This is a genomic window from Enterobacter sp. BIDMC 29 (genome assembly GCF_019378755.1).
Lineage (GTDB): Bacteria > Pseudomonadota > Gammaproteobacteria > Enterobacterales > Enterobacteriaceae > Enterobacter > Enterobacter ludwigii.
Genome location: NZ_CP080000.1, coordinates 1169618 through 1226583, shown reverse-complemented (window position 1 = coordinate 1226583; position 56966 = coordinate 1169618). Strand labels below are relative to the sequence as shown.

53 protein-coding genes (1 of these 53 cut by a window edge) are annotated in these 56966 nt (G+C 55.2%); 34 read left to right on the top strand and 19 right to left on the bottom strand.

The annotated features are described in order from the left end of the window. The first annotated feature begins 99 nt into the window (after positions 1–99). Complete coding sequence (gene yajD / locus JTA15_RS05525; protein WP_014169845.1) at positions 100–447, top strand: HNH nuclease YajD; 348 nt, start codon at positions 100–102, stop codon at positions 445–447. A 56-nt stretch (positions 448–503) separates the two neighbouring features. Then, positions 504–773 (top strand): hypothetical protein, encoded by a 270-nt coding sequence (locus tag JTA15_RS05520; protein ID WP_014169844.1) that lies wholly within the window; start codon positions 504–506, stop codon positions 771–773. Positions 774–893: 120 nt separating this feature from the next. On the opposite strand, the gene JTA15_RS05515 is transcribed toward JTA15_RS05520, so the two are convergent. Continuing rightward, complete coding sequence (locus tag JTA15_RS05515; protein WP_020884297.1) at positions 894–1661, bottom strand: arylamine N-acetyltransferase; 768 nt, start codon at positions 1659–1661, stop codon at positions 894–896. A 36-nt stretch (positions 1662–1697) separates the two neighbouring features. Here JTA15_RS05515 and JTA15_RS05510 point away from each other — a divergent pair, with 36 nt between their 5' ends. Continuing rightward, a complete protein-coding gene (locus JTA15_RS05510) occupies positions 1698–3206 on the top strand; it encodes a PLP-dependent aminotransferase family protein (RefSeq protein WP_219372944.1) in 1509 nt (502 codons plus the stop codon). Between the two features lie 66 nt (positions 3207–3272). Here JTA15_RS05510 and JTA15_RS05505 read toward each other — a convergent pair whose 3' ends face one another. Beyond that, the gene (locus tag JTA15_RS05505) at positions 3273–4328 is read right to left on the bottom strand and encodes an SDR family oxidoreductase (protein ID WP_059306016.1); all 1056 of its coding nucleotides are present in this window, start codon (positions 4326–4328) and stop codon (positions 3273–3275) included. A gap of 97 nt (positions 4329–4425) precedes the next feature. On the opposite strand from JTA15_RS05505, the gene JTA15_RS05500 reads away from it, so the two are divergent. Further along, positions 4426–5307, top strand: a complete 882-nt coding sequence (locus JTA15_RS05500) for a LysR family transcriptional regulator (RefSeq protein WP_134179156.1) — start codon at positions 4426–4428, stop codon at positions 5305–5307. A 7-nt stretch (positions 5308–5314) separates the two neighbouring features. Here the strand turns inward: JTA15_RS05500 and umuC are convergent, their stop codons facing one another. The 3 genes from umuC to JTA15_RS05485 all read right to left on the bottom strand — a co-directional run bounded on the left by umuC (position 5315) and on the right by JTA15_RS05485 (position 8095). Beyond that, a complete protein-coding gene (gene umuC / locus JTA15_RS05495; protein WP_219372943.1) occupies positions 5315–6577 on the bottom strand; it encodes a translesion error-prone DNA polymerase V subunit UmuC in 1263 nt (420 codons plus the stop codon). Beyond that, complete coding sequence (gene umuD / locus JTA15_RS05490; protein WP_219372942.1) at positions 6561–6995, bottom strand: translesion error-prone DNA polymerase V autoproteolytic subunit; 435 nt, start codon at positions 6993–6995, stop codon at positions 6561–6563. Before umuD ends, umuC begins: the two co-directional genes overlap by 17 nt. A gap of 233 nt (positions 6996–7228) precedes the next feature. Further along, the gene (locus tag JTA15_RS05485) at positions 7229–8095 is read right to left on the bottom strand and encodes an aldo/keto reductase family oxidoreductase (RefSeq protein WP_020884301.1); all 867 of its coding nucleotides are present in this window, start codon (positions 8093–8095) and stop codon (positions 7229–7231) included. Positions 8096–8239: 144 nt separating this feature from the next. On the opposite strand from JTA15_RS05485, the gene JTA15_RS05480 reads away from it, so the two are divergent. Next, the gene (locus tag JTA15_RS05480; RefSeq protein WP_014169836.1) at positions 8240–9901 is read left to right on the top strand and encodes a methyl-accepting chemotaxis protein; all 1662 of its coding nucleotides are present in this window, start codon (positions 8240–8242) and stop codon (positions 9899–9901) included. A gap of 37 nt (positions 9902–9938) precedes the next feature. Here JTA15_RS05480 and smrA read toward each other — a convergent pair whose 3' ends face one another. Next, positions 9939–10502: a DNA endonuclease SmrA gene (gene smrA, locus JTA15_RS05475; protein ID WP_219372941.1), complete on the bottom strand. Its 564-nt coding sequence runs from the start codon at positions 10500–10502 to the stop codon at positions 9939–9941. Positions 10503–10857: 355 nt separating this feature from the next. Further along, the gene (locus tag JTA15_RS05470; protein WP_025204330.1) at positions 10858–11769 is read right to left on the bottom strand and encodes a LysR family transcriptional regulator; all 912 of its coding nucleotides are present in this window, start codon (positions 11767–11769) and stop codon (positions 10858–10860) included. Between the two features lie 175 nt (positions 11770–11944). Here JTA15_RS05470 and JTA15_RS05465 point away from each other — a divergent pair, with 175 nt between their 5' ends. The 6 genes from JTA15_RS05465 to uspE all read left to right on the top strand — a co-directional run bounded on the left by JTA15_RS05465 (position 11945) and on the right by uspE (position 19123). Then, positions 11945–13255 carry a M20 family metallo-hydrolase gene (locus JTA15_RS05465; protein ID WP_151712249.1) on the top strand — a complete coding sequence of 437 codons (1311 nt, stop codon included), beginning with the start codon at positions 11945–11947 and terminating at the stop codon, positions 13253–13255. Beyond that, positions 13255–14700 carry a M20 family metallopeptidase gene (locus JTA15_RS05460; protein ID WP_063925037.1) on the top strand — a complete coding sequence of 482 codons (1446 nt, stop codon included), beginning with the start codon at positions 13255–13257 and terminating at the stop codon, positions 14698–14700. The genes JTA15_RS05465 and JTA15_RS05460 overlap by 1 nt, the downstream gene beginning before the upstream one ends. Positions 14701–14744: 44 nt before the next feature. Further along, a complete protein-coding gene (gene abgT / locus JTA15_RS05455) occupies positions 14745–16271 on the top strand; it encodes a p-aminobenzoyl-glutamate transporter (protein ID WP_020884305.1) in 1527 nt (508 codons plus the stop codon). A 10-nt stretch (positions 16272–16281) separates the two neighbouring features. Further along, the gene (ogt, locus tag JTA15_RS05450) at positions 16282–16797 is read left to right on the top strand and encodes a methylated-DNA--[protein]-cysteine S-methyltransferase (protein ID WP_020884306.1); all 516 of its coding nucleotides are present in this window, start codon (positions 16282–16284) and stop codon (positions 16795–16797) included. A gap of 183 nt (positions 16798–16980) precedes the next feature. Next, the gene (gene fnr / locus JTA15_RS05445; protein ID WP_014070017.1) at positions 16981–17733 is read left to right on the top strand and encodes a fumarate/nitrate reduction transcriptional regulator Fnr; all 753 of its coding nucleotides are present in this window, start codon (positions 16981–16983) and stop codon (positions 17731–17733) included. Between the two features lie 439 nt (positions 17734–18172). After that, positions 18173–19123, top strand: a complete 951-nt coding sequence (uspE, locus tag JTA15_RS05435) for a universal stress protein UspE (protein WP_014169827.1) — start codon at positions 18173–18175, stop codon at positions 19121–19123. Between the two features lie 49 nt (positions 19124–19172). On the opposite strand, the gene pntB is transcribed toward uspE, so the two are convergent. After that, entirely contained in the window at positions 19173–20561 is a 1389-nt protein-coding gene (gene pntB / locus JTA15_RS05430) for a Re/Si-specific NAD(P)(+) transhydrogenase subunit beta (protein ID WP_025204333.1), read from the bottom strand. Positions 20562–20571: 10 nt separating this feature from the next. Next, positions 20572–22101, bottom strand: a complete 1530-nt coding sequence (gene pntA / locus JTA15_RS05425; RefSeq protein WP_020884308.1) for a Re/Si-specific NAD(P)(+) transhydrogenase subunit alpha — start codon at positions 22099–22101, stop codon at positions 20572–20574. A gap of 535 nt (positions 22102–22636) precedes the next feature. On the opposite strand from pntA, the gene ydgH reads away from it, so the two are divergent. The 3 genes from ydgH (at position 22637) to folM (ending at position 25911) form a co-directional block, all read left to right on the top strand. After that, the gene (ydgH, locus tag JTA15_RS05420; protein WP_020884309.1) at positions 22637–23581 is read left to right on the top strand and encodes a DUF1471 family protein YdgH; all 945 of its coding nucleotides are present in this window, start codon (positions 22637–22639) and stop codon (positions 23579–23581) included. A 185-nt stretch (positions 23582–23766) separates the two neighbouring features. Further along, positions 23767–25149 carry an amino acid permease gene (locus JTA15_RS05415; protein WP_020884310.1) on the top strand — a complete coding sequence of 461 codons (1383 nt, stop codon included), beginning with the start codon at positions 23767–23769 and terminating at the stop codon, positions 25147–25149. A gap of 39 nt (positions 25150–25188) precedes the next feature. Next, positions 25189–25911 carry a dihydromonapterin reductase gene (folM, locus tag JTA15_RS05410; protein ID WP_020884311.1) on the top strand — a complete coding sequence of 241 codons (723 nt, stop codon included), beginning with the start codon at positions 25189–25191 and terminating at the stop codon, positions 25909–25911. Here the strand turns inward: folM and JTA15_RS05405 are convergent. After that, positions 25908–26243 (bottom strand): GlpM family protein, encoded by a 336-nt coding sequence (locus JTA15_RS05405; RefSeq protein WP_025204336.1) that lies wholly within the window; start codon positions 26241–26243, stop codon positions 25908–25910. The two genes, folM and JTA15_RS05405, sit on opposite strands and share 4 nt — an antisense overlap. 128 nt (positions 26244–26371) lie before the next feature. Between JTA15_RS05405 and rstA the strand changes: the two genes are divergently transcribed. The 3 genes from rstA to tus all read left to right on the top strand — a co-directional run bounded on the left by rstA (position 26372) and on the right by tus (position 29876). Beyond that, positions 26372–27088 carry a two-component system response regulator RstA gene (rstA, locus tag JTA15_RS05400; RefSeq protein WP_219372940.1) on the top strand — a complete coding sequence of 239 codons (717 nt, stop codon included), beginning with the start codon at positions 26372–26374 and terminating at the stop codon, positions 27086–27088. A gap of 485 nt (positions 27089–27573) precedes the next feature. Further along, positions 27574–28872 carry a two-component system sensor histidine kinase RstB gene (gene rstB / locus JTA15_RS05395; RefSeq protein ID WP_014169816.1) on the top strand — a complete coding sequence of 433 codons (1299 nt, stop codon included), beginning with the start codon at positions 27574–27576 and terminating at the stop codon, positions 28870–28872. Positions 28873–28946: 74 nt separating this feature from the next. Beyond that, positions 28947–29876: a DNA replication terminus site-binding protein gene (gene tus / locus JTA15_RS05390; protein ID WP_032678034.1), complete on the top strand. Its 930-nt coding sequence runs from the start codon at positions 28947–28949 to the stop codon at positions 29874–29876. Here tus and fumC read toward each other — a convergent pair whose 3' ends face one another. Further along, positions 29877–31271, bottom strand: a complete 1395-nt coding sequence (gene fumC / locus JTA15_RS05385; protein ID WP_032678032.1) for a class II fumarate hydratase — start codon at positions 31269–31271, stop codon at positions 29877–29879. Positions 31272–31408: 137 nt separating this feature from the next. Further along, the gene (gene fumA, locus JTA15_RS05380; protein ID WP_219372939.1) at positions 31409–33055 is read right to left on the bottom strand and encodes a class I fumarate hydratase FumA; all 1647 of its coding nucleotides are present in this window, start codon (positions 33053–33055) and stop codon (positions 31409–31411) included. 197 nt (positions 33056–33252) lie between these two features. On the opposite strand from fumA, the gene manA reads away from it, so the two are divergent. Continuing rightward, positions 33253–34428, top strand: a complete 1176-nt coding sequence (gene manA, locus JTA15_RS05375; protein ID WP_219372938.1) for a mannose-6-phosphate isomerase — start codon at positions 33253–33255, stop codon at positions 34426–34428. 99 nt (positions 34429–34527) lie between these two features. Continuing rightward, entirely contained in the window at positions 34528–36096 is a 1569-nt protein-coding gene (locus JTA15_RS05370) for a YdgA family protein (protein ID WP_032681154.1), read from the top strand. A 69-nt stretch (positions 36097–36165) separates the two neighbouring features. Here the strand turns inward: JTA15_RS05370 and JTA15_RS05365 are convergent, their stop codons facing one another. Next, positions 36166–37194, bottom strand: coding sequence for a Mal regulon transcriptional regulator MalI (locus JTA15_RS05365; RefSeq protein WP_219372937.1), 1029 nt, complete (start codon positions 37192–37194; stop codon positions 36166–36168). A gap of 177 nt (positions 37195–37371) precedes the next feature. On the opposite strand from JTA15_RS05365, the gene malX reads away from it, so the two are divergent. The 3 genes from malX to add all read left to right on the top strand — a co-directional run bounded on the left by malX (position 37372) and on the right by add (position 41283). Beyond that, entirely contained in the window at positions 37372–38964 is a 1593-nt protein-coding gene (gene malX / locus JTA15_RS05360) for a maltose/glucose-specific PTS transporter subunit IIBC (RefSeq protein ID WP_014169809.1), read from the top strand. 48 nt (positions 38965–39012) lie between these two features. After that, complete coding sequence (locus JTA15_RS05355; RefSeq protein ID WP_219372936.1) at positions 39013–40185, top strand: MalY/PatB family protein; 1173 nt, start codon at positions 39013–39015, stop codon at positions 40183–40185. Between the two features lie 96 nt (positions 40186–40281). Continuing rightward, positions 40282–41283, top strand: coding sequence for an adenosine deaminase (gene add / locus JTA15_RS05350; protein WP_014169807.1), 1002 nt, complete (start codon positions 40282–40284; stop codon positions 41281–41283). Between the two features lie 45 nt (positions 41284–41328). Here add and JTA15_RS05345 read toward each other — a convergent pair whose 3' ends face one another. After that, positions 41329–42369 carry an oxidoreductase gene (locus tag JTA15_RS05345; protein WP_032678029.1) on the bottom strand — a complete coding sequence of 347 codons (1041 nt, stop codon included), beginning with the start codon at positions 42367–42369 and terminating at the stop codon, positions 41329–41331. A gap of 243 nt (positions 42370–42612) precedes the next feature. Between JTA15_RS05345 and blr the strand changes: the two genes are divergently transcribed. The 12 genes from blr to gstA all read left to right on the top strand — a co-directional run bounded on the left by blr (position 42613) and on the right by gstA (position 53006). Next, complete coding sequence (gene blr, locus JTA15_RS05340) at positions 42613–42738, top strand: division septum protein Blr (protein ID WP_168112406.1); 126 nt, start codon at positions 42613–42615, stop codon at positions 42736–42738. 232 nt (positions 42739–42970) lie between these two features. Continuing rightward, the gene (ydgT, locus tag JTA15_RS05335; protein WP_006174966.1) at positions 42971–43186 is read left to right on the top strand and encodes a transcription modulator YdgT; all 216 of its coding nucleotides are present in this window, start codon (positions 42971–42973) and stop codon (positions 43184–43186) included. An 86-nt stretch (positions 43187–43272) separates the two neighbouring features. Next, positions 43273–43713 carry a DUF2569 domain-containing protein gene (locus tag JTA15_RS05330; RefSeq protein WP_025204344.1) on the top strand — a complete coding sequence of 147 codons (441 nt, stop codon included), beginning with the start codon at positions 43273–43275 and terminating at the stop codon, positions 43711–43713. A gap of 76 nt (positions 43714–43789) precedes the next feature. After that, on the top strand, positions 43790–44371 hold the full coding sequence (gene rsxA, locus JTA15_RS05325; protein WP_014169803.1) for an electron transport complex subunit RsxA: 582 nt from the start codon (positions 43790–43792) through the stop codon (positions 44369–44371). Then, entirely contained in the window at positions 44371–44949 is a 579-nt protein-coding gene (gene rsxB, locus JTA15_RS05320; protein WP_219372935.1) for an electron transport complex subunit RsxB, read from the top strand. Before rsxA ends, rsxB begins: the two co-directional genes overlap by 1 nt. Further along, the gene (gene rsxC / locus JTA15_RS05315) at positions 44942–47164 is read left to right on the top strand and encodes an electron transport complex subunit RsxC (RefSeq protein WP_219372934.1); all 2223 of its coding nucleotides are present in this window, start codon (positions 44942–44944) and stop codon (positions 47162–47164) included. The genes rsxB and rsxC overlap by 8 nt, the downstream gene beginning before the upstream one ends. Beyond that, positions 47165–48217, top strand: a complete 1053-nt coding sequence (gene rsxD / locus JTA15_RS05310; RefSeq protein ID WP_219372933.1) for an electron transport complex subunit RsxD — start codon at positions 47165–47167, stop codon at positions 48215–48217. It begins immediately after the preceding gene. Positions 48218–48227: 10 nt separating this feature from the next. Next, entirely contained in the window at positions 48228–48848 is a 621-nt protein-coding gene (gene rsxG, locus JTA15_RS05305) for an electron transport complex subunit RsxG (protein WP_020884325.1), read from the top strand. A gap of 2 nt (positions 48849–48850) precedes the next feature. Continuing rightward, positions 48851–49537 carry an electron transport complex subunit E gene (locus JTA15_RS05300; RefSeq protein ID WP_014169798.1) on the top strand — a complete coding sequence of 229 codons (687 nt, stop codon included), beginning with the start codon at positions 48851–48853 and terminating at the stop codon, positions 49535–49537. Beyond that, positions 49534–50169 (top strand): endonuclease III, encoded by a 636-nt coding sequence (gene nth, locus JTA15_RS05295; RefSeq protein WP_014169797.1) that lies wholly within the window; start codon positions 49534–49536, stop codon positions 50167–50169. Before JTA15_RS05300 ends, nth begins: the two co-directional genes overlap by 4 nt. A gap of 617 nt (positions 50170–50786) precedes the next feature. Then, positions 50787–52295 (top strand): dipeptide/tripeptide permease DtpA, encoded by a 1509-nt coding sequence (dtpA, locus tag JTA15_RS05290; protein WP_014169796.1) that lies wholly within the window; start codon positions 50787–50789, stop codon positions 52293–52295. Between the two features lie 105 nt (positions 52296–52400). Further along, positions 52401–53006: a glutathione transferase GstA gene (gene gstA / locus JTA15_RS05285; RefSeq protein ID WP_014169795.1), complete on the top strand. Its 606-nt coding sequence runs from the start codon at positions 52401–52403 to the stop codon at positions 53004–53006. A gap of 59 nt (positions 53007–53065) precedes the next feature. On the opposite strand, the gene pdxY is transcribed toward gstA, so the two are convergent. The 5 genes from pdxY to anmK form a co-directional block, all read right to left on the bottom strand. Continuing rightward, on the bottom strand, positions 53066–53926 hold the full coding sequence (gene pdxY / locus JTA15_RS05280; protein WP_014169794.1) for a pyridoxal kinase PdxY: 861 nt from the start codon (positions 53924–53926) through the stop codon (positions 53066–53068). 65 nt (positions 53927–53991) lie between these two features. Further along, a complete protein-coding gene (gene tyrS / locus JTA15_RS05275) occupies positions 53992–55266 on the bottom strand; it encodes a tyrosine--tRNA ligase (RefSeq protein ID WP_032678025.1) in 1275 nt (424 codons plus the stop codon). Positions 55267–55391: 125 nt separating this feature from the next. Further along, positions 55392–56048: a pyridoxamine 5'-phosphate oxidase gene (pdxH, locus tag JTA15_RS05270; RefSeq protein WP_025204349.1), complete on the bottom strand. Its 657-nt coding sequence runs from the start codon at positions 56046–56048 to the stop codon at positions 55392–55394. A 57-nt stretch (positions 56049–56105) separates the two neighbouring features. Next, positions 56106–56429, bottom strand: coding sequence for a C-type lysozyme inhibitor (mliC, locus tag JTA15_RS05265; protein WP_020884329.1), 324 nt, complete (start codon positions 56427–56429; stop codon positions 56106–56108). 93 nt (positions 56430–56522) lie between these two features. Continuing rightward, positions 56523–56966, bottom strand: partial view of an anhydro-N-acetylmuramic acid kinase gene (gene anmK, locus JTA15_RS05260; protein WP_020884330.1) — the final stretch only. The gene runs 681 nt beyond the window's last position; the window shows 444 of its 1125 coding nt (coding positions 682–1125); the start codon falls outside the window, past its right edge; the stop codon is at positions 56523–56525.

The window sequence follows — 56966 nt, the reverse complement described above, 5'->3', positions numbered from 1 at the left end:
GAATAATTCAAATAAATTGACAGAATTGAGCGGATCGCAATGACGCCCCATAATGAGATATAGTGCGTCTTTCTTTTTCCCTGGCAGGTAAAACCGGCAATGGCTCTGATCCCTAAAAACTACGCGCGACTGGAAAGTGGCTACCGTGAAAAGGCATTAAAAATCTATCCCTGGGTCTGTGGACGCTGCTCACGCGAGTTCGTCTATTCAAACCTGCGCGAGCTCACGGTTCACCATATCGATCACGATCATACTAATAACCCGGAAGATGGCAGCAACTGGGAGCTGTTGTGCCTGTTTTGCCACGACCATGAACACTCGAAATACACCGAAGCAGATCAGTACGGTACTACCGTTGTGGCGGGTGAAGACGCGCAAAAAGACATGGGCGTGGCCACTTTCAACCCGTTTGCCGATCTAAAAGCGATGATGAATAAGAAAAAATAATTCCCTAATATTGCCCCTCTTCGTCATATGGGCCGCACAGTTACAGGTAAAAGGATATGGATACACTCCGTTGCTACTGGGACGTTTTTTTCAATGCTTATGGCTCACTGCTCACGAAAACCGTGCTGGTATTACTGCTGGTGTGGTGGTGTCATCAAACCCTGCAGCGCTTCAGAAAAGAAGCCCCTGACGCTACCGGCCCCATTGCCGAGGCCAATGCCAGAGAACGCTACCAGTGGCGTTACTTGCGGTGGGCTTTAAGTAGCATCCAGGGCATCCTTTCCCTGTATATTATAGGGTTGATTATTACGACGCTTTTTACGTAGCGGATACGGTTTCTGCCCTGAAGACGTCTCAGGTAGCCTCTGTATTTAACAGTCCGCATTGTCGATGATAAGCCGGGGACGCATGCGCAGACTCGATACAGTCCAGCGTCCCCCTGCGGATCACTCAACCGTCAGCGCAAAACAATTTTTCAGTACAGAGGCAATATCATCTTCTGCCAGCTGTTGCGTTTCCACGCCCTGCGCGGTGATCGTTTTCAGCACGTTACCCAGCAAAATCTGGCGTCCTTCAGGGCGATGCTGTACGACGAGCAGCTTCTGCACAAAAATGGCGTCCGGGTGCGTGGAGTTAAGGTAGTTGGCAGGCACGAAATCAATCCACTCCTGAGGAGAGAGGTCAAAGCCGTACTGACTGGCCCATTTGCCCTCCACCCATGCCTGAAGCAGATACTCACCCTCAGCGTTACGGGTCAGCCGGAACGTGTCGAAATCCTGCCGGATATCCGTATCAAGCATGTCTAACGCCATCGGCGCACGGATGCCGTAGCTACCGAACCCGAGGTCACAAAGCCACTGACGACCGTCAATCTCAGCAATGAGTGCCATATGGGTTTTAGGCCGACGCACCGGGTAGAACATCGGGCGCGCCGCGACAAAACGCCAGCGAATGCCCAATGCCTCCAGCGCCATCGCAAATAGCCCATTCACCTCATAGCAGTAACCGCCGCGCTTCTGCCTCAACAGCTTATCGGCAATGTCTTCGGGGACCAGCGAAACGACTTTACCCGCCTGTACATCCCCATTTTCAAAGGGTATCGAAAAGAGCTGATGGCGCATCAGCGCATGCAGGGTTGCAGTATCGGCAGCCGCCGGGCCGGTATAGTTTATGCGCCTGAAATAGGCAGAAATATCGAAATTGTCGCTGTGCATAGTGCCTCCTTGTCTGGAACATGCCGGACACTATAGATGGGGCACTTCATTGGCTGTATAGTCAGTTTTATCGAAAATTTGACTGCACAGATCCCCATGGCCGCCCCGTCCCCCCATTACCGTCGGATTGCTGAGATGCTGCGTCTTACGCTGGCTTCAGGCGCGTTGCAAATCGGCGACCGGATGATCTCTGCACGTAAACTGGCCGAGCGCGAACAGGTCAGTCTCCCGACAGCACTGGAAGCACTCCGCTGTCTTGAGGCCGAAGGCCTGATCGTTGCGCGTCCGCGTTCGGGCTACTACGTCCGTCAGACCCGCCAGTCCCGATGCGTGCAGCCCACGCGTTCCCTGTCCGGCCCCGTGCCTGTGACAATGTCAGCCGTCGCGCGATCGTTATTCAGTAGTGCAGAAGCCCGGCTGGTACCGCTGGGGGCTGCCTTGCCCGACCCCGCGTGGCTACCAGGCGATACCCTGCAACGTGCGCTGCAGTCTGCAGGTCGACGTCTGGAAGCGCGTGGGCAAAGCTATAGCCTGCCTCCGGGACGGGTTGATTTGCGCAGTAAGATTGCCGCCCGGGCAGCGCAATGGGGTGGCCGTTTTGGTGCAGAGGATCTCATCATCACCGCTGGCGCGACACAGGCGCTGCGTCTGGCGTTGCGGGCTGTGTGCCAGCCTGGCGACGTGGTAGCGATAGAACAACCCGCCTATTTCGGTACGCTGTTGCTGCTGGAAGATTTGGGCCTGAAGGCGCTGGAGATCCCAACCGATCCTGAGGATGGGTTGCTGCTGGCGCCGCTCGCCGATGCTATTCGGTGCCATCATCCAGCGGCCGTTCTGGCCTCGCCCACCGTGCAAAATCCGCTGGGCGCCAGTATGTCCGTCCCCCGCAAGCAGGAACTGGTTGCCCTGCTGGAAGATGCAGGCATCCCGTTAATTGAGGACGATGTTTATGGCGACCTGGTCGGCGAAGGGCAACGTCCTCCGGCCTGTAAGGCGTTCGACCAGAGCGGGAATGTCATTTACTGCAGTTCATTGTCTAAAACGCTTGCGCCCGGATGGCGCATCGGCTGGATTGCGGCCGGACGTTACCACGCCCAGGTCCTGCAGGCGCGTATGGCCGGAGACTGGGCAGGCGCGCCGCTGTTTGAGGCCGCAACGAGCGAAATCCTGGCCAGTGGCGACTACGATCGTCATCTGCGGCGGCTAAAGCGGCGCATCGCAGAAGGGATTGGTGCCGTCATTGCGCGCGTCAAGGCAAGCTTCCCTCCCGGCACACGCGTTAACGTGCCAGCTGCCGGTTTCCTGTTGTGGGTTGAACTTCCACACCAGGTGAATGCACTGGAGGTGCACCGCCGCGCGCTGACACTGAATATTGGCGTTAGCCCCGGGCCGCTGTTTTCCCCCCGCGCACACTTAACGAATTACCTGCGATTAAATTGTGCCAACGAACCCACGCCCCTCCTGCTGAATGCGGTTGATCGGATTGGCGCGCTTTGTCATGAACTGGCCGGTTCCTCTGGCCTTATTCCAGAAAGTGAACATTGAGCGTTCTTTACTCCCTGCATCCGGGTTCGCGTTTTTTACTGCCGTCAGAAACGCACTCCCCTTTTTTTACGGAATAATACGTGCCGCTCTTAGCTGCGAGAACAGGCTGAAAAACATCTCATCGGTTGCCTGCATTCGCGTGAACCCTGACCGGCGGAGCTTACTGCCGTCGCCAAACATGTCGTAATTCCAGCTAAAGACAAAATCGGCAAAATGCCCGTCGTTCAGCTGCAAAATATCCGCTTCCACCAACCGCTCCCCGGCAATGTCGCGCCATAACGCACGATAGTCCTTAAACAGCTGATGGAATGACAATCTGACCGGCGGCGCAGAGTCCAGTTCAAACCAGCGAGCGATGCGCGGCCATAGCTCGCTCCAGCGCCAGATGTCCCCATTATTCACGTTGAAAGCCTGGTTATTAGCCCTACGTGATGTGGCTGCCCACAGCGTTGCCTCCGCCAGCAATCCGGCGTCAGTATGATCAACAATGCTGTGCCAGGTCTGTTCCGAACCGGGAAAACGCAGAGGTAAACCCAGAGCCTTACACAGGGACGCATACAGTGCGATGCTCAGCGCAAGGTTCATGGTATTGCCTGGCACCGAACTGCCCACCACGCCTGGCCTGATGGCATTCCAGTGCCAGCGTTTTCCCCGCTGAAAATCACGGAGCCACGCGAGCTGAGCGGCGTTAAATTCTGCCCCGGGTACGCCCGGATCGCTTTCGCGTGCCGGGGTTTTGAACGGTCCCAGGTGCGCGCCATACACTTTGTATCCCTGCATCAGGCTTACCGTCTGCAAAGGCGCCGTTTTTTCAATATTGCTGACCAGGTTGCGCAACATCGTGACGTTCGGTTCAACCATTTCCGTCCAGCTCCCGGCATTCATCCAGGCACTGTAAAAAATATGGGTGATCTCGCCAGCGGCTTGCAAAGCCCTGGCGCTATCCTCCGCATCCAGTAAATCAACGTTGATCAGCGAAATAGCATCAGGATGGGATAAGGCATGGCGGCTCAGGCCAATCACCTGCCATTTGTTGTCCAGGAGTGTTTTGACGAGCTGTCTGCCTACGATCCCGCTGGCGCCAGCGACCAGCGCGACGTTTTGTGGCTGCATCTTATTCACGGTGTTTCTCCAGTTAGGGTGACAGACACAGTGTGATATATTATTTTTTCCCTACATATCCCCTGAATTCGATGGCACTTATAAGAAAAAACATTAAATGAACAATAAGCTCAACGCCATTTCCACCTTTCTGCGCGTCGCAGAAGCGGGTTCCTTTTCGGCAGCCGCTCGCCAGAGCGGAATGAAGCAGTCTGCCGTCAGCCAGCAGATTGCCGGCCTGGAACAGGAGCTCGGGGTGGTATTACTGCATCGGACAACGCGAATGATGAAGCTCACCGAGCAGGGTGAACGTTATCGCCGTGATATGCAGCTTTTGCTGGATGCCATGCAGGAAGCGGAGAGACGGTTGAATCCTGCCGATCATCAGTTTCAGGGCAGCGTCCATGTTCAGTTGCCAAGCGGTCTGGGGCAGATCGTTTTGCCCCCTCTGCTGGCGCTTCAGCGCCTGCATCCGGCATTGCACCTGACGTTGTCCCTGGATGACCGCATCGCCGACCTGGTGAGCGAAGGGGTGGATGTCGCGCTACGCCTTAGCGCTGAACCTCCACAATCGCATGCGGCACGTCTGCTGATGCGGATTGAAACCGCGCTGTTCGCTGCTCCCGGCTTTCAGGCGGTACACTCCGTCAGCGAACTGGCGGCACATCCCCATGTGCGATTTAGCGGCATCCCGCGGGATGCGCCTCTACGGTTGATCGCCGGTGAGGAAACAATTGACGTGAAAGTGCATACCGTTTTTCGTGCCAACACCAGTGACGCCCTGTTACAGGCGCTGGAGTCAGGCATCGGGATTGGCGGCATGCAGCTGCCGCTTGCGGCAAAGGCGTTGCAAGCCGGCACGCTGGTGCCGGTATTACCAGCCTGGCGGTTACCTGACCGGTATCTCTATGCCGTCTACCCCGACGCCCGCTTTATCCCACAACGCGTCAGAAGCGTGATACAGGTGATCGAACAAATCCTGCCGACGCTTGCCAAATAACCGGCGTCTACTTCGCTACCGGCAAATCCGCGTACCGCGTCGTATAAGCCGGTGACAACATCTCGCGCTTCATCGCCCAGGATTTCTCAATCCCCTGCCCGGCAAACCATATCTTCCCTTTCCCGGAATGATTCACGCTGTCGATCAGCGCCATCAGCGCCGCGCTGTTGGCGCGCAAACGGTTATCGTCAAATAAATTCAGCTGGGCGACGCCGCTACTGAAAAAGTCCGCCAGCATCACCCCCGCTTTCATGTAGCGATAGCCGTCAAGCCATATGCGCCCCAGCGCATCGGTGGCGGCACGGATGATATCGCGCGAGTCATTGGTGGGCGTCATCAGGGTGACAGACGCCTGATTGCCGTAATAAACCTCGTTGTCCGCATGCGGGCTGGTACGCAAAAAAACGCTGATAAAGCGACAATATTGATGCTCGCTGCGCAGCTTTTCCGCAGCCCGTTCAGCGTAGGCGCAAATGGCCTGGTGCATCTCCTCGTATTGCGTAATACGGTGTCCAAACGAGCGGCTACAGATAATCTGCTGCTTCGTGGGCGTGAACTCTTCCAGATCAAGACAAGGCTCGCCGCGCAGCTCGCGTGCCGTGCGCTCCAGGACAACGTTAAAATGTTTGCGGATGACCCACGAGGAAGTTTGTGCCAGATCCAGCGCCGTGGTGACGCCCATCGCATTAAGTTTTTTGGTAATGCGCCGCCCGACGCCCCACACCTCCTCTACCGGTACGCGCGCCAGCAATTTACGCTGCCGCTCGCGATCCGATAAATCCACTACGCCTCCCGTGCTGCTCCACCGCTTTGCCGCATAGTTGGCCAGCTTCGCCAGCGTTTTCGTGGGGGCAATGCCTACGCCAACGGTTAATCCCGTATTTTTAAACACCTGCGTGCGCATATGATGACCAAATGCCTCCAGCGCCATGCAGTTGCTGACGCCAGCAACGTTCACAAACGCCTCATCAATGGAGTAAATCTCTATGGCCGGGGCGAAGTCGGTCAGCGTCTGCATCACCCGGCTACTGAGATCGGCATAAAGCGCATAGTTCGAGCTAAAGACGTAAACCCGCGCGGGAAAGCGCTTCTCTTTGAATTTGAAATACGGCTCGCCCATTTTTATATCGAACTGCTTTGCCTCCCGCGACAGCGAAATAATGCAGCCGTCGTTATTGGAGACCACCACCACGGGTTTGCCCCGCAGATCGGGCCGAAACACCGTCTCGCAGGAGGCATAAAAGCTGTTCACATCAACCAGCGCGAACATGTTTATGCGTTTTGAGTGTGTGGGTGACAACACCGAAGATCTGCAGTTCCTCTTCGGACTGAAACGTGATCGGCTGATAGAGAACGTTATGCGGCACTAACCTCAGGATCGGACGGGTCTGCAGCTCTTTGACCGTAAACTCACCCGCGACGGATGCCACCACAATATCCCCGTGCACGGCGTTTAACGAACGATCGACGACCAGCAGATCGCCATCGCCGATCCCAACGCCGATCATCGAGTCTCCGCTCACCTTCACAAAGTAGGTCGCGCTGGGATGCCTGACGGCCAGGCGGTTAAGATCGAGACGATCTTCCACATAATCCTGTGCCGGGCTTGGAAAACCACACGCTACGCGTTCTACAAATAACGGTAATTCAAGAGGTTGCTTTGGATAATAAGAAAAGAGAGTGTCCATAAATGCCTTTCTCGCCAGATACTGTATATAAATACAGTATTACGGATTATGGACAAGGATCAAGGTCCTTTACGGGGGTCACCCCAAACGCATTGAAGTGTGAGCGGATTTAATTCAGCCGTATCCTGTGCATCGGCGAAAGAATAGCCAGATAACGCCTGCGGCAGCAACATTCGGGTTTCAAGAGGGACAAAAAAGCCCAAAGTACTGCTTTGGGCTTATGCCTGTCTGGCTTAATCCGCCAGCGAATCGAGCGTTTCCAGCGCGTCAGCCGGGAGCACCAGCTCCGCCGCCGCAAGATTTTGTCGCAGATGCGCCACGGAGGAGGTGCCGGGGATCAGCAGGATGTTCGGCGAGCGTTGCAGCAACCACGCCAGCGCGACCTGCATTGCCGTTACGCCCAGCGAATCAGCGACCGCCTGCAGCCCGGATGATTGCAGGGGTGTAAAACCGCCCAGCGGGAAGAACGGCACATACGCAATCCCCTGCTGCGCCAGCGAATCCACCAGCGCATCATCGCCACGGTTCACGATGTTGTACATGTTCTGCACACACACCACCTGCACCATCTTCTGCGCTTCCGCAACCTGGGTGGCCGTGACGTTGCTCAGGCCAATATGGCGCACCAAACCTTGCTGTTGTAACTCGGCCAGCGTGGCGAGAGGTTCAGCAATTGAGCCTTCTGCTGGCCCGTGTGCGCTGAACATGATGCGCAGATTAACCACGTCCAGCACATCCAGCTGCAGATTACGCAGGTTGTCATGTACCGCCTGCGTCAGTTCCTGCGCGGAGAAGGCCGGCAGCCAGGAGGCATCACTGCCGCGACGAGCACCGATCTTGGTGACGAGCGTCAGATCGTCGCGATACGGATGAAGCGCCTCGCGGATCAGCTGGTTGGTGATATGCGGCCCGTAAAAATCGCTGGTATCAATGTGATTCACCCCAGCAGCCACCGCTTCGCGGAGCACATCCAGCGCGGCATTTTTGTCCTTTGGAGGACCAAACACGCCCGGCCCGGCAAGCTGCATCGCGCCATAGCCAAGCCGTTTAACCGTCCGCGACCCAAGTGCGTACGTCCCGCTTTTATCAATGCTGCTCATGTCGACCTTCCTCATAAAAATGATCCGGATTTACAACGAGTTCCTTAACAGACCCCGTAGTTAAGCGCGAGTTAAATTAAAGTTTAATTTCTCTACGACGATAGTATTTGTGTAACCCTGCATCTTCTCTAACGGACGACCGCTATGCTGAAAAATCTGCACGTGATTACCGGTATTATCTTTGCTCTCACCATATTCTGTCTGTTGCAAGTTGTCACGGGAGGGTTGTTCTACTCTGCCGTCAGCAACGACCGCCATAACTTCCAGAACTCCGGGGTGCTCAATGCCCAGCAGGAGAGCCTGAGCGACAGCGTGAACACGCTGATCAAAACGCGCGTCACCGTCACCCGCGTGGCGATCCGCTACCTGAAAAACCAGCGCGACCCGGCGTCCCTTGCGGCGATCAACAAACTGCTTGGCACCGCGGCAGATTCTCTGGCTAAAGCTGAAGCCTATAACAAAGAGTGGCAGAAAATGCCGCAGGTTAACGGCCAGAACGCGGCATTAACCGACGAAATGCAGAAATCATGGAGCCAGATGCATGAAGTGATGCGTCTCTCCATTGCGTATCTGCGTGCCGACAACTACCAGGCCTATGGCGATCTGGATGCCCAACAGGCCCAGGACGATATGGAAGGGGTTTATAACCGCTGGCGCGCCGAAAACAACACTCTGCTGAAAGCCGCAACCGAAGAGAACCAGAGCAGCTTTACCCAGATGCAATGGACGCTGGCAGCGATCTTCCTGGCCGTTATCGCGGTGCTGGTGGTGATCTGGCAGGGTTTACAACACCTGCTGTTAAAACCGCTCCACATGATTATGAACCATATTCGCGCCATTGCGGGCGGCGATCTGACGCAGGATATCGCCCTGTCTGGCCGCAATGAGATGGGCCAGCTGGCGGCGGGTCTGCATGAGATGCAGCAGTCGCTGGTGACCACCGTCAGCGCCGTGCGTGGTAGCACCGATTCCATTTACACAGGCGCAGGTGAAATTGCCGCCGGAAGCAACGATCTGTCTGCCCGCACCGAGCAACAGGCGGCTTCGCTGGAGGAGACGGCTGCCAGCATGGAAGAGCTGACCGCAACGGTTAAACAGAACTCCGACAACGCCCGTCAGGCTACGCTACTGGCGAAGAACGCTTCAGAAACGGCGGCCCGTGGCGGTCACGTGGTGGATAACGTTGTCCGTACCATGACCGAAATCGCCGACAGCTCGCAGCAAATTGCGCACATTACCGGCGTGATTGACAGCATTGCCTTCCAGACAAACATTCTGGCGCTTAACGCGGCGGTGGAAGCCGCGCGTGCCGGGGAGCAAGGTCGTGGCTTTGCGGTCGTCGCAGGTGAAGTCCGCACGCTGGCCAGCCGCAGTGCGCAGGCGGCGAAAGAGATCAAAGGGCTGATTGAGAACTCCGTCAGCCGGGTGAATACCGGTTCAGAGCAGGTCAGCGAAGCGGGCGCAACCATGAAGGAGATTGTCGCTGCCGTGACCCGCGTGACCGATATCATGGGCGAGATTTCGTCGGCGTCCGATGAACAGAGCCGCGGCATTGAGCAGGTGAGCCTGGCCGTTTCGCAGATGGACAGCGTCACACAGCAAAACGCCGCGCTGGTACAGCAATCCGCCACGGCGGCGGCGGCCCTGGAAGATCAGTCGGAACAACTGCGCCAGGCTGTGGCAGCGTTTCGCCTGAACGGAAAGGAAAAAGCCACCGCGCCCCGCCCGGCCACGGTGAAAACCCCACAGCTGTTACGCCCGGCAACGGCCAACACCGCCACCGACAGCAACTGGGAAACCTTCTGAGTGACAGGCGGGCGAACGTCTCGCCCGCCAGAAGCGCTTAACGGCTGCGCTTAGCGTGCCGTTCCCAGTTCTCCTGTTTCGCTTCGTCAGACTTTCGTAGCGAAACATAGCATGCTCCGCTGCCGCCGTGATGCGGCAGCGCCACGTAAAAGGCCTGCACTTCCTCGAACTCGGTTAACCAGCGCGCCAGATAGCTGCGTACCACGTTGGGATGAGCGTTCTGCTCCCGCCCTTTTCCATGAATGATCACCAGGTTACGTAATCCATCGCGCCCAGCCTGGCGGATAAAGGAAAACAGCATCTGCCGGCAACGCTCGGCGGGCTGGCGTAACAGATTTAAGCTGGCCTGGCGGGAATATTTACCCGAGCGGAGCTTATCAATAACGCCCTGTTGCACCCCTTCCCGTCTGAACGCCAGCGGCTCCTCCAGGGGCAGAAGTTCCAGGAAGCCCAGGGTCAGGAAGTTATCCAGTTGCTCGGTATCAATCTCCTGACGCGTTCGCGTGTTGCGGCTCGGCTGCCAGTGAATATCCGTGCAGCGCTTCAGGGGCTGGATACCCTCCATGGCGTCAAGAAAAAGTGATTTGTCGTCAGGGTTCATGGACATCCTCCCGCTACATCTGAGCCTGTACTATACCTGCGCCAGGCATGGGCCTCAATAACCGCTACCCCAGGATAAGGACATAAATATTAACCTGATGAATATAAAAATTATTTCTTCGCAAAAGTTAAACGCGACTTAACTTAAATTTCAGCACACATAAAACAGAAAGTTTAGGTTAAAAAAATGTGGAATCAATGATGCTAAAACATATCTTTTTGAGGGTGGGCTGTTATAATTAAATAAACCTGCTTCACGGATATAACATTCAGGATCTGCGAAGGGAAGCACTGCTGTGTGTTGTAGGGTCTGTCTGATGTCGGACAGGCTCTGTTTTTTTATTTTCCTCTCCGCTTCACTCCGATACTATTTTCCGCGCCTCTCTTCTGAATTGCGTAATTAACGATTCGGTCAGGGGTGTCTGACGAGAATCACGGCGCTGAATTAAATAATAGGCCGCTTTAGGTAGCGATTCGACAACGGGCAGCATAACCAGACGGTGCGCCAGCAGCGGGTCACAGCCCAGTTCCTTTGGCAGGATACTTAAAAAATCACTTTGTGCAACAAGACTAATGCAGGAAGAAAACGTTTCGCAGACAACGTCAATGCGCGGTATTTGCGAGCGATGAGTAAAAACATCTTCTAATTGCTTATAATAACTCCCGCGTGGCGTCGGCATTGTCCAGTTATAATTCAGCAATTCGGTAATGGATGTCGCGCCCGTCGCCGGATGCCCTTCCCGACAAAATACGGCGAAAGGCTTTTCGAACAATTTCTCAAACGTAAACTCATGATCGTACGGCCCCTGATAATAGGTATTGATGGTGAAATCCAGCTCGCCCTGGCGTAATTCATTGATCATCGACACCAGTTGCCCTTCCATAATCCGGACTTTTACCTGCGGATGTCGTGCATGAAAGCGGGTGATCACCGCGGGCATAAGGCTTCGCGAAATACTGGCTCCCATTCCAATGTTAATCTGCCCGGCCAGTTCCCCCTGGCGCTGGCGGATATCATCCTGCGCCGCGCGTAACTCTTCCAGAATCAGCCTGGCGCGCGAGTAAAACCCTTCCCCACATTCGGTCAATGCGACGCCTTTACTCCTGCGCACAAAAAGCTGAGCCGCCATCCCCTCTTCCAGCTCTTTGATCGATTTAGTCAGCGCCGGTTGCGAAAGATTAAGCGTCCTGCTGGCACCGCGGATACTGCCCTGACGCGCGACTTCAACAAACGCCCGGATTTGATGAAATTTAATCTGAAATGACATAGCCCGACCGATAACCGTTGTTTATCAGAGTAAAGAAACTGTCATCTACTTTAATGGAAATGGATGTGCGAGGGTAATTCCTGAACGGTTAAAACTGTGAAAAAACGGTTAGTGATAAGTAAAAACTATCACAGCGTGAAGCAGTTCACATATTTTAATGATGACAGGAACAGATATGGAATCACTGGCGCAGTACATCCAGACATTAGCCCCACAACTGAGCGCATGGCGTCGCGATTTTCACCATTTCGCGGAGTCCGGATGGCTCGAATTTCGCACGGCGGCGAAAGTCGCGGAAATCTTAGACCAGCTGGGTTATTCGCTGGCGATGGGCCGCGACGTGGTGGACGCCGAAAGCCGTATGGGATTACCCGATGACGCCACGCTGGCGCGAGAGTTTGCCCGTGCCCGGGCGCAAGGCGCACCAGAGAAATGGCTGGCCCCGTTTGAAGGGGGATTTACCGGCATTGTGGCGACCCTGAATACCGGCCGCCCAGGACCGACGCTGGCGTTTCGCGTGGATATGGACGCGCTGGATTTAAGCGAAGCACTCGATGACAGCCATCGCCCGTTCCGCGACGGATTTGCCTCCTGCAACCCGGGGATGATGCACGCCTGCGGTCACGATGGCCACACCACCATTGGTCTGGGGCTGGCGCACGTGCTTAAGCAGAATGAATCGCAACTCAATGGCACCATCAAACTGATCTTCCAGCCTGCCGAGGAAGGCACCCGAGGCGCTCGCGCCATGGTGGCCGCCGGGGCGCTCGACGATGTGGACTACTTCACCGCGATTCACATTGGCACCGGTGTGCCCGCCGGTGTGGTGATTTGCGGCAGCGATAACTTTATGGCCACCACCAAGTTCGATGTGCATTTTACCGGGGTTGCCGCACACGCCGGTGGTAAACCGGAGGACGGCCGTAATGCCCTGCTCGCCGCGGCTCAGGCCGCTATCGCGCTTCACAGCATTGCCCCACACAGCGAAGGTGCATCGCGGGTGAATGTCGGCGTGATGCAGGCCGGCAGCGGACGCAACGTCGTGCCGGCTAACGCCCTGCTCAAGGTTGAAACCCGCGGCGTAAGCGAAGCCATTAACCAGTACGTCTTTGAACGCGCGCAGGCCGTGATTACCGGTGCGGCGGCACTCTACGGCGTGAGCGTCGAGATGCGTCTGATGGGCGCCGCCACCGCCAGTGCCCCTACACCGGCCTGGGTAGATTATCTGCGCCAGCAGGCAAGCCTGGTGACCGGCGTGGTGCAGGCCATTGACAGAGTCAACGCCCCCGCAGGTTCCGAAGACGCGACGCTGATGATGGCCCGCGTGCAACAGAACGGCGGAATGGCGTCGTATATGGTGTTCGGTACCGAGTTAAGCGCAGGTCATCACAATGAAAAATTTGATTTTGATGAGCAGGTCATGAACCTCGCTATCGAAACGCTGGCGCGCACTGCGCTTAATTTCCCGTGGACGCGAGGTGTGTAATGCAGGAGAACTACGCTTTTATTGCCGATGCCATCGACACGCGATGTCAGCTGTTAACCGACATTGCCGACGACATCTGGGATCACCCTGAAACGCGTTTTGAAGAGTTCTGGTCCGCGGAACGGATTGCCGGCGCGCTGGAAGCGGAAGGTTTCACCCTGACCCGTGAAGCCGGCGGGATTCCGAATGCCTTTATCGCCTGCTTCGGCAGCGGTAAACCCGTTATCGCCCTGCTGGGGGAATATGATGCTCTGGCCGGATTGAGCCAGCAGGCACATTGCGCGACGGCACAGTCCGCCACGCCGGGTGCCAACGGCCACGGCTGTGGCCACAATTTGCTGGGAACGGCAGCGCTGGCGGGTGCCATTGCGGTGAAAAGCTGGCTGGAGCAGCACGGGGGGAGCGGCACCGTGCGTTTCTACGGCTGTCCTGGTGAAGAAGGCGGTTCAGGGAAAACCTTTATGGTGCGCGAAGGTTTGTTTGATGACGTTGATGCCGCCGTCACCTGGCACCCTGAAGCATTTGCCGGCATGTTTAACGTCAGCACGCTGGCCAATATTCAGGCCGCCTGGCGGTTTCACGGCGTGGCGGCACATGCTGCTAACTCGCCACATCTGGGGCGTAGCGCGCTGGATGCCGTAACGCTGATGACCACCGGCACCAATTTCCTCAACGAACACATCATTGAGAAAGCGCGCGTTCATTACGCTATCACCGATACCGGTGGAATCTCACCCAACGTGGTGCAGGCGCAGGCTGAAGTGCTGTATCTGATCCGCGCGCCGGAAATGGCCGATGCGCAGCAGATCTACGAACGTATCGAGAAAATCGCTCAGGGCGCGGCAATGATGACCGAAACCACCGTTGCGTGTCGCTTTGATAAAGCCTGCTCCAGCTACCTGCCCAACCGCACGCTCGAAGCGGCGATGTATCGCGCCCTGCAACATTACGGCACACCGGAGTGGACGGAAGAGGAGCGCCAGTTTGCGCAGGATATTCGTGCCACGCTAACGCCAAATGACCTGCAAAACAGCCTGAAGAACATTGCCGCGACGGGGGGAGAAGCCGGTAACGCTTTTGCGCGCCGTCAGCAGGAGATGTTACTGACAGATGAGGTCGCACCTTACGCCATTACCGATAACGTACTGGCCGGGTCAACCGATGTGGGCGATGTCAGCTGGAAAATGCCGGTGGCACAGTGTTTCAGCCCCTGCTTTACCATCGGAACGCCTTTGCATACCTGGCAACTCGTGGCTCAGGGGCGAACCTCCATTGCTCATAAAGGCATGCTGCTGGCCGGAAAAGTGATGGGCGCAACCGCGCTAAATCTGCTCCAGGATGCAACGCTGCTGCAACAATGCCGGGAAGAGTTCGAACAACAAATCACCGAAAAGCCGTACGTGTGTCCGATTCCGGCAGGCGTGACACCGTCACCTTTAAAATAACAAAACACAACACAACAACACAACAACAGTCCCGAGGAACGCCCATGAGTATGTCTTCCATACCTTCGCATTCCCCATCCGGTAAGCTCTATGGCTGGGTTGAAAGGATCGGCAATAAAGTGCCGCACCCTTTCCTGCTTTTTATCTGGTTGATCGTGGTTTTGATGGTGGCGACAGCGGTGCTGTCCGCCTTTGATGTCAGCGTGCGCAGTCCGGCCGATGGCAGTATGGTGGCGGTCAAGAACCTGTTAAGTGTCGAAGGGTTGCACTGGTTCTTACCGAATGTGGTTAAAAACTTCAGCGGCTTCGCCCCGCTGGGGGCCATTCTGGCGCTGGTACTGGGCGCCGGGCTTGCCGAGCGTGTCGGTCTGTTACCGGCGCTGATGGTGAAAATGGCCTCCCACGTCAGCGCACGTTACGCCAGCTACATGGTGCTGTTTATCGCCTTCTTTAGCCACATCTCCTCTGATGCCGCGCTGGTGATCATGCCGCCCATGGGCGCTCTGATTTTCCTCGCCGTCGGACGCCATCCCGTGGCGGGTCTGCTGTCGGCAATTGCGGGCGTAGGCTGCGGCTTTACCGCCAACCTGCTGATCGTGACCACCGATGTCCTGCTCTCAGGCATCAGCACGGAGGCGGCCAAAACCATCGACACCGCGATGCACGTCAGCGTCATCGACAACTGGTACTTTATGGCCAGCTCGGTGGTCCTGCTGACCCTGGTGGGCGGACTGATTACCGATAAGCTCATTGAGCCGCGTTTAGGGAAATGGGAAGGCCGAAGCGATGAGAAGCTGGAGACGCTGAGTAAAGAGCAACGCGTTGGCCTGCGCGTGGCAGGCGTGGTCTCGCTGGCGTTTATTGCCGCGGTCGCGCTGATGGTGGTACCGGAAAACGGCATCCTGCGCGATCCGGTTAAACATACCGTTCTCCCCTCGCCGTTTATTCAGGGCATTGTGCCGCTGATTATTCTGTTTTTCTTTGTCGTTTCGCTCGCCTATGGGATCGCCACCGGCAAAATTCGCCGTCAGGGCGATCTGCCGCAGCTGATGATCGAACCCATGAAAGAGATGGCGGGCTTTATTGTGATGGTGTTCCCGCTGGCGCAGTTCGTGGCGATGTTTAACTGGAGCAACATGGGCAAATTTATGGCCGTGGGGCTGACCGATGCGCTGGAAGCGGCGGGGTTAAGCGGCGTCCCGGCATTTGTCGGCCTTGCGCTGCTGTCGTCACTGCTGTGCATGTTTATCGCCAGCGGCTCGGCTATCTGGTCGATTCTGGCCCCCATCTTTGTGCCGATGTTTATGATGCTGGGGTTCCACCCGGCGTTTGCCCAGATCCTGTTCCGTATCGCAGACTCCTCCGTCATCCCGCTGGCACCGGTCTCACCGTTTGTTCCGCTGTTTTTAGGCTTCCTGCAGCGCTATAAACCAGAGGCAAAACTGGGTACCTACTATTCGCTGGTTTTACCCTATCCGCTTATCTTTTTAGGGGTATGGCTGGTGATGCTGGTGGCATGGTATCTTGTCGGTCTGCCGATTGGGCCGGGGATTTACCCAAGGCTGCACTAAAGGATTAACGATGCTGAGATTACTCGAAGATAAAATTGCCACGCCGCTTGGTCCACTGTGGGTGATTGCAGACGAGCAGTTCTGTCTGCGCGCCGTTGAGTGGGAAGAACACAGCGACAGGATGGACACGTTGCTCAACGTGCACTATCGCGCGCAGGGTTATGAACGTATCAGCGCCACCAACCCCGGCGGCCTGAGCGACAAACTGACGGCGTACTTCGAGGGCGATCTCAGCATCATTGACACCCTGCCGACCGCCACGGCAGGCACACCTTTCCAGCGCGAAGTGTGGCAGGCGCTGCGCAGTATTCCGTGCGGACAGGTCATGCATTACGGCCAGCTCGCCGGGCAGCTCGGCCGTGCCGGCGCGGCCCGCGCGGTCGGCGCGGCAAATGGCGCTAACCCCGTCAGTATTGTGGTCCCCTGCCACCGCGTGATTGGCCGCAACGGCACCCTGACCGGCTATGCCGGTGGCGTGCAGCGCAAGGAGTGGTTACTGCGTCACGAGGGGTATCTCCTGCTCTAGTTTCCAGGCTTTTAGTGCTTAATTTTCTTCCGGTTAGGCTAAAAATCCATAATCAAGCTGTGGAATTTCAAGAAGATGGCAACAGGTTGCCGTCTCTTGTCCTTATTGATGGTTTGGCAGGCTTACGTACTTACCAAAAAGATGTTAAAATTGACCAATATCAATTAAGGCTTGAGCAAACCTATGATCCCGGAAAAGCGAATTATACGACGCATTCAGTCTGGCGGTTGTGCTATCCATTGCCAGGATTGCAGCATCAGCCAGCTCTGTATCCCGTTTACCCTGAATGAGCATGAACTCGATCAGCTTGATAATATCATCGAGCGCAAAAAGCCTATTCAGAAAGGGCAGACGCTGTTTAAAGCGGGAGACGAACTGAAATCGCTCTATGCTATCCGTTCTGGCACCATCAAAAGCTACACCATCACTGAACAGGGTGATGAGCAGATCACCGGCTTCCATCTGGCGGGTGACCTGGTTGGCTTTGATGCCATCGGTACTGGCCATCACCCGAGCTTTGCTCAGGCGCTGGAAACCTCAATGGTTTGCGAAATCCCGTTTGAAACGCTGGACGATCTCTCAGGCAAAATGCCCAATCTGCGTCAGCAGATGATGCGTCTGATGAGCGGTGAGATCAAAGGCGATCAGGACATGATTCTGCTGCTTTCCAAAAAGAATGCAGAAGAACGCCTGGCCGCGTTTATCTATAACCTCTCACGCCGCTTCGCGGAGCGCGGTTTCTCCCCGCGTGAATTCCGTCTGACCATGACGCGTGGCGATATCGGTAACTACCTGGGCCTGACCGTGGAAACCATCAGCCGTCTGCTGGGTCGTTTCCAGAAAAGCGGAATGCTGGCCGTTAAGGGTAAATACATTACCATCGAAAACGGTGAAGCTCTGGCCGTTCTTGCCGGTCACTCCCGCAACGTGGCATAACGCCCCCGCATGATTGATGCCAGGCCGATAAATTTTTATGATTTATTGGTCTGGTACGTCACCACTTCCGTTTCACCACGTTTCCCTGGCACCGCCCCACTCAGTCCCTGAAAGGTTCTTGTTGAGGTTATGAATTGAGAGAAAGTTTATTTTTCGTTTCAGTCGTTATCGCCTCAGTGACCTTCATATTCATCTGGATCATGCTTGTCGGGCCAATGAAGGGTGAAGAAAAAACCTATGTACAGGATTCAACGACGTTTGCGATTGCGGTGATGGTACTGCTGTTGATTGCCTTTATCGCGGTAACGACAACGGTTCTTTTTCTGTGACAGATTTTCATGATTTATTGATCTGACAAAAACTTCCCCCCTGTTTCATTCAAGATATATAGGTTACTCTTTTAATTACAGACTGTGGTGACAGTAGTAAGGAGACCTGTATGGCAAAGTATCAAAACATGCTGGTGGCTATCGATCCTAACCAGGACGATCAGCCGGCATTACGACGTGCTGTGTATCTACATCAACGGATTGGTGGCAAAATCAAAGCGTTTTTGCCGATCTATGACTTCTCTTATGAGATGACCACCCTTCTGTCGCCTGACGAACGCACCGCAATGCGTCAGGGAGTGATCAGCCAGCGTACCGCGTGGATCCGTGAACAGGCCAAATATTACCTGGAAGCGGGTGTTCCTATCGATATTAAAGTGGTCTGGCATAACCGACCTTTCGAAGCCATTATCCAGGAAGTGGTCGCCGGTGGGCACGACCTGTTGCTGAAAATGGCGCACCAGCACGACAAGCTGGAATCCGTGATCTTTACCCCTACCGACTGGCACCTGCTGCGTAAATGCCCTTGCCCGGTGTGGATGGTAAAAGACCAGCCGTGGCCAGAAGGCGGCAAGGCCGTCGTGGCTGTCAACCTGGCGAGCGAGGAGGATTACCACAATTCGCTCAATGAAAAGCTGGTCAAGGAGACGATCCAGCTTGCCGAGCAGGTTAACCACACTGAAGTCCATCTGGTGGGCGCTTACCCGGTAACACCGATTAATATTGCCATCGAGCTGCCTGAATTTGACCCGAGCGTGTATAACGATGCGATCCGGGGGCAGCACCTGCTGGCCATGAAGGCGTTACGCCAGAAATTCAGCATCGATGAGAAAATGACACATGTGGAAAAAGGGTTACCTGAAGAGGTGATCCCGGATTTAGCAGAACATCTGCAGGCGGGGATTGTGGTACTGGGTACCATTGGCCGGACCGGTATTTCTGCCGCGTTCCTGGGCAATACCGCCGAACAGGTGATCGACCATCTGCGCTGTGACCTGCTGGTCATCAAGCCGGATGAGTATCAGACACCGGTTGAACTGGACGACCCGGAAGACGACTAAGTTCAGACATAAAAAAACCGCCGTTTCCGGCGGTTTTTTTGTCGCTGATTTACAGCGATTTCAGAATCGCATCGACACTGGCTTTTGCATCGCCAAACAGCATGTGCGTGTTCTCTTTGAAGAACAGCGGGTTCTGAACCCCTGCATAACCGGTGTTCATGGAACGTTTGAAGACAATCACGTTCTGCGCCTTCCACACTTCCAGAACCGGCATACCGGCGATTGGGCTACGCGGATCGTCCTGCGCCGCCGGGTTAACGGTGTCGTTGGCACCAATAACCAGGACGGTGTCGGTATCGGTGAAATCATCGTTGATCTCATCCATCTCCAGCACGATGTCGTAAGGCACTTTCGCTTCCGCCAGCAGCACGTTCATGTGGCCTGGCAGACGCCCCGCTACCGGGTGAATGCCAAAGCGAACCTTGATACCACGCGCACGCAGCTTCTCGGTGATCTCCGCAACCGGATACTGAGCCTGCGCCACCGCCATGCCGTAGCCTGGGGTAATGATGACCGAGTGTGAGTTTTTCAGCATCTCTGCGGTATCTTCCGCGGTGATCTCACGGTGCTCACCCACTTCTTCGTCAGAACCGGTTGAGGAGCCGTCAGAACCAAAGCCACCCGCGATAACGCTGATAAACGAACGGTTCATCGCCTTACACATGATGTAAGACAGGATCGCACCAGAAGAACCGACCAGCGCACCGGTGACGATCAACAGGTCGTTGCTCAGCATGAAGCCTGCTGCTGCCGCGGCCCAACCGGAGTAGGAGTTCAGCATGGAGACAACCACTGGCATATCGGCACCACCAATGGAGGCCACCAGGTGCCAGCCAAAGGCCAGAGCAATCAGGGTCATCACCAGTAACGCCAGCACCTGCAGGCCCACGCTTTCAGTGCGCACGAAGACCACCAGCAGCACAAAGGACACGACCAGCGCCGCCAGGTTCAGCTTGTGACGGTTTGGCAGCATCAGCGGTTTAGAAGAGATCTTACCGCGCAGTTTGCCGAACGCGACAATTGAGCCGGTGAAGGTCACCGCACCAATGAAGATGCCGAGGAACACTTCCGTCAGATGGATATTGACCAGAATCGGTTCCAGACCGGGTGTGTGGTACAGGTAGCTGTTGAAGCCCACCAGCACCGCCGCCAGCCCCACAAAGCTGTGCAGAATGGCCACCAGCTCCGGCATCTCGGTCATTTCAACGCGTTTCGCCAGGCGAATACCAATCGCGCCACCGATGATCATCGCCACCAGGATCCATGCAACGTTGCCGGTGTCCGGCCCGAAGATGGTGGCAATCAGCGCAATCGCCATCCCGGCGATACCAAAGTTATTTCCCTGCTGAGACGTTTCGTGTTTGGAAAGTCCCGCCAGACTGAAAATAAACAGGATTGCAGCAACAATGTATGCGGCTGTGACTAATCCTCCAGACATATGCTACCCCTTAGCCTTTACGAAACATTTTCAGCATGCGCTGAGTCACGGTGAACCCACCGAAAATATTGATACTGGCGATCAGCACCGCGATAAAGCTCAGGAAGCTTACCCAGCCGCCGTGGCCAATCTGCAGCAGCGCCCCGACCACGATAATCCCGGAGATGGCGTTAGTGACCGACATCAGTGGCGTATGCAGCGCATGGGAGACATTCCACACGACGTAGTACCCCACCACACACGAGAGCGCGAAGACGGTAAAGTGGCCGAGGAATTCTTTCGGCGCGACATCTGCCAGCCAGCCAAACAGAATAATGACCAGCGCCATGATCGCGTACTTACGCCACGGAGAAGCCGGTTTAGCAGGCTCTTTAGGCTCAGGTGCCGCTTTCGGTGCCGCCTGAGGCTGCGCGGACACCTGAATCGGTGGCGCAGGCCAGGTGATTTCGCCTTCACGCACCACCGTTACGCCACGCACAACAACATCGTCAAAATCAACGGTGATGTTGCCGTCTTTCTCTTTGCAGAGCAGTTTCAGCAGGTTAACAAGGTTGGTACCGTACAGCTGAGAAGACTGGGTTGGCAGACGGCCCGGCAAATCGGTATACCCGATCACCTTCACGCCGTTAGCGGTTGTGGTCACCTGATTTGGCACGGTGTATTCACAGTTGCCACCGTTCTGCGACGCCAGGTCGACGATCACACTGCCCGACTTCATTGAGTCAACCATCTCACGGGTAATCAGCTTCGGCGCGGGTTTACCGGGGATAAGCGCGGTAGTGACAATGATGTCGACATCTTTGGCCTGCGCGGCGAAGAGTTCCATTTCCGCTTTGATAAAGGCTTCGGACATGACCTTCGCGTAACCGTCACCGCTGCCCGCTTCTTCCTTGAAGTCCAGCTCAAGGAATTCGGCACCCATACTTTGGACTTGTTCTTTTACTTCAGGGCGGGTGTCAAAAGCGCGTACGATAGCGCCCAGGCTGTTTGCCGCGCCGATAGCCGCAAGACCCGCCACGCCCGCGCCAATCACCATCACTTTCGCCGGAGGCACTTTCCCTGCCGCAGTGATCTGACCGGTAAAGAAGCGACCAAACTCATGCGCCGCCTCAACAATCGCGCGGTAACCGGCGATATTCGCCATGGAACTTAAGGCATCCAGCGACTGCGCGCGCGAAATACGCGGCACGGAGTCCATGGCCATCACGGTCACGCCACGTGCTGCCAGCTTCTCCATCAACTCAGGATTCTGTGCAGGCCAGATGAAGCTCACCAGCGTCGTGCCAGGATTCAGCAGTTCAATCTCGCTCTCTTCCGGCGCATTAACCTTGAGAATAACGGGCGACTGCCAGACTTCAGCACCGTCCACCACTTCCGCGCCAGCCTGAATAAAGGCCTCGTCATCGAAACTCGCCAGTTTGCCCGCGCCGCGTTCAACTGCGACGGTAAAACCCAGTTTAAGCAGTTGCTCCACCGTTTTCGGTGTTGCCGCTACGCGGGTTTCATTGGCTAACCGTTCTTTTGGTACCCCAATACGCATAGTTTTCCCTTCCATCGGTTTTTGATGATGGTTTGTCGATAAATGCCCGCGGTTTGTATCAACTTTCGCCAGCAGGACAGCGACGACATATGATTAACCCCAGAAAATAAAACAGTAACAAACTTTCTATAACCTACTGAAAATAACGCCCGTGATCTACCGCCAGAAAACACTATTTCTTACTTTATCTGTGAAAAATAAGTGATCTGCGTCGCTGACAGTGATATTTACCTTAAATTCATCGCTGAGACCGATAAATAGCGCAAGCGAAGCGGTAAAAACATGATATAGCGCCATTAGAGAACAACTTATTAACATTAAATTAACTTGTAAAAGTCATAAGCTTTATCAGTTTTGCTTGTCAGACGCCTGTTTTTTCAACATATCACTAAATGTTATCAAATCAGATGATTCAGTGAGCACAGGCTGTGAAAAATGGCGCAGACAGCGACGGGTTTTAAATGCCATAATCGGGACCGTCTCAAATTAACAACAATACCAGTACATGGTTTGCGCAAGGCGAAGGATTATTTTTATGAAGCTTAAGAACACACTCCTGGCGTCCGCACTTCTCTCCGCGACCGCCCTGTCTGCGAATGCCGCGACAGAGTTAACGCCGGAGCAAGCGGCAGCGTTAAAACCTTTTGACCATACGGTCATTGTGGGTCGTTATAATTCTATTGGCGATGCCGTCGCCGCCGCATCAAAAGCCGCCGATAAAAACGGTGCGGCCTCGTTTTACGTTGTTGATCAGTCTGACTCCGGCAACAGCGGTAACCAGCGCGTGACCATTGCGCTGTATAAAGACAATGCGCCGAAAGCTGACGCACCGAAAAACCGCGTGATTAACGGCGTCGTTGAATTACCGAAAGATCAGGCGATTGAGCTGGAACCTTATGACACCGTCACCGTGCAGGGCTTCTATCGCAGCCAGCCTGAAGTGAACGATGCCATCACCAAAGCCGCAAAAGAAAAAGGCGCGTACTCTTTCTTTATCGTGCGTCAGGTCGATGCTAACCAGGGTGGCAACCAGCGCATTACCGCGTTCATCTATAAAGAAGATGCGAAGAAACGCGTTCTGCAAAGCCCGGACGCTATTCCTGCTGATTCCGAAGCGGGTCGTGCGGCGATAGCGAAAGGCGGCGAAGAAGCGAAGAAAGTGGAAATTCCAGGCGTAGCCACCTCTGCCGCACCAAGCGCTGAAGTGGGCCGTTTCTTCGAAACGCAATCCACCAAAGGTGGCCGTTACTCCGTTACCCTGCCAGACGGAACCAAAATTGAAGAGCTGAACAAAGCCACTGCAGCGCAGATGGTGCCGTTCGACAGCATTAAATTTACCGGCAACTACGGCAACATGACGGAAGTCTCTTATCAGGTCGCGAAACGTGCGGCGAAGAAAGGGGCGAAGTATTACCACATCACCCGCCAGTGGCAGGAACGTGGTAACAACGTGACCATCAGCGCCGACCTGTACAAGTAACAGAACGGTTGACCCGAGGCGGCGCAATGCCGCCTTTTTTGTTACTTTTTTTTGAAATTCGGCCCCACGTCATTGCATGCTTTCGTGACACTCCGTAAAATCCCGCGCCTTAGTGTGATCCACCATTTTTATGCGCCTGTGCGAAATAATTATTCTGGATTTGGACCTTTCATAACAGGAAGCCAATGGAAAAGAAACTAGGCCTGAGTGCTTTGACTGCACTCGTTTTGAGCTCAATGCTGGGTGCGGGCGTGTTCAGCTTACCGCAGAATATGGCAGCGGTCGCCAGCCCTGCCGCACTGCTTATAGGGTGGGGCATCACGGGTGCCGGGATTTTGTTGCTGGCGTTCGCAATGCTGCTTCTGACCCGCATCCGCCCGGATCTGGATGGGGGGATTTTCACTTACGCCCGTGAAGGTTTCGGCGAACTGATTGGCTTCTGTTCCGCATGGGGCTACTGGCTGTGTGCGGTCATCGCAAACGTCTCCTACCTGGTGATCGTCTTTTCGGCGCTCAGTTTCTTTACCGATACCCCTGAACTGCGGTTCTTTGGCGACGGCAATACCTGGCAGTCCATTGTGGGCGCCTCGGTACTGCTGTGGGTTGTTCACTGGCTGATTCTACGTGGCGTACAGACGGCGGCCAGCATTAACCTGGTGGCAACCCTGGCCAAACTGGTTCCGCTCGGCCTGTTTATCGTGCTGGCCTTTATGGCGTTCCGTCTCGATGTGTTCAGTCTCGATTTCAGCGGTGTCGCGCTGGGCGTACCGGTCTGGGAGCAGGTCAAAAACACCATGCTGATCACCCTGTGGGTCTTCATCGGTGTTGAAGGGGCCGTCGTGGTCTCTGCCCGGGCGCGGAATAAGCGCGATGTGGGTCGCGCCACGCTGCTGGCGGTACTGGCGGCGCTGGGCGTGTATCTGATGGTGACGCTGCTGTCGCTGGGTGTGGTCGCGCGTCCTGAACTGGCCGAAATGCGTAACCCGTCGATGGCGGGCCTGATGGTGAAAATGTTCGGACCGTGGGGTGACGTGGTGATTGCCGCGGGGTTGATTATCTCCGTGTGCGGCGCGTACCTGAGCTGGACCATCATGGCGGCAGAAGTGCCGTTTCTGGCCGCAACGCACAAAGCATTTCCACGCCTGTTTGCTCGTCAAAACAAAAACAGCGCGCCGTCGGCCTCACTCTGGCTGACCAACATCAGCGTTCAGGTCTGTCTGGTGCTGATCTGGCTCACAGGTTCAGACTATAACACTCTGCTGACCATCGCCTCGGAGATGATTCTGGTACCCTATTTCTTAGTGGGTGCATATCTGTTAAAAATCGCCACACGTCCGGCGCACTATGTGGTGGGCGTCGGAGCCTGTATTTACGGCCTGTGGTTGTTGTATGCTTCCGGGCCTATGCATCTGCTGCTGTCGGTGGTGTTGTATGCACCGGGCCTGCTGGTGTTTATCTACGCCCGCCGCACGCATCAGTTAGAGAACGCGCTTAGACGCCGTGAGATGGCCTTAATCGGGCTGTTACTGGTTGCTGCCGTACCGGCAACCTGGATGTTAATGGGATAGAATCGCCTTTCCCATTGTTGAACTGAAAAGGAGAATACGATGGGAAACGCGCAGCAACGCCCAATACTGATTACTGGTGGAGGCCGTCGTATCGGCCTCGCCCTTGCCCATCACTTTCTCAATCTTCGCCATCCGGTCATCATCAGTTACCGCAGCGAATATCCCTCGATTGAGGGGCTACGCAAAGCCGGTGCGATCTGCATTCAGGCCGATTTCTCAACCGATGACGGTATTCTGGCCTTCGCTGATAAAGTGAAATCTACCACCCCCGGGCTGCGCGCCATTATCCATAATGCCAGCGCCTGGCTTCCCGAAAAATCCGGTACGCCACTCAGCGAAACGCTCTCCTGCATGCTGCAGATCCACGTCAATGCGCCCTATCTGCTGAACCATGCCCTGCTCGACCTGTTGCGCGGTCACGGACATGCGGCGGGTGATATTATTCATTTCACCGATTACGTCGTGGAGCGCGGCAGCGACAAGCACATCGCCTATGCGGCCAGTAAAGCCGCACTCGATAACATGACGCGTTCGTTCGCCCGTAAACTTGCCCCTGAAGTTAAGGTCAACGCCATCGCCCCGGCGATGATTTTGTTCAACGAAGACGATGATGCGGAGTATCGCCAGCAGGCGCTGAATAAATCGCTGATGAAAATTGCGCCAGGTGAAAAAGAGGTTATCGATCTTATCGATTATCTGCTCACCAGTTGCTATGTCACTGGCAGAACCTTTGCCGTGGACGGCGGTCGACCGCTGCGCTAGTGAAAGCGGCTCCAGAAGAAGATAAGCACCCAGGCGCTGAGCCCCCAGCAGACAACGGCCCCGCTCAGCGCCAGGGGAAGTCGCATAAAACCGGTGAAGTACCAGAGCGAAAGCAGATAAAGAAAATAAGGGATGATCGACCACATCCCGAACACGATGGTCGTACGCAATGCTTCCGTGCCTCGTTCTGAGGCGACAATATAGTGCGCTATTAACGCAAAGGTCGGGAAGAGTGGGATCAGCCCGGCAATATAATAATTCCTGGTTTTAGCCAGAACACCAATCAGTAACACCACCAGCGCACCCAACGCGGCTTTTATCACCAGCCCCATATTTTTCCCTATAACAATCAAATAACAATATGAGCCAGAATAACGGAACTGGCGTTAATTATGAAAGATTAATGGAACGTTAAGGTTGTGCGGTGTATGTTGGCTTTTTTCACGATAACAGACGTTGTATGAATAAGATTGTTTATGTTGAAGACGAGCCCGAAGTGGGGCAATTGATCGCCGCCTATCTGGGTAAGCATGATATGGACGTCATTGTTGAGCCTCGTGGCGATCGTGCCGAAGAGGTGGTCTTACGTGAAAACCCGGACCTGGTGCTGCTGGACATTATGCTGCCCGGCAAAGATGGCATGACGGTCTGCCGCGATCTGCGCGCCCGGTGGGAGGGCCCTATCGTGCTGCTGACCTCGCTGGACAGCGACATGAACCATATTTTGTCACTCGAAATGGGTGCCAATGACTACATTCTGAAAACCACGCCCCCTGCCGTCCTCCTTGCTCGTCTGCGCCTCCATTTACGCCAGCGTGCCAGCGTTGATCGAGAAGCGCCTGCTCAGTCGCTGACCCCGCACAAAGCGATGCGTTTTGGTACCTTGTCTATTGATCCGATTAACCGTCAGGTTCTGCTTTCTGGCGAGCTTATCGCCCTTTCCACCGCAGATTTTGACCTGCTCTGGGAACTGGCAACCCACGCCGGGCAGATCATGGATCGCGATGCATTACTGAAAAACCTGCGCGGCGTCAGCTACGACGGAATGGATCGCAGCGTTGACGTGGCTATTTCGCGCCTGCGTAAAAAACTGCAGGATAATGCCACTGAGCCGTACCGCATTAAAACCGTGCGTAACAAGGGCTATCTGTTCGCGCCTCACGCCTGGGAAACCTGATGCCGGTTCCCCGAACGACACTGTTTAAAACATTATGCAGACGAGGTCTGACAGTTGCATAAAATAAGAACACTCAGCCTGATCTGCTGTTTTGGGTTAACCGGGTGCGTTGTCGCAGATATGGATTCAAGTAATTATGACTATGTTCCGTATATTCAGACTATCCAGAATCCCAGGACCCCGGGCCATACCAATGTGCAACAACGCCGTGAGGATTTGTACGCCTGCGGCGTTGATCGAAAGTATTCGCTCAATTCATGGGACGAAAGCTTCAGTCGCAACCGCCTGCTGCCGGGCGAAACGATAGAACAGCAAGATTCCAGGATCCAAAAAATAGAAGACTGTATGAAATCAAAAGGGTACGTTCTGTGGGATTACTCACAATGCGGGCCCCGTAAAAAACCGAGCGGTATGTGTAACTAGTTTGGGTTTGCGTGTTTGTCTTCGACGCAGGTTGTTAACGTATTGATTTTCGGTGAGATTGAATGAAAAAGCTGTTCGTACAGTTTTATCTCCTGCTGTTTGTCTGCTTCCTGGTGATGACCATGCTGGTTGGGCTGGTCTATAAATTCACCGCCGAACGTGCGGGCAGGCAGTCACTGGATGATTTAATGAAAAGCTCGCTCTACCTGATGCGCAGCGAGCTGCGAGAGATCCCGCCACACGACTGGGCCAAGACCTTAAAAGAGCTGGATCTCAACCTGTCGTTTGATCTGCGCATCGAGCCGATGAAGGATTTCGATTTAGAGCCACCCGCCATGCAGCGACTGCGTGACGGGGACATTGTGGCGCTGGATGAGAAATATACCTTTATCCAGCGCATTCCACGGAGCCATTACGTTCTGGCCGTGGGGCCGGTACCTTATCTCTATTATCTGCACCAGATGCGCCTGCTGGACCTTGCCCTGCTGGCTTTCATTGCCATTTCGCTCGCGTTCCCGGTCTTTATCTGGATGAGGCCACACTGGCAGGACATGCTGAAACTGGAATCTGCTGCGCAACGTTTTGGTGACGGGCATTTTACTGAGCGCATTCACTTCGACAGCGGTTCCAGCTTCGAACGTCTTGGCGTGGCGTTTAACCAGATGGCCGATAACATCAATGCGCTGATTATCAGTAAAAAACAGCTCATTGACGGAATTGCTCACGAGCTGCGTACGCCGCTGGTACGCCTGCGCTATCGGCTGGAGATGAGCGAAAACCTGACGGAGGCCGAGTCTCAGGCGCTGAACCGCGACATTGGTCAGCTTGAGGGCCTCATTGAGGAGCTCCTGACCTACGCGCGCCTCGATCGCCCGCAAAACGAACTGAACCTCAGTACGCCGGACCTGCCCGGCTGGTTACAAACCCATATTGATGATGTCCAGAGCGTAAACCCGCAACGTACCCTGCTGACACACGTCACGCCCGGCGATTATGGCGCACTGGATATGCGTCTGATGGAACGCGTGCTGGATAATCTGATGAACAACGCCATGCGCTATAGCGAGAGCACGCTGCAGATTGGCTTAGATTTACAGGGTAGTCAGGCCTGTCTGACGGTTGAGGATGACGGACCGGGCATCGCCCCGGAAGCGCGTGAAACGGTGTTTGAGCCGTTTGTACGCCTCGACCCCAGCCGCGATCGTGCCACGGGGGGATGTGGCCTCGGGCTGGCAATTGTTTACTCCATTGCGCAGGCGATGGGCGGCACGGTGCATTGTGAAGAGAGCGCACTCGGCGGCGCGCGCTTCTGCTTTAGCTGGCCGGTATATCACAACATAACCCTTCCCGTCCCTGCCTGACCTTTATCGCACGCTGGCCTGACCCGGCGTGCTGTGCTATATGATAAGTATGTTGTAACTAATGAAGAGTTATCATGGCGACGTACGATCTCATCGAAAGGCTGAACAGCACGTTCCGCGACATTGAACACGAGTTACTGACTCTGACCGAACGTTTGCAGACCTGCCGTCTGTTAGCCGCGCGCGTCTTCACCTTGCCGGATGTGGTTAAAGGCGCTGAACACGACCCGCTGGAAACCATAGAGGTACAGCAGCATATCGGCAAAGCGGCGCTGGAATTGACGCTGCGGCACTACCGTCGCCTGTTTATCCAGCAGCAGTCAGAAAACCGCAGCAGTAAGGCGGCCGTTCGTCTGCCGGGCGTAATCTGCCTGCAAACTGATGCGACAACGCGAGAAGCGCTGGAAAACCAAATTGCGCATATCAACACGCTTAAGGCGACGTTTGAAAAGATCATCACTGAAGAGTCAGGTCTGGCCCCTGCCGCCCGTTTTGAATGGGTACACCGACAGCTACCGGGATTAATCACCCTGAATGCCTACCGTACGCTGACGCTACTGCGTCATCCCGCTACGCTTCGCTTCGGCTGGGCCAACAAGCACATCATTAAAAACTTCACCCGGGATGACATTCTGGCACAGCTGGAAAAGAGTCTGAAGGCACCGCGGACTGTCGCACCGTGGTCACGCGAGCAGTGGATTGAACGGCTTGAGCAGGAGTACCACAGCATCGCCTCACTGCCGGCGGATACGCGGCTTAAGATTAAGCGCCCGGTGAAGGTGCAGCCTATCGCACGCGTCTGGTATTCCGGCCAGCAAAAGCAGGTACAGTATGCCTGCCCGACGCCGCTGATCGCTCTTTATGATGCCGATCAGGGGGCCATTGTGCCGGATATTGGCGAACTGCTGAATTACGATGCTGAAAATGTCCAGCATCGTTACAGACCTCAGGCGCAACCGCTGCAGCTGATTATTCCGCGGCTGCACCTGTATGTGGCGCAGTGATTATTTCAGGCTGCCGACCATCGATTCCGGGCGTACCCATGCATCAAACTCAGCCTCCGTCAGGTAACCCAATGCCAGAGCGGAGGCTTTCAGCGTCAGCCCCTCTTTATGCGCTTTTTTCGCAATCTCGGCGGCTTTGTCGTAGCCGATATGGGTATTCAGCGCGGTCACCAGCATCAACGACTCATTGAGCAACTGGCTGATGCGCTCGCGGTTTGGCTCAATGCCTGACGCACAGTGCTCGTTGAAACTCTCCATACCGTCCGCCAGCAGGCGTATGGACTGAAGCACGTTGTGAATCACCATCGGGCGATAGACGTTCAGCTCAAAGTTACCGGATGCGCCGCCCATGTTAACGGCAACGTCGTTACCCATTACCTGACAGCAGAGCATGGTCATGGCTTCACATTGGGTCGGGTTTACTTTGCCCGGCATGATTGAGCTACCCGGCTCGTTCTCCGGAATGCTAATTTCACCGATACCGCAACGGGGACCCGAGGCCAGCCAGCGCACATCATTGGCGATTTTCATCAACGACGCTGCCAGCCCCTTGAGGGCACCGTGGGTATGAACCAGCGCATCACAGGTGGCCAGCGCTTCAAACTTATTCGGCGCCGTGATAAACGGCTGCCCGGTGATGGCCGCCAGCTCGTCGGCAACGCGCACCGCATATTCCGGATGGGTATTTAACCCCGTACCGACCGCCGTTCCGCCCAGCGCCAGCTCTGCAAGATGCGGCAGGCTGTACTCGATGTGCTTGAGGTTATGTTCTAACATTGCCACCCAGCCGGAAATCTCCTGGCCGAGCGTCAGCGGCGTGGCATCCTGCAGGTGAGTACGTCCTATTTTGACGATATCGCTGAAAGCCTGCGCCTTCTCGCCAAGGGTGGTTTTAAGCACGTTGAGCTGCGGGATCAGCTGTTCACGAAGCGCAATCACCGCCGCCACGTGCATCGCCGTCGGGAAGACGTCGTTCGAACTTTGGCTTTTGTTTACGTCATCGTTCGGGTGAACCTTACGCTCCATACCGCGCACGCCGCCCAGCAGTTCGCTTGCCCGGTTCGCCAGCACTTCGTTCATATTCATGTTGCTCTGGGTGCCAGAACCGGTCTGCCAGATGGCGAGGGGGAATTCATCAGGATGCTTGCCGGCCAGCACTTCATCGGCAGCAGTGATAATCGCGGTGGCCTTTTCTGCCGCCAGCAGGCCTAAATCCTGATTCACTTTGGCGGCCGCACGTTTAGTGAGCGCCAGCGCCTGAATCAGCGAGACGGGCATTTTCTCGGTCGAAATACGGAAATGTTCCAGCGAACGCTGGGTTTGCGCGCCCCATAGCTTGTCAGCCGGGACATCGATCGCGCCCATAGAGTCTTTCTCACGGCGTACCGTAGTCATTACTTTCTCCTTGATAACACTGTCGGGATTGCTCACATGCTTCAGAGATAAGTATTGATTGCTTTACAGAAAAGATATGGCGCTTTGTGCGCTCTTTGATGTGCCGGGTGACGTGAACGTCACCCGGCTATAGTAGATTACTTCACACACGCCGAACATTGAGAGGACTGGATCTGCCTGAAGAAGTCGTTGCCTTTGTCATCCACAAGGATAAACGCCGGGAAATCTTCCACTTCAATTTTCCAGATAGCTTCCATACCCAGTTCCGGGTATTCAATGCACTCCAGGCTCTTGATGCTGCCCTGCGCGAGTACGGCAGCCGGACCGCCGATGCTGCCCAGGTAGAAGCCACCGTGTTTATGGCAGGCATCCGTCACCTGCTGGCTACGGTTTCCTTTTGCCAGCATGATCATGCTGCCGCCGTTGGCCTGCAGCTGGTCAACATACGAGTCCATACGGCCTGCGGTGGTCGGGCCTAACGAGCCAGAGGCGTAGCCTTCTGGCGTTTTGGCCGGGCCTGCGTAGTAAATCGGATGATCTTTGATGTACTGCGGCAACCCTTCACCATTGTCCAGACGCTCTTTCAGTTTCGCGTGAGCGATGTCACGACCAACGATGATGGTTCCGTTAAGAGAGAGACGGGTCGACACCGGATACTGAGACAGCTGCGCCAGAATCTCTTTCATCGGACGGTTCAGGTCAACATGAACGGCTTCACCCTCGCCCGCTTTGCGCAACGCTTCAGGAATGTACTTCCCTGGGTTGTTCTCCAGTTTTTCGATCCAGACGCCTTCGCGGTTGATCTTCGCCTTGATGTTACGATCCGCAGAACAGGAGACCCCCATCCCGACCGGGCAGGAGGCACCGTGGCGCGGCAGACGGATCACACGCACATCATGGGCAAAATATTTGCCGCCGAACTGCGCACCCAGACCGAGGTTACGCGCTTCTTCCAGCAGTTCCTGTTCGAGCTGAACATCGCGGAACGCCTGGCCGTGCTCATTCCCTTCGGTAGGCAGGCCGTCGTAGTATTTGGTCGACGCCAGCTTCACCGTTTTCAGGGTGCTCTCTGCTGACGTACCGCCAATCACAAAGGCAATATGGTACGGTGGGCAGGCAGCGGTGCCGAGCGTGCGCATTTTCTCAACCAGGTAATTCTTCAGCTTGCCCGGTGTGAGCAGCGCTTTGGTTTCCTGGTAGAGATAGGTTTTGTTCGCTGAACCGCCACCTTTGGCGATGCAGAGGAATTTGTATTCATCACCGTCCACGCTATACAGGTCAATCTGCGCAGGCAGGTTTGTGCCCGTGTTGACCTCTTTGTACATATCCAGCGCCGCGTTTTGCGAGTAGCGCAGGTTGTCTTCGGTGTAGGTGTTGTACACGCCATGCGCCAGCGCCGCTTCGTCGCCGCCGCCGGTCCAGACACGCTGGCCTTTTTTACCCACAATGATGGCCGTGCCGGTGTCCTGGCAGGTAGGTAAAATACCTTTCGCCGCGATATCCGAGTTACGCAGGAACTGCAGGGCGACGTATTTGTCGTTTTCGCTGGCCTGCGGATCGCTCAGGATATCGGCAACCTGCTGCTGGTGCGCAGGGCGGAGCATAAACGAGGCGTCGTGGAAAGCCTGCTGCGCCAGTAACGTCAGCGCCTGCGGATCAACCTTGAGGATCTCCTGCCCTTCGAATTTAGAGACGGAGACGTGATCGCGGGTTAACAGGTAATATTCGGTTTGATCCTTACTGAGGGGGAAAGGATCCTGATAATGAAAGGGTTTGTTCGACATTGTTCTCTCACTTACTGCTTCAGTCTGATTATTTGGGCAGATGTTCCGCTGCCCGCTTAAAAGCGAGTCAGCTTATCCTACACAATTTTTTAACAAAAACTGAGACTAGTACGACTTTTTACATCCACAGGTTACTTCCATGTGGTTTATTGCTTTAATACCCGGAGTTAATTCCACCATTGAATCAGGGCTTGATAATGCAAAAACTCATTAACTCAGTGCAAAACTACGCCTGGGGAAGTAAAACTGCGTTAACGGATCTCTACGGTATCGCGAACCCAAACAACCTGCCAATGGCAGAACTGTGGATGGGTGCGCACCCGAAGAGCAGCTCAAAAATTGAAGACGCAAGCGGCCAGGTTCGCTCTCTGCGCGACGTGATTGATGCCGACAAAGCCACCCTGCTGGGTGACAAGGTTGCCAGCCGTTTTGGTGAGCTGCCGTTCCTGTTTAAAGTGCTGTGCGCCGACCAGCCGCTCTCGATCCAGGTGCACCCGAATAAAAAAGCCTCTGAGATGGGCTTTGCGAAAGAGAACGCGGCCGGTATTCCGTTAGATGCGGCCGAGCGTAACTACAAAGATCCTAACCACAAGCCGGAACTGGTCTTTGCGCTGACCCCCTTCCTGGCGATGAACGCGTTTCGCGAGTTCTCAGAAATTATCTCCCTGCTGCAGCCGGTGGCGGGTGCTAACAACGCGATCGCTCACTTCCTGGAAAACCCGAATGCAGCAGGCCTGAGCCAGCTTTTCGCCAGCCTGCTGAACATGCAGGGAGAAGAGAAATCTCACGCCCTGGCGGTGCTGAAAGCAGCGCTGGACAGCCAGCACGGTGAGCCGTGGGATACCATCCGCCTGATTTCTGAATTCTACCCGGACGACAGCGGCCTGTTCTCCCCTCTGCTGCTGAACGTGGTGAAGCTGAACCCGGGCGAGGCGATGTTCCTGTTTGCTGAAACCCCGCACGCCTACCTGCAGGGCGTGGCGCTGGAGGTGATGGCCAACTCAGACAACGTACTGCGTGCAGGCCTGACGCCGAAATACATTGATATCCCTGAGCTGGTTGCCAACGTGAAGTTTGAGGCGAAGCCTGCGGATCACCTGCTGACTCAGCCTGTTAAACAGGGTGCGGAGCTGGACTTCCCGATCCCGGTGGATGATTTTGCCTTCTCACTGCATGACCTGAGCCCGGCAGAAACCGCCATCGCGCAGGAGAGCGCAGCAATCCTGTTCTGCATTGAAGGTGAAGCAACGCTGCATAAAGGTGGCGAGCGTCTGGTGCTCAAGCCAGGCGAATCGGCATTTGTAGCGGCAAACGAGTCGCCGGTGAGCGTGAGCGGTACCGGTCGTCTGGCGCGTGTTTTTAATAAGCTATAAGCACTTACTGAATTTTTTAACAACTCTTGCTAAGCTAGTTGAAGACTTTACATCACCGGGCGGTTTCTACCGCCTGGTTTCATTTTAGGGATAGTCGCAATGAAAAAATCGGTCGTAGCGGTAGGAGTGATTGTAGCGTTAGGCGTGGTCTGGACAGGTGCCTCCTGGTTTACCGGGAAACAGCTGGAAAGCCGTCTGGCTGAGATGGTGGCACAGGCTAACGGAGAGCTTAAGCGTGGCGCGCCGGAAGCAGGCGTGGAGCTTGCCTACCAGAATTATCAGCGTGGTGTCTTTACCAGCCATATGCAGGTGGTTGTCAAGCCTGTTGCCGGTAATGAAAATGGCTGGCTGAAACCGGGCCAAAGCGTGGTGCTGGATGAAGTGGTCAGCCATGGTCCGTTCCCGCTGGCACAGTTAACGTCTTTTAACCTGATCCCGTCGATGGCGTCCGTTCATACTGTACTGGTGAATAACGACTTAACCAAACCGCTGTTTGATCTGGCAAAGAACGAGTCACCTTTCGAGGTTAACACCCGCATCAGCTACGCCGGCGACACACGTTCCAGTATCGATCTGAAAGCACTGAACTACGAGAAAGATAATGAGAAAGTGACCTTTAGCGGGGGGAATTTCAAGGTTGATGCTGACCGCGATGGAAATGTCTTCTCCCTGACCGGTGAAGCAGAGAGCGGCCTGATCAATGCCGTCAATGAATACGGTCAAAAGGTTCAGCTGACGTTCAATAACCTGAAAGCCGACGGCGACAGCAAGATGACCGATTTTAAAGAGCGTATCGGTAATCAGAAACTCTCTTTTGACAAGATTGCTATCGCGGTTGAAGGGAAAGAGATGGCCGTGCTGGAAGGCATGGAGGTGGACGGCAAATCCGACGTGTCTAAAGACGGTAAGAGCATCAATACCCAACTGGATTACGCCCTGAAGAGCCTGAAAGTGCAGAACCAGGATCTCGGGACCGGCAAACTGTCGCTGAAGATTGGCAATATCGACGGTCAGGCGTGGCATGAATTTAGCCAGAAATACAGCAAAGAGAGCCAGGCACTGCTGAGCAATGCCGCGCTGCAGCAGAATCCGGAAGTTTACCAGCAGCAGGCCATGGCGGTGCTGATGAACAACCTGCCAATCCTGCTGAAAGGCGAGCCAGTTATCACCGTGGCCCCGCTGAGCTGGAAAAACAGCAAAGGCGAAACCAACTTTAACCTGTCCCTGTTCCTGAAAGACCCGGCAACCGCAACGGGTGAACCTCAGACGCTGGCGCAGGAAGTGGATCGCAGCGTGAAGTCACTCGACAGCAAGCTGACCATCCCTGTGGATATGGCAACCGAGTTTATGACCCAGATTGCGAAGCTTGAAGGGTATGGCGATGAAGATGCCGGCAAGCTGGCGAGCCAGCAGGTGAAAGGCCTGGCGGCAATGGGCCAGATGTTCCGCATCACGAAGATGGAAGACAACACCATTTCCACCAGCCTGCAGTATGCCAACGGTCAGGTCACGCTGAACGGCGATAAAATGCCGCTGGAAGATTTTGTCGGGATGTTTGGTATGCCTGCCCTAGGGATGCCGGAACCGGCTGAACCTGCAGCGCCGGCCGTGCCTGAAGCACCCGCTGCACCCGCTGCACCCGCTGCACCCGCTGCACCACAGCAGTAATCATCAAAACCCCTCTCTGAGGGGTTTTTTACTACCGGTTGCAGGTACTCAGCCTGGTGCCACTAAATACTATTTCACCGTCACTAACCGTGCCGACACAATCTGGTGCCCGGCCTGCACGTCTGCTTTTTCGATGCGCTGCATAATCCTGTCCGCCAGCGTGTAACCCATCTCCCGGGCTGGTGTGGTGGCCCAGACAATGGGCAGATCGTCCAGCGCGTTTTCACCGACGTCGGCAAATGCCCCTAACGCCACCTGGTGGCCGAAGAAGGTTTCAACCCCACCCTCTCCGCTCTGACGCCCGGCGCGGATCAGGCCAAACCAGGCTCCCATCGCAATCACCTCGTTATAGCAAATCACGGCGCTTATCGTCGGGCTCCTCCGTAATAACGCGTTTATCGCTTCCGCGGCTTTCTTCTGGCTGGATTCGCATTCCACCACCCATTCGCTGTGGAACGGGAGGCCGTATTTAATCAGCGTCGCGCAGTAACCGCCTACCCGCTCGGCTCGCGTCAGGGACGAGCTTTTTCCGCCAAGCCAGGCAATGCGCTGATGCCCACGATGAATGAGATGCTCCGTCAACATTTGTGCGGCCTGCATGTTGTCCGGTCGCAGGGTATCGGCTTCGTCCAGATAACTGGCGCGCGAGGCAAACACCAGCGGCACGCCTTTTTCGGCGGCGCGCTCGCACAAGTCATTACTCACACCCGACGCGCCGGCGACGATCACCCCGTCGACGCCCTGCGAAAGGAGCATATCCAGACGGGAAAGGAGCTGATCGGCCTCGCGACCGCCGTGAAGCAAAAAGACCATCCGTCCCTGCGCTTCAAGCGCTTCGGTCAGGCCCGCGGTCAGTTCGGCATAAAAGGGAGAGGTCAGGTCACGCACAATCAAACCGATCACACCGCTTTGGCCGCCGCGCAGCGCTGATGCCTGGCGGTTACGTACAAAGCCCAGTTGCTCAACCGCCTCGTTAACCCGTTGCCCGGTCGCGGGAGAAATGCGTCCTTTCCCGCTGAGCACCAGTGAAACGGTGCTGACGGAAACCCCCGCCGCCAGCGCGACATCGTTGATGGTGATTTTTTTCGCTACAGCCATGTGTCGGCGTGACTCCCTGAAATGAGATCGGTAAAACGTTTTATCAATATGTAATCTTTATACTACCAGTCAAAGCCTGAGAATGTGATTCAGAGCGCACTAAACTTTGATAAAACGTTTTATCTTCTCGCAGCATTGAAGCAGATAAACTGATTTTAACAATAAAGGAGTCGTTTTATGACGGCGAAAGCAGCACAAAAAATATCGCTGTGGGAATTTTTCCAGCAACTGGGTAAAACCTTTATGCTGCCCGTGGCACTCCTCTCGTTCTGCGGGATCATGCTCGGGATCGGCAGTTCGTTGAGCAGTAAGGACGTCATCACGCTGATCCCGTTCCTCGGGACACCTGTGCTGCAGGCGATCTTTATCTGGATGAGTAAAGTCGGCTCCTTCGCCTTCAGCTTCCTGCCGGTGATGTTCTGTATTGCTATCCCGCTGGGTCTGGCACGCGAGAACAAAGGCGTGGCCGCCTTTGCCGGGTTTGTCGGTTATGCGGTAATGAACCTTGCGGTGAACTTCTGGCTGACGGCTAAAGGCATTCTGCCCACCACCGATGCCGCCGTGCTTAAAGCGAACAACATTCAGAGCGTTATCGGGATTCAGTCCATTGATACCGGGATCCTCGGCGCGGTGATCGCCGGGGTGATTATCTGGATGCTGCATGAGCGCTTCCACAATATCCGCCTGCCTGATGCGCTGGCGTTCTTCGGGGGCACCCGCTTTGTACCCATTGTAACCCTTGTGGTCATGGGTCTGTTTGGCCTTATTATTCCGCTGATCTGGCCAGTCTTTGCGCTGGGGATTAACGGGATTGGCCGCATCATCAACGGTGCGGGCGATTTTGGTCCGATGATCTTCGGAACCGGCGAACGTCTGCTGCTGCCGTTTGGTCTGCAACATATTCTGGTGGCGCTGATCCGCTTTACCGAAGCCGGCGGCACAATGGAGGTGTGCGGACACGATGTGAGCGGTGCGCTGACCATCTTCCAGGCACAGCTGAGCTGCCCGACCACGCACGGCTTCTCTGAAAGTGCAACCCGCTTCCTGTCGCAGGGTAAAATGCCGGCCTTCCTCGGCGGCTTGCCGGGTGCGGCGCTGGCCATGTATCACTGTGCTCGTCCGGAAAACCGCCATAAAATTAAAGGGCTGCTGATTTCCGGGGTCATCGCCTGTGTCGTGGGCGGTACAACGGAGCCAATCGAATTCCTGTTCCTGTTTGTCGCGCCAGTGCTGTATCTCATCCACGCGGTACTGACCGGTCTGGGCTTCACCGTGATGGCGGTGCTGGGCGTCACCATCGGGAATACCGACGGCAACGTCATCGACTTTGTGGTGTTCGGGATCCTGCACGGGTTGTCGACCAAGTGGTACCTGGTACCGGTGGTCGCCGCTATCTGGTTCGCGGTGTACTACGGAATTTTCCGCTTCGCCATCACCCGCTTTAACCTCAAAACGCCTGGACGGGATACCGATACCGCCAGCAGCGTTGAGCAGGCTGTTGCAGGTACCGTGGGTAAGTCCGGCTATAACACCCCTGCTATTCTGGCGGCGCTGGGCGGTGCGGATAACATCACCTCTCTGGATAACTGCATCACCCGACTGCGCCTGTCGGTGGCGGACATGTCGAAAGTGGACACCAACGCCCTGAAAGCCAACCGGGCCATCGGCGTGGTACAGTTAAATCAACATAATTTGCAGGTGGTTATCGGCCCGCAGGTCCAGTCAGTGAAAGATGAGCTGGCAACCCTGATGCGTACAGTGGAAGCCTGATGCCTCACCCCCTCGCGCTGAGGGGGGTTTTCTTTAAGGACTTGAGTCATGTTCGATTTTTCAACCGTCGTGGATCGACACGGCACCTGGTGCACGCAGTGGGACTATGTCGCCGACCGCTTTGGCGCGGACGATCTGCTGCCCTTCACCATCTCCGATATGGATTTCGCGACCGCGCCCTGCATCACCGAAGCGCTGCACCAGCGTATTCATCACGGGGTGTTTGGCTACAGCCGCTGGAAAAATGAAGAGTTTCTCGCCGCTGTGGCGCACTGGTTCCGGCAGCGCTTTAACAGCCACATTGATACCGAATCGCTCGTGTACGGGCCTTCCGTTATTTATATGGTGTCCGAACTGATTCGCCTCTGGTCAACTCCCGGCGACGGCGTGGTGGTCCATACCCCCGCTTACGATGCGTTCTATAAGGCCATCGAGGGGAATGCCCGCCAGGTGGTCGGCGTGGCGATGGAAAAACATGACACGGGCTGGCAGGGAAATAGGGCCGCGCTTGAGGCGGCGCTGGCAAAACCGGAAAACAAAATTTTGCTGCTGTGCAGCCCGCAAAATCCCACGGGTAAAGTCTGGACCCGTGAAGAGCTGAGTCACATGGCAGAACTGTGCGCCCGTTATGACGTGGCGGTGATCAGCGATGAAATTCATATGGACATGGTGTGGGGAGGCCGTCGCCATACGCCGTGGAATGAAGTGGCACGCGGCAAATGGGCACTTCTGAGCTCTGGTTCAAAAAGTTTTAACATACCGGCGCTCACCGGTGCCTGGGGGCTGATTGGCGATGAAGAGAGCCGTAACGGTTACCTCAGCGCATTAAAAGGTCGTGACGGGCTCTCTTCCCCTTCCGTACTGGCGCTGACGGCCCACATTGCTGCCTATCAGCAGGGAGAGCCATGGCTGGATGCATTGCGGGCGTATCTGGAGGAAAATCTGGCGTACATTGCACGCGAATTACACCACGCGTTTCCGACGCTCAACTGGCAGCCACCCGAAGCCACGTATCTGGCCTGGATCGATTTACGCCCACTCAACCTTGACGATAAAATGCTACAAAAAGTCCTGATTGAGCAGCAAAAGGTCGCCATCATGCCGGGATACACCTACGGCGAAGAGGGTAACGGTTTTGTCCGTCTGAACGCGGGATGCCCGCGTAGCAAGCTTGAGCAAGGGGTTCAGCGGCTGATCGCCGGCATAACGACGCTCCTGTAATCAGATTGCGCAACGGAATATTCCCTTGCGCAAATAGCTTTTTACCTCGTTTTGTTTTTATAATATGACGCACTTTAACCAGAAAAGAGTGCGACCATGATTGATACACGCCTGCCACTGACTGATATTCACCGCCATCTTGACGGTAACATTCGTGCCCAAACCATCCTCGATCTTGGCCGCCAGTACAATCTCACGCTCCCTGCTCAAACGATTGAGACCCTAATCCCCCACGTTCAGGTCACCTCAAATGAACCGGATCTGGTCAGTTTCCTGAGCAAACTCGACTGGGGCGTGAAGATGCTGGCCTCGCTGGATGCCTGCCGCCGTGTTGCTTTCGAAAATATTGAAGATGCCGCCCGTAATGGCCTGCACTACGTTGAACTGCGCTTTTCGCCAGGCTATATGGCGATGACCCACAACCTGCCCGTTGCAGGCGTGGTTGAAGCGGTAATTGACGGCGTGCGCGAAGGGTGTAAAACCTTCGACGTTCAGGCTCGCCTGATTGGCATTATGAGCCGCACCTTCGGTGAAGCGGCCTGTCTGCAGGAGCTTGAAGGGTTACTGGCGCATCGTGATGCGATCGCTGCCGTTGACCTGGCGGGTGATGAACTCGGCTTCCCGGGCAGTCTGTTCCTTTCTCATTTCAACCGCGCGCGTGACGCCGGCTGGCACATTACCGTGCATGCCGGTGAAGCGGCAGGCCCTGAAAGCATCTGGCAGGCCATCCGTGAGCTGGGTGCAGAACGTATCGGTCATGGTGTCAAAGCCGTTGAAGATCGCGCCCTGATGGATTTCCTTGCCGAGCAGCGTATTGGTATTGAATCCTGTCTGACGTCCAATATTCAGACCAGCACAGTGGCATCACTGGCGCATCACCCGCTGAAAACCTTCCTGGAGCACGGTGTTCTGGCCTCACTGAACACGGACGATCCGGCAGTACAGGGCGTGGATATTATTCATGAGTACACCGTCGCCGCACCGCAGGCTGGCCTGAGTCAGGATCAGATCCGCCAGGCGCAGATTAACGGCCTGGACATCGCTTTCCTGACGCCAGCAGAGAAACAGGCGCTGAGGGATAAGGTCGCCCGCGGCTAAGCCCGTTGCCGGGTGGGCGCTTCGCCTTACCCGGCTTTGCCAGAATCACGCCAGACAGAGCGTTGCGCGGTGTTTGGCTGATTCAATCCCCAGTTCAATCAATTCCATAATCTGAATCGCCTGGCTGGCCGGAACCGGGTTATCCCCCGTCCCGTTTAGCGCATCACGGATAGCGGCATAATACGCCGGATAGTTACCCGGGATCGTCAGTAACGTTTCTTCAACCCTCTCCTCGCCTTCCACCCGCGTCACAATCCCGTCCCGCATGTCATAGCCCCAGTCTTCCTGCGGCAAACGCTCGCCGTTTTTCAGGCGTTCTTCCTGAGGATCGAGACCAAACTTCACAAAGCTCCCGCGGGTACCGTGGAGGATATAACGCGCTGATTCGGCGGCTGCCACCATTGTCCCGTGCAGTACAATACGCCGCTGCGGGTAACTCAAGACGGCATGAAAGTAGTCAGTGGTTTGCGCTCCGGGTCTGAGCTGGGCCAGATCGACCGTCATACTGACCGGCAGGCCAAACAAATTTACGGCCTGATCGAGAAGATGCGGCGCTAAATCGTACCAGATGCCGCTGCCCGGCCCGGCTTGCTCACGCCAGCGGTTTCGGACCTGAGGGCGGAACCGGTCAAAGTGCGATTCAAAAAAGAGGATTTCGCCCAGCGTACCTTCATTAAGGAGCGCTTTTACCGTCAGGAAATCACTGTCCCAGCGACGGTTATGAAATACCGAAAGCACTCTGCCAAAACTTTTTGCCAGCGCATCCAGTTCGCGCGCCTGTGACAACGTCACCGTGAAGGGTTTATCGACAATAACGTGCTTACCGGCTTCCAGTGCGGCCTTTGCCAGCGGAAAATGCGTGTCATTGGGGGTGGGAATGACGATCAGATCAATATTAGGGTCGTTAAAAAGATGCTTAGGTTCAGAAACAACCGGCACGGAGGGCCAGTCGGCATGCACTTTCGTGGCATCGCTACTGGAAACTGCCGCCAGCGCCATGCCCGGCGTCCCGGCAATCAGAGGCGCATGAAAAGTCTTGCTCGCGTACCCGTAACCAATAAGCCCGACGCGGATGCTATCACTCATAATGTTGCCCTCTTTTATGACTATCTTATTTCACACTGGCTACTCTGACGTTCTTACAGATTAATCATGTGCCATATGACGTAAAATAGCAGGCTATGCCGGTTGTTTTTGTTACATAGATTTAACGTTCTGATTTTGTTTAGGGGAACCGTTCCCAAAGCACTTGCCGCGGGGGAAACGGCGCTGTAACATTTGCAACCTGTATTTATGGATAAATTACACGTACCAGTCATGACGTCAATTATTAATCGAATCATTGAATTAGCGGGATGGATTGTCCTTGGGGTATCGGTCATTTTGCTTGGCGTTGCCAGCCATATCGATAACTACCAGCCGCCGGAGCCTGTCACCGTCGCCCAACCTAAGTAACCGGTTACCGCAATAAAGAGTGACATAATATGTCAGTTACTTATTGCCAGCCCTGGTGAACACGGTTAACCTTCTCTTCCAGGCATCGTCTGATGCCTGTACTTTCAGCAAAGAAAACTCCTAATTTAGTCGCGTTATCTGAGTGGGCTGTTTACGTCTTTATTAATCCGTTTATTATTCGGACGAATTACCTTAACTGGTATTACTCACTTTTATATGGAAACTTATTAATATGACAGTTCAGGACTATTTATTAAAATTTCGCAAGATCAATTCGCTTGAGAGCCTGGAAAAACTGTTTGACCATCTGAACTACACGCTGTCGGATAATCAGGAAATCATCAATATGTATCGCGCCGCTGACCACCGCCGTGCGGAGCTGGTCTCCGGTGGCCGTTTGTTCAACGTCGGTGAAGTGCCTAAGTCTGTATGGCGCTACGTTTTATAAGAAAGTAGCCATCCGCGCGAAATGTTATATACTCTCCGCCCTGCAAACTGGCTGTACAACATTTCGCGCAGATTATGGGAGAGTTCATGACCGCAACGCCTGGAGAACGAATTGGAGGCTGGTTAATCGCCCCACTGGCATGGCTGCTGGTTGCATTATTAAGCGCATCACTTGCGCTGCTGCTTTATACCACCGCACTGATTACACCTCATGCAATCCAGACCCTGATGTCGCAAAGTGTGCTTAATATTACGATGTGGTTTGTGTCGTTCGTTTTTGCAATCGGGATGTGGTACTACACGCTATGGCTGACCATTGCCTTCTTTAAGCGCCGTAAGGGTGTCCCTAAACACTACATTATCTGGCTGCTGATTTCGGTCCTGCTGGCGGTGAAAGCCTTTGCTTTTTCGCCAGTTTCTGATGCCCTGGCCGTTCGCCAGCTGCTTTTTCCGTTACTGGCTGCGGCGCTGCTGGTGCCCTATTTCAAGCGTTCGACGCGGGTGAAGAACACCTTTGTGAACCCGTAATAACCTTACAGATAACCTGTTGTCGCCTGCGGTGGTTTGTCCGATAATAGGCGGCTTTTTTATTTCAGGCTAAATAATGACCGATTACTTACTGCTCTTTGTCGGCACTGTGCTGGTTAACAACTTCGTCCTGGTGAAGTTCCTTGGCCTGTGTCCATTTATGGGGGTTTCCAAAAAGCTGGAAACTGCAATGGGCATGGGGCTGGCAACCACCTTCGTGATGACGATGGCGTCTATCTGCGCGTGGTTGATTGATAACTGGATCCTCATCCCGCTGGATTTAATCTATCTGCGTACGCTGTCCTTTATTCTGGTCATCGCGGTGGTAGTGCAATTCACAGAAATGGTGGTGCGTAAAACCAGCCCGGCTCTCTATCGCCTGCTGGGTATCTTCCTGCCGCTGATTACCACCAACTGTGCAGTACTTGGCGTGGCGCTGCTGAACATCAACCTTGGGCATAATTTCATGCAATCGGCGCTGTACGGTTTTTCTGCCGCCGTCGGTTTCTCTCTGGTGATGGTGCTGTTCGCCTCGATTCGCGAGCGTCTGGCAGCAGCGGATATCCCTGCGCCATTCCGCGGTAACGCGATCGCCCTGGTGACAGCAGGTTTAATGTCTCTGGCCTTTATGGGCTTTAGTGGTCTGGTGAAGTTGTAATGAGTACTGTCTGGATAGCCATCGCCTCTATCAGCGTGCTGGGGTTGGTGTTTGGCCTTATTCTGGGTTACGCCTCCCGCCGTTTCGCGGTAGAGGACGATCCTGTTGTAGAAAAAATCGATGAGCTTCTGCCGCAAAGCCAGTGCGGGCAGTGTGGCTATCCTGGCTGCCGCCCCTATGCCGAAGCGGTAGGCGTGCAGGGTGAAAAAATTAACCGCTGCGCACCCGGCGGTGAAGCGGTAATGCTGAAAATAGCCGCCCTGCTTAACGTTGACCCGCAACCTGTTGACGGCGATGAAGATGCGCAGGAGCCGGTTCGCGCCCTCGCCGTGATTGACGAAGCGAACTGCATCGGCTGCACAAAATGCATTCAGGCATGCCCTGTCGACGCCATCGTTGGCGCAACGCGCGCCATGCACACCGTCGTGGCGGATCTGTGCACCGGCTGTAACCTCTGCGTGGCACCCTGCCCGACGCAATGTATAACGTTGCGCCCGGTTGAACCGACTACCGAAAGCTGGAAGTGGGATCTTCAAACCATTCCGGTTCGCATCATTCCTGTGGAACAACATGCTTAAGTTATTTTCTGCTTTCAGAAAAGAGAAGATTTGGGACTTTGACGGTGGTATCCATCCACCTGAAATGAAAACCCAGTCCAACGGCACGCCGCTGCGCCAAATTCCGCTGGCGTCCCGTTACGTCATGCCGCTGAAACAGCATATCGGTGCTGAGGGTGAACTGTGCGTGAAAGAAGGCGATACCGTCCTTCGCGGCCAGCCGTTAACATTCGGTCGCGGACGTATGCTGCCGGTCCACGCTCCGACGTCCGGTACAGTGGTGGCGATCGCCCCCCATACCGTTGCACACCCCTCTGCGCTCTCCGAGCTGAGCGTCATTATTGAAGCCGACGGAGAAGACCGCTGGATAGAACGTGACGGCTGGAGCGACTACCGCAACCGGAGCCGCGAAGCGCTTATCGAGCGTATTCATCAATTCGGCGTTGCCGGCCTGGGCGGCGCAGGGTTCCCTACCGGCGTCAAACTGCACGGCGGCGGCGATAAAATTCAGACCCTGATCATCAATGCAGCAGAATGTGAACCCTACATCACCGCCGACGATCGTCTGATGCAAGACTGCGCCGCGCAGGTCGTGGAAGGGATCCGCATTCTTGCCCATATTCTGCAGCCGCGCGAAGTGCTGATTGGCATTGAAGATAACAAGCCACAGGCTATTTCGATGCTGCGTGCCGTCCTCAACGGCAGCCACGATATCGGCCTGCGCGTTATCCCAACCAAGTACCCCTCTGGCGGTGCCAAACAGCTGACGCAAATTCTGACCGGCAAGCAGGTTCCGCATGGCGGACGCTCTTCGGACATCGGGGTGCTGATGCAAAACGTCGGGACAGCCTACGCCGTGAAACGTGCGGTGGTGGACGGTGAACCGCTGACCGAGCGCGTGGTTACGCTGACCGGTGAATCTGTCGCACGTCCGGGCAACGTCTGGGCGCGTCTGGGTACGCCGGTTCGTCATCTGCTGGAACAGGCTGATTTTTGCCCGGGCAGCGACCAGATGGTGATCATGGGTGGCCCGCTGATGGGCTTTACCCTGCCGTGGCTCGATGTCCCGGTAGTAAAAATCACAAACTGCCTGCTTGCCCCCTCCCCGACCGAAATGGGTGAAGAGCAGGAGGAGAAAGGCTGTATCCGCTGCAGCGCCTGTGCCGATGCCTGTCCGGCGGATTTACTTCCGCAACAATTGTACTGGTACAGCAAAGGTCAGCTGCACGATAAAGCGCAGGCCCATAACCTGGCCGACTGCATCGAATGCGGTGCCTGCGCCTGGGTCTGCCCAAGTAACATTCCTCTGGTGCAGTACTTCCGCCAGGAGAAGGCCGAGATTTATGCCATCTCCATGGAAGAGAAACGCGCAGCCGAAGCGAAAGCGCGTTTTGAAGCGCGTCAGGCTCGTCTGGAGCGTGAAAAACTGGCCCGTCAGGCGCGTCACAAACAGGCCGCAGTTCAGCCCGGCGAAAAAGACCAGGATGCGATTAATGCCGCACTGGCACGCGTGCGGGAGAAAAAAGCGACGGCAGCCCAGACCGTGGTGATCCCGGCCGGTGAAAAACCGGATAACAGCGAAGCGATTGCCGCCCGCGAAGCGCGTAAAGCGGCTGCGCGCGCCCGTCAGGCAGAAAAAGCACAGTCAGCCTCCTCTGACGCTGAGATCGATCCGCGTAAAGCCGCCGTTGAAGCCGCCATTGCCCGCGCCAAAGCCCGTAAGGCCGGCGAGCAAAACGAGGTAGTTGAACAAGACGCGGAGGCCGTAGATCCCCGTAAAGCGGCTGTTGAAGCGGCGATCGCGCGCGCYAAAGCCCGTAAGGCCGGCGAGCAAAACGAGGTAGTTGAACAAGACGCGGAGGCCGTAGATCCCCGTAAAGCGGCTGTTGAAGCGGCGATCGCGCGCGCTAAAGAGCGCAAAGCAGCGGCGCAGACTGAAACCGCTACGCCTGAAGCCCCCGTCGACCCGCGTAAAGCGGCTGTCGAAGCCGCCATTGCCCGTGCCAAAGCGCGTAAAGCGGCGGCGCAGCCTGAAGCCGCTGCACCTGAAGCTCCTGTCGACCCGCGTAAGGCGGCTGTCGAAGCCGCCATTGCCCGCGCCAAGGCCCGCAAAGCAGCACAGCAGGAAGAACAGCAACCGGCCGCAAACGACGACCCACGTAAAGCCGCAGTCGCCGCCGCCATTGCGCGCGTTCAGGCGAAGAAAGCCGCACAGCAAGCAGTTAACGAGGATTAAATGGTTTTCAGAATCGCAAGTTCCCCATACACCCATAATCAGCGCCAGACATCACGCATCATGATGCTGGTGTGCCTGGCGGCGCTGCCGGGCATTGCCGTACAGTGCTGGTTTTTCGGCTGGGGAACGCTGTTCCAGATAGTGCTGGGCTGTGCCAGTGCCTTAGGGGCAGAAGCCCTGGTGCTTAAACTGCGTAAGCTGGCGGTTTCCCGCATCCTTGCCGATAACTCAGCACTGCTGACTGGCCTGTTGCTGGCAATCAGTATTCCGCCGTTTGCCCCGTGGTGGATGGTGGTGCTCGGTACGGTGTTTGCAGTCATTATTGCCAAACAGCTTTATGGTGGGCTGGGCCATAACCCGTTCAACCCGGCGATGATTGGCTACGTCGTACTGCTGATCTCCTTCCCGGTTCAGATGACCAGTTGGTTGCCGCCGCATGACATTGCCGCGACGGTACCCGGCTTTATGGATGCCCTGCACGTTATCTTTACCGGCCATACCGCGCTCGGTGCGGATATGAACGCACTGCGTATGGGCGTGGATGGCATCAGCCAGGCCACACCACTCGATACGTTTAAAACCTCCCTGCATGCCGGGCACTCCGTCGATCAGATTATGAAATCTGCCATCTTCAGCGGCATGCTGGCGGGCGCGGGCTGGCAGTGGGTGAACCTTGCTTATTTGCTGGGCGGGCTGTTCCTGCTGCAGCAGAAAGCGATCCGCTGGCATATTCCGGTCAGCTTCCTCGTGACGCTGGCGGTCTGCGCCACACTGGGATGGGTGTTCACGCCTGAATCGCTCGCCAGCCCACAGATGCATCTGCTCTCGGGGGCAACCATGCTGGGTGCGTTCTTTATCCTGACCGATCCGGTAACGGCATCTACCACGAACCGTGGCCGCCTGATCTTCGGTGCACTGGCCGGCTTGCTGGTGTGGCTCATCCGCAGCTTTGGCGGTTACCCGGACGGTGTGGCATTCGCGGTTCTGCTTGCGAACATCACCGTTCCGCTCATCGACTACTACACGCGTCCGCGCGTGTACGGCCACCGTTAAGGGGTTCGCGATGCTGAAAACAATGCAAAAACATGGCGTCACGCTGGCCATTTTCGCCGCGGTCCTCACCGGACTGACGGCCCTGGTGAACAACCTGACCAAATCGACCATCGACGAACAGGCGGTGAAGCAGCAAAAAGCCCTGTTCGATCAGGTGATCCCCCCTGATTTCTACGATAATGACCTGCAGAAAAGTTGCTTCGTGGTCCAGGCACCTCAGTTAGGCAAAGGCCCGCACCGCGTCTTTATTGCCCGTAAGGGAGATAACGCGGTAGGCGCGGTGATGGAAGCGACGGCGCCCGATGGCTACTCCGGGGCGATTCAACTGCTGGTCGGCAGCGATTTCTCCGGTACCGTGTTGGGTACGCGCGTGACGGAACATCATGAGACGCCAGGCCTGGGGGATAAAATTGAAACCCGTCTGAGCGACTGGATTTTGCATTTTGCCGGAAAAGTGATCCACGGCGAAGCGGATCCTGCGTTTGCTGTGAAAAAGGATGGCGGCGAGTTTGACCAGTTCACAGGGGCAACCATTACCCCACGGGCCGTGGTCAATGCCGTAAAACGAGCCGGGCTGTATGCGGAAACGCTGCCCGCGCAGATGAACAATCTTCCGGCCTGTGAGGAGTAATCATGAGCCAGGTTAAAGAGGTTATCGTCCAGGGATTGTGGAAAAACAACTCCGCGCTGGTACAGCTGCTGGGGATGTGTCCGCTGCTGGCAGTGACATCCACCGCCACCAACGCGCTGGGTCTGGGGCTGGCAACCACGCTGGTTCTCACCCTGACCAACCTGTCCATCTCTGCCCTGCGCCGCTGGACGCCATCGGAAATCCGTATTCCGATTTACGTCATGATCATCGCGTCGGTGGTGAGTATCGTCCAGATGCTGATTAACGCTTATGCGTTCGGTCTGTATCAGTCGCTCGGGATCTTTATTCCCCTCATCGTAACCAACTGTATTGTGGTCGGGCGCGCGGAAGCTTTTGCCGTGAAAAACAGCCCGGCGATGTCGGCTCTGGATGGCTTCTCTATTGGTATGGGGGCAACCGGTGCCATGTTCGTGCTCGGCTCAATGCGTGAGATCCTGGGTAACGGAACGCTGTTTGATGGCGCAGATGCGCTGCTCGGCGGCTGGGCTAAAGCGCTGCGCATCGAAGTCTTCCACACCGATACGCCGTTCCTGCTGGCCATGCTGCCGCCAGGCGCGTTTATTGGCCTCGGCATGATGCTGGCGATAAAATACCTGATTGATGAAAAACGTAAGCGCCGCGTGGCTGAGCGCAGCGTACAGGAAGGGATACCCGAGAAGGCCTCATGAATAAAGAAAAGCGCATTGCGATCCTGACCCGTCTGCGGGATGAGAACCCACATCCGACGACGGAGCTGAATTTTAACTCCCCGTTCGAGCTGTTGATCGCCGTGCTGCTCTCTGCGCAAGCTACCGACGTGAGCGTTAATAAGGCGACCGCCCTGCTTTATCCGGTCGCCAACACGCCAAAGGCGATGCTGGAACTGGGCGTGGACGGGGTGAAGTCCTATATCAAAACCATCGGTCTGTTTAACAGCAAGGCTGAGAACGTGATCAAAACCTGCCGGATCCTGCTGGAACAGCACGGGGGGGAAGTGCCGGAAGATCGCGCCGCGCTGGAAGCATTACCCGGCGTGGGACGCAAGACTGCGAATGTGGTACTTAACACCGCGTTTGGCTGGCCGACTATCGCCGTTGATACCCATATTTTCCGCGTCTCTAATCGCACGAACTTCGCACCGGGCAAGAATGTCGAGCAGGTTGAAGAGAAACTGCTAAAAGTGGTTCCCGCCGAATTTAAGGTGGATTGCCATCACTGGCTCATTCTCCATGGCCGTTATACCTGTATTGCCCGTAAGCCTCGCTGTGGCTCCTGTATCATCGAAGATCTCTGCGAGTACAAAGAGAAAGTGTATCCCTGATATCTTGCGCTTTTCGTTTTCTGTCGCAACGGCAATTCCTTACCAAAAGAGGGTCTACCAGAAGACCTTCTTTTGACCATAATTTATCCGCCTTCCTTACCGCTTCCCTTATCACTTGTTCGAGCCTTTAACGCTCAAACAGGTTAATACTTTTTTCATGGCCGAAAATTTCTATACATATGTGATCAAGATCACCCTGATAACTTCGTGTTGAATTTTTGTTGTTAAAAGCGGCGTAAACCCTTTGCCAGACAAGATCAAACTCATTACGAGCAACACATAAGACCAGCTATTTTTCAGAATATGGGCTATATCACTGCAATAAACCTCAAATAGCAGAACATATCGCCATTGAGGGCAAATTATGGGTGAATGCCAGTCAAAAAAACTCCCTTTACAGATCGTATGAAATTTAACGCTGAATAACATTTGTATGAACCGCCGATTATAGCGGCCTAGTTATATGTAACAGATTATTACAAACGTATTGCCAGACGGTGCAGGATAGTGAACATTACCCGCCGTTTCTCCTCCCAATATAACTATAAGGCGGATGGACTACGGCCATCACGCGATGAACACCCCCGTTAATATGGGATGTAAAAAAAGAGGTATATGTGTCGACTGCAAACAATAAACCAACAGATGAAAGCGTAAGTCTTAACGCTTTTAAACAACCTAAAGCGTTCTATCTCATCTTCTCTATCGAGTTATGGGAGCGTTTTGGTTATTACGGCCTGCAAGGGATCATGGCGGTTTACCTGGTAAAACAGCTGGGTATGTCCGAAGCAGATTCCATTACGCTGTTCTCCTCTTTCAGTGCCCTGGTGTACGGTCTGGTCGCTATCGGCGGCTGGCTGGGTGATAAAGTCCTCGGGACTAAACGTGTCATTATGCTGGGTGCGATTGTCCTGGCCGTTGGCTATGCGCTGGTTGCATGGTCTGGTCACGATGCCGCTGTGGTGTATATGGGTATGGCGACTATCGCCGTCGGTAACGGTCTGTTCAAAGCGAACCCGTCTTCCCTGCTCTCTACCTGTTACAACAAAGATGACCCGCGTCTGGACGGTGCATTCACCATGTACTACATGTCCGTGAACATCGGTTCCTTCTTCTCCATGCTGGCAACCCCGTGGCTGGCCGCTAAATTCGGCTGGAGCGTTGCGTTCTCCCTGTCCGTTGTCGGTATGCTGATCACCGTGGTTAACTTTGCCTTCTGCAAACGCTGGGTGAAAGACTACGGCTCCAAACCAGACTTCGAACCGGTTCACATTGGCAAACTGCTGGCGACCATTGTCGGCGTGGTGATCCTCGCGGCAATCGCAACCTGGCTGCTGCATAACCAGGGCATCGCGCGTGCGGTTCTGGGTGTCGTTGCGCTGGGTATCGTGATCATCTTCGCGAAAGAAGCCTTCGCCATGCAGGGTGCCGCTCGTCGTAAGATGATTGTGGCCTTCATCCTGATGCTGGAAGCGATTATCTTCTTCGTTCTGTACAGCCAGATGCCAACGTCTCTGAACTTCTTCGCTATCCGTAACGTTGAACACTCAATCCTGGGTATCGCGTTCGAGCCGGAGCAGTATCAGGCCCTGAACCCGTTCTGGATCATGATTGGTAGCCCGATTCTGGCTGCTATCTATAACAAGATGGGCGACCGTCTGCCGATGCCGCACAAATTTGCTATCGGTATGCTGCTGTGTTCTGGCGCATTCCTGGTACTGCCGCTGGGTACGAAATTTGCGACTGACGCCGGTATCGTCTCCGTTAACTGGCTGATCCTGAGCTATGCGCTGCAGTCTATCGGTGAACTGATGATCTCCGGTCTGGGCCTGGCGATGGTTGCACAACTGGTTCCTCAGCGTCTGATGGGCTTCATCATGGGTAGCTGGTTCCTGACCACTGCGGGTGCCGCTATCATCGCAGGTAAAATTGCAAACCTGATGGCCGTGCCGGATAACGTGACTGACCCACTGGTCTCTCTGAACGTCTACGGTACCGTGTTCATGCAGATTGGTATTGCTACTGCGGTTATCGCGGTTCTGATGATGCTGACTGCGCCGAAGCTGAATCGCATGACTCAGGACGACGACAAGACGGCGAAAGCGACCGAAACCGCTACCGCATAATGTCACTGAGAAACGACTGAACAGAAGCCGCTAATGTATTAGCGGCTTTTTTTTTACCCGTTCGCGCACTAACATAGCTGAAACCTCAGCAAAAAGGAGTTACCGATGAAACTGTTCTACAAACCGGGCGCGTGCTCTCTTGCTTCCCACATTACCCTGCGCGAGAGCGGCAAAGATTTCACGCTGGATGGCGTTGACCTGATGAAAAAACGCCTGGAAAACGGCGATGATTTTTTTGCTATTAACCCGAAGGGACAAGTTCCGGCTCTGCTGCTGGATGACGGTACCCTACTGACCGAAGGCGTGGCGATTATGCAATTCCTCGCCGATAGCGTGCCCGACAGGCAATTGCTGGCACCGGTAAGCACGGTTTCTCGCTACAAAACGCTGGAGTGGATGAACTACATTGCGACCGAGCTGCACAAAGGCTTTACCCCGCTGTTCCGTCCGGAGACGCCGGAAGAGTACAAACCGACCGTACGTGCTCAGCTGGAGAAAAAACTGCAGTACGTTAACGCATCGCTGAAAGACGATCAGTGGATTGGAGGCGCGCGTTTTACAATTGCTGATGCCTATCTGTTCACCGTGCTGCGCTGGGCGCGGGCCATTAAGCTCAACATGGACGGGCTGGACCACATTGCATCGTACATGGATCGCGTAGCCGCGCGTCCTGCGGTGGCTGCAGCGCTTAAAGCAGAAGGGTTGAACTGACCGGCGCACTGTATTGCCGGGTGGCGCTGTCGCTACCCGGCTGACAGGAATGTGAACCGTTATAACCGGGTCGCGCTGAAGTAATGCTCCGGTTTCGCGATACGATCCTGTGCCGCGACCACCTGCAGTTCATACTCCTGCATCTCTTTCGTCGCCTTCATGATTTCGTACACCGCAGCAGTCACATGCTCAAGCGCATCCCGCAGCGTGGCCCCCTGAAGTAATTTCACCAGCAGCAAACCGCTTGTCACATCACCGACACCCACCGGCTGACGCATGCCGAAGTCCACCAGCGGACGGCTGATATGCCAGGCTTCGTCTTTCGTCACCAGCAGCATCTCAAAACGGTCCCTGCTCAGCCCTGCGCGCGCGAGATGTTTCACCAGGACAATCTCCGGCCCCTGGGCTATTAGCTCGCGAGAAGCGCTTACCGCCTCTTCTACGCTATTCACCGGATGCTCGCAGAGAATTTCCAGCTCAATCAGGTTCGGCGCAATAATATCGCTGGCCGGCAGCGCGTGACGCACATGGAATTCAGCCACGCCGGGGGCCACGATACAGCCTTTCTCCGGATGCCCCATAACAGGATCACAAAAGTATTTCGCCGCCGGGTTTGCCGCTTTCACCTGGCGGACAATGCCCAGGATATGCTCTCCCTGCTCTGCCGAACCGAGATATCCGCTCAGTATCGCATCACAGCGTTTTAGCTGATCGATATTGGCAATGCCCTGCACAATGTCGGTGAGGTGCGAAGGCGGCATCACGCAGCCGGTCCATTGACCGTATTGTGTATGGTTTGAGAACTGCACGGTATTGAGGGGCCAGACGTTGGCACCGAGGCGGCGCATCGGAAATTCCGCGGCGCTGTTGCCAGCATGCCCAAAGACCACGTGGGACTGAATGGCGAGGATGTTCTTCATTTTTACTTACCAAACCCTGAAAAAACAAAAGGGGCGTGGTTTCCCACGCCCCTGGATACTTTTAATTATTTCCAGCAGACCAGACAGTAGTTTTTCTTACCGCGACGCAGAAGCGTGTAGCGGCCATACAGACGATCGCTGTCAGCGAAGGTGTATTCCGGGTCGGCCTGTTTTTCACCGTTAATGGTGATAGCGTTCGAGGCGATGGTTTTACGCGCCTGACCGCGGGATGGCTGCAGCTCGGAGTCCACCAGCGCCTGCATCAGGTCGGCACCTTTTTCCATCTCAACCATCGGCACGCCATCCTGCGCCAGCTGTTCGAAGTCCGCTTCGCTCAGATCGCTCAGCGTCCCGTTGAACAGGCTTGCAGTAATGCGTTTTGCCGCGGCCAGACCTTCTTCACCGTGAACCAGTTTGGTCACTTCATCAGCCAGTACGTACTGAGCACGTGGCGCTTTACCGCTGGTTTTGTCTTCTTCTTCCAGAGCATTGATCGTCTCAATGTCCATAAAGGTGAAAAACTTCAGGAAGCGATAAACATCGGCATCCGCCGTGTTAATCCAGAACTGGTAGAATTTGTACGGGCTGGTTTTCTTCGGATCAAGCCATACCGCGCCGCCTTCGGTTTTACCAAATTTGGTGCCGTCGGCTTTGGTGATCAGTGGAACGGTCAGACCGAAGACCTGGTTCTGGTGCAGACGACGCGTCAGATCGATACCCGACGTGATGTTGCCCCACTGGTCAGAGCCGCCAATCTGCAGGCAGACGCCGTGCAGTTTATTCAGGCAAGCAAAGTCATAACCCTGCAGCAGGTTGTAGGAGAACTCGGTAAAGGAGATGCCCTGGTCGTCACGGTTCAGACGCTGCTTCACCGCTTCTTTGTTAATCATCTGGTTAACAGAGAAGTGTTTGCCAATGTCGCGCAGGAAGGTCAGCACGTTCATGCCGCCAAACCAGTCATAGTTATTGGCCGCAATCGCAGAATTGTCACCGCAGTTAAAGTCGAGGAAAGGCGCAACCTGTTTGCGGATCTTATCCACCCACTCCTGCACGGTGTCTTCGGTGTTCAGTTTACGCTCGGCAGCTTTAAAGCTTGGGTCGCCAATCAGACCGGTCGCGCCGCCAACCAGTGCGACAGGCTTGTGGCCCGCCATCTGGAAGCGTTTCAGGCATAACAATGGAACAAGATGCCCCAAATGCAAGCTGTCAGCGGTAGGATCGAAGCCGCAATAGAGCGCGATCGGGCCTTGCGCCAGTCGCTCTGCTAACGCTTCCTCGTCCGTCACCTGAGCCACAAGGCCCCGCTCTTGCAATTGTTTAATCAAGTTACTGCTTGCCATCAAATTCTCCATGTATAAACGACTGCACCTTTGCCGGTACACGACTTTTCGCCTGATGCGAAAGGTACATAGAATAAAGCGCAAGCGCGGCCTGCGCTAGCGCTTAAATCAACAAATTTCGGCGATTACGGTGCCAGCCTGTCGATTTTCCAGCCGCCATTTTCACGCTGGTATAAAAAGCGGTCATGCAGACGGTGTTCGCCGCCCTGCCAGAATTCCATCTGCTCGATCGGAATGCGGAAGCCCCCCCAGAAACTGGGCAACGGAACTTCGCCCTGCTGGAATTTCTGCTTCAGTTCGAGGAATTTGCTTTCAAGCACGCCACGCGCCGAAATGCGGCTGGACTGTTTTGAGACCCAGGCACCAATCTGGCTGTCACGCGGACGGCTGTGGAAATACTTCACCACTTCCAGCGTGGAGAGACGCTCTGCTTTGCCGGTGACCATCACCTGACGCTCCAGCATATGCCACGGGAACAGCAGGCTGATACGAGGATTGTTTTCTAAATGGTGTGCCTTACGACTGCCCAGGTTGGTGTAAAACACCAGGCCTTTCTCGTCATAATGTTTGAGCAGGACGATACGCTGATACGGTTGACCGTTTTCATCTACCGTTGCGACAACCATTGCCGTTGGGTCGGCGAGTTTCGCTTCGCAGGCCTGTTTCAGCCAGCGTTCAAAAAGCACGAGAGGTTCGGCGGGAAGATCCTGGCGACGCAGGCCGCCTTTGGTGTATTCACGGCGCAGATGCGCAATTTGCTGCAGTTCGTCGTTATCTGACATGGCGTTAGCTGACATTGACATTGGGTGGCGCTATTGTGCGCCGCCCCTGTAAAAATCTCAACGCTTCGGATTTTCGAGCTGGCAATTGTTCAGCACAATACGGTCGCGTTTGTAGACGGTGGCACTGTCGCCTTTCGACCAGAAGACATAAATTCCGTCCGTGTAGCGTGCGCCGGAGGCAGAAATGCCCTGCTTGAGGGTGAGCAATTTGTTGTCGTAGACAAAACTGGCTTCCTGACGCGGATTGTTCAGCTTAACGGTCAGCGGTTTTTCATCACAGCGATACTCCAGGGTATCGGTCTGCATGCGATCAAGGAACTGGTTGTAGACGCTGCATCCTGACAGCAATAAAGGCGCGGCAATAAGAAGAAGTTTTTTCATGGGCGTATTCCGAAGACTTTCCTGGTCCTGGAGGGCATGGCTGCCCTCCTGTTTCATTCCATTCTAACGACCACACGCCGCGCTGAATTTCAGTTAACTCTGATTATGACGCGGATTCGCCGGGAAAATGGCCCCGAGGACGCTGGCCTCACGTGCGCCAGTCACCGACGGCAAATTGCCCGGAAGCCCGGCAATGGTGCGCCAGGCAAGCCAGGCAAAGGCCAGCGCTTCCATATCATCGCCGCTGATGCCGGCTTCATCGGTGGTCGTCACCTCGGTACCCGGCAATAACCCGGCAAGACGTGCCATCACCAACGGGTTACGGCTGCCACCGCCGCACACCAGCAGGCGTTCGCAGCCACCGCTGAGAAGAACCTGTTCCGATATCGAAACCGCCGTTAACTCGGCGAGCGTCGCCTGGACATCCTGCGGTGCAAGCGCCGGGAACTGCGCCAGCTGACGTTCGAGCCAGCCATAGTTGAAATATTCGCGCCCCGTGCTTTTGGGCGCCGGTAAAGCGAAGTACGGATCGCTTAG

What these genes read in the sequence shown, in the direction of transcription:
- yajD (WP_014169845.1), top strand. Translation starts at nt 100, where the DNA reads ATGGCTCTGATCCCTAAAAACTACGCGCGACTGGAAAGTGGCTACCGT.
- JTA15_RS05520 (WP_014169844.1), top strand. Translation starts at nt 504, where the DNA reads ATGGATACACTCCGTTGCTACTGGGACGTTTTTTTCAATGCTTATGGC.
- JTA15_RS05515 (WP_020884297.1), bottom strand. Translation starts at nt 1,661, where the DNA reads ATGCACAGCGACAATTTCGATATTTCTGCCTATTTCAGGCGCATAAAC.
- JTA15_RS05510 (WP_219372944.1), top strand. Translation starts at nt 1,698, where the DNA reads ATGGGGCACTTCATTGGCTGTATAGTCAGTTTTATCGAAAATTTGACT.
- JTA15_RS05500 (WP_134179156.1), top strand. Translation starts at nt 4,426, where the DNA reads ATGAACAATAAGCTCAACGCCATTTCCACCTTTCTGCGCGTCGCAGAA.
- umuC (WP_219372943.1), bottom strand. Translation starts at nt 6,577, where the DNA reads ATGTTCGCGCTGGTTGATGTGAACAGCTTTTATGCCTCCTGCGAGACG.
- umuD (WP_219372942.1), bottom strand. Translation starts at nt 6,995, where the DNA reads ATGGACACTCTCTTTTCTTATTATCCAAAGCAACCTCTTGAATTACCG.
- JTA15_RS05485 (WP_020884301.1), bottom strand. Translation starts at nt 8,095, where the DNA reads ATGAGCAGCATTGATAAAAGCGGGACGTACGCACTTGGGTCGCGGACG.
- JTA15_RS05480 (WP_014169836.1), top strand. Translation starts at nt 8,240, where the DNA reads ATGCTGAAAAATCTGCACGTGATTACCGGTATTATCTTTGCTCTCACC.
- smrA (WP_219372941.1), bottom strand. Translation starts at nt 10,502, where the DNA reads ATGAACCCTGACGACAAATCACTTTTTCTTGACGCCATGGAGGGTATC.
- JTA15_RS05470 (WP_025204330.1), bottom strand. Translation starts at nt 11,769, where the DNA reads ATGTCATTTCAGATTAAATTTCATCAAATCCGGGCGTTTGTTGAAGTC.
- JTA15_RS05465 (WP_151712249.1), top strand. Translation starts at nt 11,945, where the DNA reads ATGGAATCACTGGCGCAGTACATCCAGACATTAGCCCCACAACTGAGC.
- JTA15_RS05460 (WP_063925037.1), top strand. Translation starts at nt 13,255, where the DNA reads ATGCAGGAGAACTACGCTTTTATTGCCGATGCCATCGACACGCGATGT.
- abgT (WP_020884305.1), top strand. Translation starts at nt 14,745, where the DNA reads ATGAGTATGTCTTCCATACCTTCGCATTCCCCATCCGGTAAGCTCTAT.
- ogt (WP_020884306.1), top strand. Translation starts at nt 16,282, where the DNA reads ATGCTGAGATTACTCGAAGATAAAATTGCCACGCCGCTTGGTCCACTG.
- fnr (WP_014070017.1), top strand. Translation starts at nt 16,981, where the DNA reads ATGATCCCGGAAAAGCGAATTATACGACGCATTCAGTCTGGCGGTTGT.
- uspE (WP_014169827.1), top strand. Translation starts at nt 18,173, where the DNA reads ATGGCAAAGTATCAAAACATGCTGGTGGCTATCGATCCTAACCAGGAC.
- pntB (WP_025204333.1), bottom strand. Translation starts at nt 20,561, where the DNA reads ATGTCTGGAGGATTAGTCACAGCCGCATACATTGTTGCTGCAATCCTG.
- pntA (WP_020884308.1), bottom strand. Translation starts at nt 22,101, where the DNA reads ATGCGTATTGGGGTACCAAAAGAACGGTTAGCCAATGAAACCCGCGTA.
- ydgH (WP_020884309.1), top strand. Translation starts at nt 22,637, where the DNA reads ATGAAGCTTAAGAACACACTCCTGGCGTCCGCACTTCTCTCCGCGACC.
- JTA15_RS05415 (WP_020884310.1), top strand. Translation starts at nt 23,767, where the DNA reads ATGGAAAAGAAACTAGGCCTGAGTGCTTTGACTGCACTCGTTTTGAGC.
- folM (WP_020884311.1), top strand. Translation starts at nt 25,189, where the DNA reads ATGGGAAACGCGCAGCAACGCCCAATACTGATTACTGGTGGAGGCCGT.
- JTA15_RS05405 (WP_025204336.1), bottom strand. Translation starts at nt 26,243, where the DNA reads ATGGGGCTGGTGATAAAAGCCGCGTTGGGTGCGCTGGTGGTGTTACTG.
- rstA (WP_219372940.1), top strand. Translation starts at nt 26,372, where the DNA reads ATGAATAAGATTGTTTATGTTGAAGACGAGCCCGAAGTGGGGCAATTG.
- rstB (WP_014169816.1), top strand. Translation starts at nt 27,574, where the DNA reads ATGAAAAAGCTGTTCGTACAGTTTTATCTCCTGCTGTTTGTCTGCTTC.
- tus (WP_032678034.1), top strand. Translation starts at nt 28,947, where the DNA reads ATGGCGACGTACGATCTCATCGAAAGGCTGAACAGCACGTTCCGCGAC.
- fumC (WP_032678032.1), bottom strand. Translation starts at nt 31,271, where the DNA reads ATGACTACGGTACGCCGTGAGAAAGACTCTATGGGCGCGATCGATGTC.
- fumA (WP_219372939.1), bottom strand. Translation starts at nt 33,055, where the DNA reads ATGTCGAACAAACCCTTTCATTATCAGGATCCTTTCCCCCTCAGTAAG.
- manA (WP_219372938.1), top strand. Translation starts at nt 33,253, where the DNA reads ATGCAAAAACTCATTAACTCAGTGCAAAACTACGCCTGGGGAAGTAAA.
- JTA15_RS05370 (WP_032681154.1), top strand. Translation starts at nt 34,528, where the DNA reads ATGAAAAAATCGGTCGTAGCGGTAGGAGTGATTGTAGCGTTAGGCGTG.
- JTA15_RS05365 (WP_219372937.1), bottom strand. Translation starts at nt 37,194, where the DNA reads ATGGCTGTAGCGAAAAAAATCACCATCAACGATGTCGCGCTGGCGGCG.
- malX (WP_014169809.1), top strand. Translation starts at nt 37,372, where the DNA reads ATGACGGCGAAAGCAGCACAAAAAATATCGCTGTGGGAATTTTTCCAG.
- JTA15_RS05355 (WP_219372936.1), top strand. Translation starts at nt 39,013, where the DNA reads ATGTTCGATTTTTCAACCGTCGTGGATCGACACGGCACCTGGTGCACG.
- add (WP_014169807.1), top strand. Translation starts at nt 40,282, where the DNA reads ATGATTGATACACGCCTGCCACTGACTGATATTCACCGCCATCTTGAC.
- JTA15_RS05345 (WP_032678029.1), bottom strand. Translation starts at nt 42,369, where the DNA reads ATGAGTGATAGCATCCGCGTCGGGCTTATTGGTTACGGGTACGCGAGC.
- ydgT (WP_006174966.1), top strand. Translation starts at nt 42,971, where the DNA reads ATGACAGTTCAGGACTATTTATTAAAATTTCGCAAGATCAATTCGCTT.
- JTA15_RS05330 (WP_025204344.1), top strand. Translation starts at nt 43,273, where the DNA reads ATGACCGCAACGCCTGGAGAACGAATTGGAGGCTGGTTAATCGCCCCA.
- rsxA (WP_014169803.1), top strand. Translation starts at nt 43,790, where the DNA reads ATGACCGATTACTTACTGCTCTTTGTCGGCACTGTGCTGGTTAACAAC.
- rsxB (WP_219372935.1), top strand. Translation starts at nt 44,371, where the DNA reads ATGAGTACTGTCTGGATAGCCATCGCCTCTATCAGCGTGCTGGGGTTG.
- rsxD (WP_219372933.1), top strand. Translation starts at nt 47,165, where the DNA reads ATGGTTTTCAGAATCGCAAGTTCCCCATACACCCATAATCAGCGCCAG.
- rsxG (WP_020884325.1), top strand. Translation starts at nt 48,228, where the DNA reads ATGCTGAAAACAATGCAAAAACATGGCGTCACGCTGGCCATTTTCGCC.
- JTA15_RS05300 (WP_014169798.1), top strand. Translation starts at nt 48,851, where the DNA reads ATGAGCCAGGTTAAAGAGGTTATCGTCCAGGGATTGTGGAAAAACAAC.
- nth (WP_014169797.1), top strand. Translation starts at nt 49,534, where the DNA reads ATGAATAAAGAAAAGCGCATTGCGATCCTGACCCGTCTGCGGGATGAG.
- gstA (WP_014169795.1), top strand. Translation starts at nt 52,401, where the DNA reads ATGAAACTGTTCTACAAACCGGGCGCGTGCTCTCTTGCTTCCCACATT.
- pdxY (WP_014169794.1), bottom strand. Translation starts at nt 53,926, where the DNA reads ATGAAGAACATCCTCGCCATTCAGTCCCACGTGGTCTTTGGGCATGCT.
- tyrS (WP_032678025.1), bottom strand. Translation starts at nt 55,266, where the DNA reads ATGGCAAGCAGTAACTTGATTAAACAATTGCAAGAGCGGGGCCTTGTG.
- pdxH (WP_025204349.1), bottom strand. Translation starts at nt 56,048, where the DNA reads ATGTCAGATAACGACGAACTGCAGCAAATTGCGCATCTGCGCCGTGAA.
- mliC (WP_020884329.1), bottom strand. Translation starts at nt 56,429, where the DNA reads ATGAAAAAACTTCTTCTTATTGCCGCGCCTTTATTGCTGTCAGGATGC.